The sequence below is a fragment of the Amycolatopsis balhimycina FH 1894 genome (assembly GCF_000384295.1).
In the GTDB taxonomy this organism is placed as follows: domain Bacteria; phylum Actinomycetota; class Actinomycetes; order Mycobacteriales; family Pseudonocardiaceae; genus Amycolatopsis; species Amycolatopsis balhimycina.
In genome coordinates this window covers 502325-558250 of sequence record NZ_KB913037.1, presented here as the reverse complement: position 1 = coordinate 558250, position 55926 = coordinate 502325, and the positions used below count along the sequence as shown (strand labels likewise).

The 55926-nt window shown below is 72.0% G+C and carries 55 protein-coding genes and 1 pseudogene (2 of these 56 only partly in view); 33 read left to right on the top strand and 23 right to left on the bottom strand.

The window, feature by feature from the left end:
- The 7 genes from A3CE_RS0101690 to A3CE_RS0101660 form a co-directional block, all read left to right on the top strand.
- A protein-coding gene (locus A3CE_RS0101690; RefSeq protein ID WP_020638333.1) for a LysR family transcriptional regulator crosses the window boundary here: on the top strand, positions 1–924 show its 3' portion. It extends 3 nt beyond the left edge of the window; 924 of the gene's 927 nt are visible here — the last part of the coding sequence; its start codon lies off the left edge, out of view; its stop codon occupies positions 922–924.
- Positions 925–1045: 121 nt separating this feature from the next.
- Positions 1046–2305, top strand: a complete 1260-nt coding sequence (locus A3CE_RS0101685; protein ID WP_020638332.1) for a glutamate-cysteine ligase family protein — start codon at positions 1046–1048, stop codon at positions 2303–2305.
- Positions 2302–3654, top strand: a complete 1353-nt coding sequence (gene egtB / locus A3CE_RS0101680) for an ergothioneine biosynthesis protein EgtB (RefSeq protein WP_020638331.1) — start codon at positions 2302–2304, stop codon at positions 3652–3654. The genes A3CE_RS0101685 and egtB overlap by 4 nt, the downstream gene beginning before the upstream one ends.
- A gap of 4 nt (positions 3655–3658) precedes the next feature.
- Positions 3659–4414: an ergothioneine biosynthesis protein EgtC gene (gene egtC / locus A3CE_RS0101675; protein WP_020638330.1), complete on the top strand. Its 756-nt coding sequence runs from the start codon at positions 3659–3661 to the stop codon at positions 4412–4414.
- Positions 4411–5388 (top strand): L-histidine N(alpha)-methyltransferase, encoded by a 978-nt coding sequence (gene egtD, locus A3CE_RS0101670; protein WP_020638329.1) that lies wholly within the window; start codon positions 4411–4413, stop codon positions 5386–5388. The genes egtC and egtD overlap by 4 nt, the downstream gene beginning before the upstream one ends.
- Positions 5389–5434: 46 nt before the next feature.
- On the top strand, positions 5435–5857 hold the full coding sequence (locus A3CE_RS0101665; RefSeq protein WP_020638328.1) for a nitroreductase family deazaflavin-dependent oxidoreductase: 423 nt from the start codon (positions 5435–5437) through the stop codon (positions 5855–5857).
- Between the two features lie 136 nt (positions 5858–5993).
- The gene (locus A3CE_RS0101660; RefSeq protein WP_020638327.1) at positions 5994–7604 is read left to right on the top strand and encodes an alpha/beta hydrolase; all 1611 of its coding nucleotides are present in this window, start codon (positions 5994–5996) and stop codon (positions 7602–7604) included.
- A gap of 66 nt (positions 7605–7670) precedes the next feature.
- On the opposite strand, the gene A3CE_RS0101655 is transcribed toward A3CE_RS0101660, so the two are convergent.
- The gene (locus A3CE_RS0101655) at positions 7671–8249 is read right to left on the bottom strand and encodes a TetR/AcrR family transcriptional regulator (RefSeq protein ID WP_020638326.1); all 579 of its coding nucleotides are present in this window, start codon (positions 8247–8249) and stop codon (positions 7671–7673) included.
- A 90-nt stretch (positions 8250–8339) separates the two neighbouring features.
- On the opposite strand from A3CE_RS0101655, the gene A3CE_RS0101650 reads away from it, so the two are divergent.
- Positions 8340–9194, top strand: coding sequence for an alpha/beta fold hydrolase (locus A3CE_RS0101650; RefSeq protein WP_020638325.1), 855 nt, complete (start codon positions 8340–8342; stop codon positions 9192–9194).
- A 58-nt stretch (positions 9195–9252) separates the two neighbouring features.
- Positions 9253–9405 (top strand): hypothetical protein, encoded by a 153-nt coding sequence (locus tag A3CE_RS54620; protein WP_245589409.1) that lies wholly within the window; start codon positions 9253–9255, stop codon positions 9403–9405.
- Here the strand turns inward: A3CE_RS54620 and A3CE_RS0101640 are convergent.
- Positions 9402–10190: an alpha/beta fold hydrolase gene (locus A3CE_RS0101640; RefSeq protein WP_020638323.1), complete on the bottom strand. Its 789-nt coding sequence runs from the start codon at positions 10188–10190 to the stop codon at positions 9402–9404. The genes A3CE_RS54620 and A3CE_RS0101640 overlap by 4 nt on opposite strands.
- A gap of 67 nt (positions 10191–10257) precedes the next feature.
- Positions 10258–13071 (bottom strand): aconitate hydratase, encoded by a 2814-nt coding sequence (locus A3CE_RS0101635; protein WP_020638322.1) that lies wholly within the window; start codon positions 13069–13071, stop codon positions 10258–10260.
- 345 nt (positions 13072–13416) lie between these two features.
- On the opposite strand from A3CE_RS0101635, the gene A3CE_RS0101630 reads away from it, so the two are divergent.
- From A3CE_RS0101630 to A3CE_RS0101605, 6 genes are all read left to right on the top strand, one after another.
- Complete coding sequence (locus A3CE_RS0101630; protein WP_026468051.1) at positions 13417–14730, top strand: NlpC/P60 family protein; 1314 nt, start codon at positions 13417–13419, stop codon at positions 14728–14730.
- Positions 14731–14775: 45 nt separating this feature from the next.
- Positions 14776–15495 (top strand): SAM-dependent methyltransferase, encoded by a 720-nt coding sequence (locus A3CE_RS0101625; protein ID WP_020638320.1) that lies wholly within the window; start codon positions 14776–14778, stop codon positions 15493–15495.
- Between the two features lie 227 nt (positions 15496–15722).
- Entirely contained in the window at positions 15723–16268 is a 546-nt protein-coding gene (gene mobA / locus A3CE_RS0101620; RefSeq protein ID WP_020638319.1) for a molybdenum cofactor guanylyltransferase, read from the top strand.
- A gap of 158 nt (positions 16269–16426) precedes the next feature.
- Positions 16427–17500 carry an AAA family ATPase gene (locus A3CE_RS0101615; RefSeq protein ID WP_020638318.1) on the top strand — a complete coding sequence of 358 codons (1074 nt, stop codon included), beginning with the start codon at positions 16427–16429 and terminating at the stop codon, positions 17498–17500.
- A 7-nt stretch (positions 17501–17507) separates the two neighbouring features.
- Complete coding sequence (locus A3CE_RS0101610) at positions 17508–18452, top strand: DUF58 domain-containing protein (protein WP_020638317.1); 945 nt, start codon at positions 17508–17510, stop codon at positions 18450–18452.
- A 73-nt stretch (positions 18453–18525) separates the two neighbouring features.
- Entirely contained in the window at positions 18526–19506 is a 981-nt protein-coding gene (locus A3CE_RS0101605) for a VWA domain-containing protein (protein WP_020638316.1), read from the top strand.
- Between the two features lies 1 nt (position 19507).
- Here A3CE_RS0101605 and A3CE_RS0101600 read toward each other — a convergent pair whose 3' ends face one another.
- The 8 genes from A3CE_RS0101600 to A3CE_RS0101565 all read right to left on the bottom strand — a co-directional run bounded on the left by A3CE_RS0101600 (position 19508) and on the right by A3CE_RS0101565 (position 26229).
- Positions 19508–20038, bottom strand: coding sequence for a hypothetical protein (locus A3CE_RS0101600; protein WP_020638315.1), 531 nt, complete (start codon positions 20036–20038; stop codon positions 19508–19510).
- A gap of 110 nt (positions 20039–20148) precedes the next feature.
- A complete protein-coding gene (locus A3CE_RS0101595) occupies positions 20149–20616 on the bottom strand; it encodes a tRNA (cytidine(34)-2'-O)-methyltransferase (RefSeq protein ID WP_020638314.1) in 468 nt (155 codons plus the stop codon).
- A 3-nt stretch (positions 20617–20619) separates the two neighbouring features.
- On the bottom strand, positions 20620–21042 hold the full coding sequence (locus tag A3CE_RS0101590; RefSeq protein ID WP_020638313.1) for an acyl-CoA thioesterase: 423 nt from the start codon (positions 21040–21042) through the stop codon (positions 20620–20622).
- Positions 21043–21056: 14 nt separating this feature from the next.
- The gene (locus tag A3CE_RS0101585; protein ID WP_020638312.1) at positions 21057–22001 is read right to left on the bottom strand and encodes a TAXI family TRAP transporter solute-binding subunit; all 945 of its coding nucleotides are present in this window, start codon (positions 21999–22001) and stop codon (positions 21057–21059) included.
- Positions 21998–23389 carry a sensor histidine kinase gene (locus A3CE_RS0101580; protein WP_020638311.1) on the bottom strand — a complete coding sequence of 464 codons (1392 nt, stop codon included), beginning with the start codon at positions 23387–23389 and terminating at the stop codon, positions 21998–22000. Before A3CE_RS0101580 ends, A3CE_RS0101585 begins: the two co-directional genes overlap by 4 nt.
- A 3-nt stretch (positions 23390–23392) precedes the next feature.
- Positions 23393–24061 (bottom strand): response regulator transcription factor, encoded by a 669-nt coding sequence (locus A3CE_RS0101575; RefSeq protein WP_020638310.1) that lies wholly within the window; start codon positions 24059–24061, stop codon positions 23393–23395.
- A 7-nt stretch (positions 24062–24068) separates the two neighbouring features.
- Positions 24069–25379: an MFS transporter gene (locus A3CE_RS0101570; RefSeq protein WP_020638309.1), complete on the bottom strand. Its 1311-nt coding sequence runs from the start codon at positions 25377–25379 to the stop codon at positions 24069–24071.
- Between the two features lie 151 nt (positions 25380–25530).
- Entirely contained in the window at positions 25531–26229 is a 699-nt protein-coding gene (locus A3CE_RS0101565) for a helix-turn-helix domain-containing protein (RefSeq protein WP_020638308.1), read from the bottom strand.
- A 78-nt stretch (positions 26230–26307) separates the two neighbouring features.
- On the opposite strand from A3CE_RS0101565, the gene A3CE_RS57275 reads away from it, so the two are divergent.
- On the top strand, positions 26308–26565 hold the full coding sequence (locus tag A3CE_RS57275; protein ID WP_020638307.1) for a hypothetical protein: 258 nt from the start codon (positions 26308–26310) through the stop codon (positions 26563–26565).
- A 105-nt stretch (positions 26566–26670) separates the two neighbouring features.
- Here A3CE_RS57275 and A3CE_RS0101550 read toward each other — a convergent pair whose 3' ends face one another.
- Entirely contained in the window at positions 26671–27432 is a 762-nt protein-coding gene (locus A3CE_RS0101550) for a GntR family transcriptional regulator (protein WP_020638305.1), read from the bottom strand.
- A gap of 263 nt (positions 27433–27695) precedes the next feature.
- Here A3CE_RS0101550 and fabG point away from each other — a divergent pair, with 263 nt between their 5' ends.
- Both fabG and fabI read left to right on the top strand, forming a co-directional pair.
- A complete protein-coding gene (fabG, locus tag A3CE_RS0101545; protein ID WP_026468048.1) occupies positions 27696–28400 on the top strand; it encodes a beta-ketoacyl-ACP reductase in 705 nt (234 codons plus the stop codon).
- A 32-nt stretch (positions 28401–28432) separates the two neighbouring features.
- Positions 28433–29200 (top strand): enoyl-ACP reductase FabI, encoded by a 768-nt coding sequence (gene fabI / locus A3CE_RS0101540; protein WP_020638303.1) that lies wholly within the window; start codon positions 28433–28435, stop codon positions 29198–29200.
- A 3-nt stretch (positions 29201–29203) separates the two neighbouring features.
- On the opposite strand, the gene A3CE_RS0101535 is transcribed toward fabI, so the two are convergent.
- Together A3CE_RS0101535 and A3CE_RS0101530 are read right to left on the bottom strand one after the other, a co-directional pair.
- The gene (locus tag A3CE_RS0101535) at positions 29204–30364 is read right to left on the bottom strand and encodes a Cmx/CmrA family chloramphenicol efflux MFS transporter (protein ID WP_020638302.1); all 1161 of its coding nucleotides are present in this window, start codon (positions 30362–30364) and stop codon (positions 29204–29206) included.
- Between the two features lie 73 nt (positions 30365–30437).
- Entirely contained in the window at positions 30438–31022 is a 585-nt protein-coding gene (locus A3CE_RS0101530) for a TetR/AcrR family transcriptional regulator (protein WP_020638301.1), read from the bottom strand.
- An 86-nt stretch (positions 31023–31108) separates the two neighbouring features.
- Here A3CE_RS0101530 and A3CE_RS0101525 point away from each other — a divergent pair, with 86 nt between their 5' ends.
- Positions 31109–32152: a ferrochelatase gene (locus tag A3CE_RS0101525; protein WP_020638300.1), complete on the top strand. Its 1044-nt coding sequence runs from the start codon at positions 31109–31111 to the stop codon at positions 32150–32152.
- Here A3CE_RS0101525 and A3CE_RS0101520 read toward each other — a convergent pair.
- Together A3CE_RS0101520 and A3CE_RS0101515 are read right to left on the bottom strand one after the other, a co-directional pair.
- Positions 32149–32922, bottom strand: a complete 774-nt coding sequence (locus A3CE_RS0101520; RefSeq protein WP_020638299.1) for a class I SAM-dependent methyltransferase — start codon at positions 32920–32922, stop codon at positions 32149–32151. The two genes, A3CE_RS0101525 and A3CE_RS0101520, sit on opposite strands and share 4 nt — an antisense overlap.
- 33 nt (positions 32923–32955) lie before the next feature.
- On the bottom strand, positions 32956–33753 hold the full coding sequence (locus A3CE_RS0101515) for a hypothetical protein (protein WP_020638298.1): 798 nt from the start codon (positions 33751–33753) through the stop codon (positions 32956–32958).
- Between the two features lie 100 nt (positions 33754–33853).
- Between A3CE_RS0101515 and A3CE_RS0101510 the strand changes: the two genes are divergently transcribed.
- The 4 genes from A3CE_RS0101510 to mshC all read left to right on the top strand — a co-directional run bounded on the left by A3CE_RS0101510 (position 33854) and on the right by mshC (position 39417).
- Entirely contained in the window at positions 33854–35251 is a 1398-nt protein-coding gene (locus A3CE_RS0101510) for an ATP-binding protein (protein ID WP_020638297.1), read from the top strand.
- Positions 35248–37209, top strand: coding sequence for a vWA domain-containing protein (locus A3CE_RS0101505; protein ID WP_020638296.1), 1962 nt, complete (start codon positions 35248–35250; stop codon positions 37207–37209). The genes A3CE_RS0101510 and A3CE_RS0101505 overlap by 4 nt, the downstream gene beginning before the upstream one ends.
- Before the next feature lie 168 nt (positions 37210–37377).
- Entirely contained in the window at positions 37378–38154 is a 777-nt protein-coding gene (locus A3CE_RS0101500) for a MerR family transcriptional regulator (RefSeq protein ID WP_020638295.1), read from the top strand.
- 24 nt (positions 38155–38178) lie between these two features.
- Positions 38179–39417, top strand: coding sequence for a cysteine--1-D-myo-inosityl 2-amino-2-deoxy-alpha-D-glucopyranoside ligase (mshC, locus tag A3CE_RS0101495; protein WP_020638294.1), 1239 nt, complete (start codon positions 38179–38181; stop codon positions 39415–39417).
- A gap of 77 nt (positions 39418–39494) precedes the next feature.
- On the opposite strand, the pseudogene A3CE_RS0101490 reads toward mshC, so the two are convergent.
- Positions 39495–40058: pseudogene (locus A3CE_RS0101490) on the bottom strand (ATP-binding cassette domain-containing protein); the annotation flags it as partial.
- A 6-nt stretch (positions 40059–40064) separates the two neighbouring features.
- Positions 40065–40541 carry a MarR family winged helix-turn-helix transcriptional regulator gene (locus A3CE_RS0101485; RefSeq protein WP_020638292.1) on the bottom strand — a complete coding sequence of 159 codons (477 nt, stop codon included), beginning with the start codon at positions 40539–40541 and terminating at the stop codon, positions 40065–40067.
- 146 nt (positions 40542–40687) lie between these two features.
- On the opposite strand from A3CE_RS0101485, the gene A3CE_RS0101480 reads away from it, so the two are divergent.
- Genes A3CE_RS0101480 through A3CE_RS0101470 form a run of 3 tightly spaced genes read left to right on the top strand, consistent with a single transcriptional unit; the run spans position 40688 to position 43343 of the window.
- Positions 40688–41275 (top strand): ArsR/SmtB family transcription factor, encoded by a 588-nt coding sequence (locus tag A3CE_RS0101480; protein ID WP_020638291.1) that lies wholly within the window; start codon positions 40688–40690, stop codon positions 41273–41275.
- A complete protein-coding gene (locus A3CE_RS0101475) occupies positions 41272–42546 on the top strand; it encodes an MFS transporter (RefSeq protein ID WP_020638290.1) in 1275 nt (424 codons plus the stop codon). Before A3CE_RS0101480 ends, A3CE_RS0101475 begins: the two co-directional genes overlap by 4 nt.
- Complete coding sequence (locus tag A3CE_RS0101470; RefSeq protein WP_020638289.1) at positions 42510–43343, top strand: metallophosphoesterase family protein; 834 nt, start codon at positions 42510–42512, stop codon at positions 43341–43343. The genes A3CE_RS0101475 and A3CE_RS0101470 overlap by 37 nt, the downstream gene beginning before the upstream one ends.
- 54 nt (positions 43344–43397) lie before the next feature.
- Here A3CE_RS0101470 and A3CE_RS0101465 read toward each other — a convergent pair whose 3' ends face one another.
- Positions 43398–43943, bottom strand: coding sequence for a CGNR zinc finger domain-containing protein (locus A3CE_RS0101465; RefSeq protein ID WP_020638288.1), 546 nt, complete (start codon positions 43941–43943; stop codon positions 43398–43400).
- Positions 43944–43981: 38 nt separating this feature from the next.
- Between A3CE_RS0101465 and A3CE_RS0101460 the strand changes: the two genes are divergently transcribed.
- Positions 43982–44926 carry a phosphotriesterase family protein gene (locus A3CE_RS0101460; RefSeq protein WP_020638287.1) on the top strand — a complete coding sequence of 315 codons (945 nt, stop codon included), beginning with the start codon at positions 43982–43984 and terminating at the stop codon, positions 44924–44926.
- A gap of 1 nt (position 44927) precedes the next feature.
- On the opposite strand, the gene A3CE_RS0101455 is transcribed toward A3CE_RS0101460, so the two are convergent.
- The gene (locus A3CE_RS0101455) at positions 44928–45833 is read right to left on the bottom strand and encodes a PAC2 family protein (RefSeq protein WP_020638286.1); all 906 of its coding nucleotides are present in this window, start codon (positions 45831–45833) and stop codon (positions 44928–44930) included.
- A 38-nt stretch (positions 45834–45871) separates the two neighbouring features.
- On the opposite strand from A3CE_RS0101455, the gene metH reads away from it, so the two are divergent.
- From metH to hisG, 6 genes are all read left to right on the top strand, one after another.
- Positions 45872–49435, top strand: coding sequence for a methionine synthase (metH, locus tag A3CE_RS0101450; RefSeq protein ID WP_020638285.1), 3564 nt, complete (start codon positions 45872–45874; stop codon positions 49433–49435).
- Positions 49436–49482: 47 nt separating this feature from the next.
- Entirely contained in the window at positions 49483–50115 is a 633-nt protein-coding gene (locus A3CE_RS0101445; protein WP_245589767.1) for an HAD family hydrolase, read from the top strand.
- Between the two features lie 59 nt (positions 50116–50174).
- Positions 50175–51638, top strand: a complete 1464-nt coding sequence (locus tag A3CE_RS0101440; protein WP_020638283.1) for an AlkA N-terminal domain-containing protein — start codon at positions 50175–50177, stop codon at positions 51636–51638.
- 17 nt (positions 51639–51655) lie between these two features.
- Positions 51656–52141: a methylated-DNA--[protein]-cysteine S-methyltransferase gene (locus tag A3CE_RS0101435; protein WP_020638282.1), complete on the top strand. Its 486-nt coding sequence runs from the start codon at positions 51656–51658 to the stop codon at positions 52139–52141.
- A gap of 102 nt (positions 52142–52243) precedes the next feature.
- On the top strand, positions 52244–52507 hold the full coding sequence (locus A3CE_RS0101430; RefSeq protein WP_020638281.1) for a phosphoribosyl-ATP diphosphatase: 264 nt from the start codon (positions 52244–52246) through the stop codon (positions 52505–52507).
- A 50-nt stretch (positions 52508–52557) separates the two neighbouring features.
- Positions 52558–53403: an ATP phosphoribosyltransferase gene (gene hisG, locus A3CE_RS0101425; RefSeq protein WP_026468047.1), complete on the top strand. Its 846-nt coding sequence runs from the start codon at positions 52558–52560 to the stop codon at positions 53401–53403.
- Positions 53404–53460: 57 nt separating this feature from the next.
- Here hisG and A3CE_RS0101420 read toward each other — a convergent pair whose 3' ends face one another.
- The 3 genes from A3CE_RS0101420 to A3CE_RS0101410 form a co-directional block, all read right to left on the bottom strand.
- On the bottom strand, positions 53461–54396 hold the full coding sequence (locus A3CE_RS0101420; RefSeq protein WP_020638279.1) for a ParA family protein: 936 nt from the start codon (positions 54394–54396) through the stop codon (positions 53461–53463).
- A gap of 64 nt (positions 54397–54460) precedes the next feature.
- A complete protein-coding gene (locus A3CE_RS0101415; protein WP_020638278.1) occupies positions 54461–55252 on the bottom strand; it encodes a thioesterase family protein in 792 nt (263 codons plus the stop codon).
- Positions 55252–55926: the 3' portion of a RecB family exonuclease gene (locus tag A3CE_RS0101410; protein WP_020638277.1), read on the bottom strand. Its footprint extends 228 nt past the window's final position; 675 of the gene's 903 nt are visible here — the last part of the coding sequence; its start codon lies off the right edge, out of view; its stop codon occupies positions 55252–55254. The genes A3CE_RS0101415 and A3CE_RS0101410 overlap by 1 nt, the downstream gene beginning before the upstream one ends.

The following is a 55926-nucleotide window of genomic DNA, read 5'->3' as shown; positions in this document are numbered from 1 at the left end:
GAGCTTTCGTTGCACCGCTTGCGGATGCTGCGCGAGCTGCACCGCCGGGGCACCGTCACCGCGGCGGCCGCCGCGCTGCACTACACCGCTTCGGCGGTTTCGCAGCAGCTCGCGCAGCTGGAACGGGACGTCGGCGCGAAGCTGTTCGAGCGGCTCGGCCGGCGCGTCCAGCTGACCGAGCTGGGCACCCTGCTGACCGAGCACGCCGAGGAGATCCTCGGTTCGGTGGAGCGCGCGACGCTCGCCCTGGAGGAGGCCCAGGAGTCCCGCACGGTCCGGCTGACCGCCGGGGTGTGGGCGTCGGTGGCCTCCGGCCTGCTCCCGACGGCGCTGACCGTGCTGGCAGGCGAGCACCCCGGCATCGAGGTGCGCACCCGCGAACTGGCCCCCGAGGACACCGCCGAGGCGGTCCGGGACGGCCGTCTCGACCTGTCGTTCGTGATCGAGTACTCCGACGCGCCGACGACCTGGGACGCCGGGCTCGAACGGGCCGTCGTGGCCGTGGAACGGCTGCACGCCGCGGTGCCGCGGGGCGCGGTCCCCTCGGGGTCGGCGTCGCTGGACGAGCTCGCCGAGCACCCCTGGATCCTGGCCAGCCCCAAGTCGCACTTCGGCCGCGCGATGCGCACGGCCTGCCAGCGGCACGGCTTCGCCCCGAAGATCAACCACGAGGTCGAGGAGCAGTCGACGGCGATGGCGATGGTCGGGGCCGGGCTCGGGATCACGCTCGTGTCGGATCTGGGGCTGCGGCTGCTGCGGCCGCCGGGGATCGACGTCGTCACGCTCACCACGCCGCTGCTCCGGACGGTTTCGATCGCCTACCGGCGCACCGCGTCCCGCCGGCCCGCGTTGCACCTGGTGATCGACGCCGTGCGGGCGTCGGCGGCTCAGCTCGGCCTGGGCACCGAGCCCGCATTGCCCTGATCCGGGAACGTCTTACGGAGTGGTGATCTGCTCCCGCAGCGCAGGATCGGCCCTGAATTTGTCGTACCCCGCGTGTAGCGTCCGAAGTCAAGAAGTTCCATCACACGGAACAGGAACGGACATGCAGACGGTGCACGATTTCCCCGAGAAGTCGGGTAGTGCGTCGAACCGCACCGCGCGGGTCCTGGCGGACCGCGCGGCCGGCGAGGCGTACGTCGCATCGGTGTGTTTCAAGCACGGACCACCCCGCCTGACCGGCGTGGAGCTGGAGTTCACCGTGCACCACGCCGACGACCCGGCCAGACCCCTCGATCCCGACGTCCTCGCCACGGCGCTGGGTCCGCACACCCCGCGGACGCTCCGCCCCGACAGCCCCGCCTCGCCCCTCCCGGCCGGCTCACCCGTGAGCCTCGAGCCCGGGGGCCAGGCCGAGATCTCGGCACTTCCCCAGGCCTCCCTGCGCGACCTCGCCGCAGCTGTCACGGCCGACCTCCACCACCTGCGTGACCGCCTCGCCCGGCACGGCCTCGAACTGGGCGAAACGGGCATCGACGCCCATCGTGCGCCACGCCGGGTCCTGCACACGCCGCGGTACGCGGCCATGGAACGCCGGTTCACGCCGATCGGGCCCGGCGGCGTCACCATGATGTGCAGCACCGCCGGCCTGCAGGTCTGCGTCGACGCCGGGGAGCCGGAGAACTACGCGGCGCGGTGGGCGGCCGCCCACGCGATGGGGCCGCCGCTGCTCGCCCTGTTCGCCAACTCCCGCGTCCACGCCGGGCGCGACACCGGCCACGCCTCCGCGAGGTGGCTGGCCGTGCACGACACGGAGGCGGTCCGCACGCGCACGGCGCGTGCCGACGGCGATCCGGCGGCGGCGTGGGCCGAGCGCCTGATGGACACCCCGTTGATGGTGCTGCGCCGCGGCGACCGGCCGTGGGACGCGCCGGAGGGGCTGACCTTCGCCGACTGGATCGGCGGCCGGGGGGCCGCGGCCCTGCTGCCGAGGCCCACGGTGGCGGATCTCGACTACCACCTCACCACGATGTTCACCCCGGTCCGCCCGCAGGGGTACCTGGAGATCCGGTACCTCGACGCGCAACCGCCGGACGAGTGGCTGCCCCCGGTGGCACTGGTGACCGCCCTGCTCGCCCGGCCGTCCACTGTGGACAAGGTGCGCGACCTCTGCGCACCGGTCGCGGACCGGTGGGAGACCGCGGCGCGCCGCGGTCTCGCCGACCCGGAGCTGGCGGCCACGGCGGCGGCGCTGGCCGACGTCGGGTGCGCCGAGCTGGGCGCGACCGGGCTGGCGGAGGAGTCGATCACCGAGATCAGCGAGAGCGTGCTGGGGCGCGCGTATCGATCGAGGAGCGAAGCATGAGCACAGAGGCCTTGGGAGAACGGACACTGGGCGAACTGAGCGCGCAGGACCTGCGCGCCCGCGCGGCGGAGGCACTGACCCGCGCCCGGGCACGCAGCGTCGCGCTGACCGACGCGGTCGACGACGAGGATCTGATCCGCCAGCACTCGAAGCTGATGTCGCCGCTGGTCTGGGACCTGGCGCACATCGGCGTCCAGGAGGAGCTGTGGCTGGTCCGCGACGTCGGCGGCCGGGAACCGCTGCGGCCGGAAATCGACGACATCTATGACGCCTTCCAGCACGCCCGCGCCGACCGGCCGGAGCTGCCGCTGCTCGGCCCGGCCGAGGCGCGCGCGTACGTCAAGCAGGTCCGCGAGAAGGCGTTCGACGTGCTGGAGCACGCGCCGATGGAGGGCAGGCGGCTGACCGAGCAGGCCTTCGCCTTCGGCATGATCACCCAGCACGAGCAGCAGCACGACGAGACCATGCTGGCCACCCACCAGCTGCGCAAGGGCGACCCGGTGCTGCACGCGCCCGAGCCGCCGCCCGCGCGGTCCGGCGCGCTGCCCTCGGAGGTCCTGATCCCGGGCGGGGCCTTCACGATGGGCACCTCGGCCGAGCCGTGGGCGCTGGACAATGAGCGCCCGGCGCACGAGATCGCTGTCGACGCGTTCTGGATGGACACGGTGCCGGTCACGTGCGGGGCCTACACCGAGTTCCTGGACAGCGGCGGCTACGACGACGAGCGCTGGTGGAGCCCGCCCGGCTGGGCGTACCGGACGGACAGCGGCATCACCGCGCCGCGGTTCTGGCAGCGGGAGCAGGACGGCTGGTGGCGGACCCGCTTCGGTGTCCACGAGCGCGTTCCCGCCGGCGAACCGGTCGTGCACGTCTCCTACTACGAAGCCGAGGCGTACGCGGCCTGGGCCGGGCGGCGGCTGCCGACCGAAGCCGAGTGGGAGAAGGCGGCCCGGTTCGACCCGGCGACCGGCCGTTCGCGCCGTTTTCCGTGGGGCGACGAAGAACCGTCGGCCGAACACGCCAACCTCGGCCAGCGCCACCTGCGCCCGGCGCCGGTGGGCGCGTACCCCGCCGGGGTGTCGCCGACCGGTGTGCACCAGCTGATCGGTGACGTCTGGGAGTGGACGAGCACGGACTTCCACGGCTACCCGGGCTTCGCCGCCTTCCCGTACCGGGAGTACTCGGAGGTGTTCTTCGGCCCGGAGCACAAGGTGCTGCGCGGCGGGTCGTTCGGCACCGACGCGGCGGCGATCCGGGGCACGTTCCGCAACTGGGACTACCCGATCCGGCGGCAGATCTTCGCCGGCTTCCGCACCGCGCGCGACGCGGCACCCGGCGAGGTGGAGTAGGCGCATGTGCCGCCACATCGGCTACCTCGGCGAGCCGCTTTCGCCCGCCGGGGTGCTCTTCCACGCGCCGCATTCGCTGCTGGTGCAGTCGTACAAGCCGGCGGACATGCGCGGCGGCGGCTCGGTCAACGCCGACGGGTTCGGGCTGGGCTGGTACCCCGGCCCGGGCTCGGCGCCGCTGCGCCACCGCCGGTCCACTCCACTGTGGACGGACGAGACGCTGCCGCCGCTGGCGGCCGCGGTGACTTCGGGCGCGTTCGTCGCCGCGGTCCGCAACGGCACCACCGGCATGCCGGTGACCGAACCGGCCGCGGCGCCGTTCACCGCCGGGCGCTGGCTGTTCAGCCACAACGGCTTCGTCCGCGGCTGGCCCGGCTCGCTGGCCGAGCTCGCCAAGGACCTGCCGGTCACCGAGCTGCTCACCCTGGAGGCCCCGACCGACTCGGCGGTGCTCTGGGCGATCCTGCGCGCCCGGCTCGCCACGGGCGAGGACCCGCTGGAAGCGGTGGCGGCCATGACCGTCGCCGTCGAGACGGCCGCGCCCGGCTCCCGGCTCAACTTCCTGCTCACCGACGGCGAAACGCTGATCGGCACCGCCTGGACCCACGCGCTGTCCGTGCTGGAAACCCCGGCCGGCGTGCTGCTGTCCTCCGAACCCTGTGACGGCGACCCCCGCTGGCGACCCGTCCCCGACCACCACGCCGTGCGCGCCACGGCGGCCGGCGTCGACCTGCTGCCCCTGACCGAGGAGCGTCCATGACCGAAGTCGATCTCGACCACCACCGCTCCGGCGACGCCGTCACCGCGGAACTGCGCGCGGACGTCGTCGCCGGGCTGACCGCCGCGCGGAAGTGGCTGCCGCCCAAGTGGTTCTACGACGCCGACGGCAGCGAGCTGTTCGAGAAGATCACCCAGCTGCCGGAGTACTACCCGACCCGCAGCGAACGCGAGGTGCTGGCCGCGCACGCCGGCGACGTCGCGGAACTGACCGGCGCGCACACGCTCGTCGAGCTGGGCTCGGGGTCGAGCGAGAAGACCCGGCTGCTGCTCGACGCGCTGACCGGGCACGGGACCCTGGAGGCGTTCGTCCCGCTCGACGTGTCCGAGTCCGCGCTGGCCGACGCCGCCGAGGCGATCTCGCGGGACTACCCGGGACTGACCGTCCGCGGTGTCGTCGGGGACTTCACCCAGCACCTTGCCCTGCTGCCGGACGGCCAGCCCCGCGTGGTGGCGTTCCTCGGCGGGACGATCGGCAACTTCCTGCCCGCCGAGCGCGCGGCCTTCCTCCGCTCGGTCCGTGAGGTGCTCGACGAAGGGGAGTGGCTGCTGCTCGGCACCGACCTGGTCAAGGACCCCGGGATTCTCGAACGCGCCTACGACGACGCCGCGGGTGTCACCGCCGAGTTCGACAAGAACGTGCTGCGGGTGATCAACGCCCGCCTCGGCGCGAACTTCGACCTCGACGAGTTCGAGCACGTCTCGCACTGGGACGCGGAGAACGAGTGGATCGAGATGCGGCTGCGGGCCCGGCGGGCACTCACGGTCGAGATCCCGGGCGCGGACCTCACGGTGACCTTCGCCGAAGGGGAGCACGTCCGCACGGAGATCTCGGCCAAGTTCCGCCCGAGCGGCGTCGAGGCCGAGCTGGCCGCGGCCGGGTTCGCGCTGGAGCGCTGGTGGACCGACTCCCAGCAGCGGTTCGGGGTGAGCCTGGCAAGATCCGTGCGTGGCTAATCCTCTCCGGGCACTGGCCCGGGCCGCCGGCACGAAACCGTGGCTGATGCGCACAGCCCGGTTCGTCGTCTGGGCGGACAAGAAACTGCACAAGGCGTTCGGCGGCCGGGTGAGCCTCGTGGCGCTCGCCGGGCTGCCGTCGCTGCGCCTGACGACGACCGGCCGCCAGAGCGGGCAGCCGCGCAGCACCAACCTGCTCTACTTCCCGCGCGGCGGCGACTTCGTGCTGACGGCGTCCAACTGGGGCCGCCCGAACGACCCGGCGTGGGCGCTGAACCTGCGTGCCGACCCGAAGTGCCAGGTGGCGCTGGCCGGCAAGCCGGTCGAAACCGTCGCGCGGGAGCTGCACGGCGACGAGTACGACCGGATGTGGGCCGAGCTGCTCGAGTTCTGGCCGGGGTATCGGATGGAGCAGCGGGAGGCGAACCGGCCGTTGCCGGTTTTCGTGCTGAACCGGCCGGTACGGTAGGCGCCCACCATCCGTTTGGCCGGTGACGGGATTCACCGGTTTGTGCCAGTCTCACCCGGGTAACGCGCCGTGACGGTCCGACCGTGCGGCCGTGACCTAGGGAGGATATGTCTTGCCGAGAACTGCAAAGGCCCGAGTGCGGTCGTTCGCACTGGTGGGGGCGCTCGTGGCGGGGGTGGGGCTGGCCGGGACGGCGGGCACCGCCGCGGCGGCCGAAGACTCGGTGGTCAAGCCCGCCGTCGTCGGCGCGACCGCCGCCGTCAACTGGGGAGCCTGCTCCGCGGACACGCTCGCCGGAGTTCCCGCGGACCAGGTGAAGTTCTACAGCTGCGCGCGCTACCGCGTGCCGATCGACCACGACAACGCCGCGCTGGGCACCATCGACATCGCGCTGCTGAAGCGCGCCGCCCGCACGCCCGACAAGCGCGTCGGCTCGCTGTTCCTCAACCCCGGCGGCCCCGGCGGTTCGGGGCTGCGGATGCCGATCAGCGGCCAGTACTACTTCCAGCCGCAGGTCCTCGACCGCTTCGACCTCGTCGGATTCGACCCGCGCGGCGTCGGGCAGAGCAACCCGCTGCGCTGCTTCACCACGCAGGAGGACGCCGACGAGGTCTTCTCGGCCCAGATCCCGGTGCCGCTGACCCGCGCGCAGATCTCCGGCACGCTGGCCAGCTACCGCGACTACGGCCAGTTCTGCAAGAACAACGCGGGTTCGCTGCTGAACCACATGTCCACCAAGGACGTCGTGCGCGACCTCGACACGCTGCGCGCGGCGGTCGGCGACCGGAAGCTGAGCTACGTCGGCTTCTCGTACGGGACGCTGATCGGCTCGACCTACGCGTCGATGTTCCCGAAGCAGTCGCGGGCGATCGTGATCGACGGCAACGTCGACCCGGCTCTGCGGACCAGCGACGGCGTCGAGTACGACCGGGAGCGGGCACAGGGCTTCGAAGTCTCGCTGGACGGGTTCCTGAAGCGGTGCGACCAGGTCGGCGCGAAGTGCGCCTTCAGCGACGGCTCGCCGCGGGCGAAGTTCGACGAGCTGCGGGAGTACCTGCGCAAGCAGCCGATCACCCTCCCCGGCGGCACGGTCGACATCAACCAGTTCACCGGCGGGGTCTCGGGCTCCCTGTACTCGCCTTCGGCGTTCCCCAGCCTGGCCGAGGACCTGCAGGCGCTCTACACCGCGATCCACCCGGCGGGTGCGCAGGCCCAGGCCGTACGGCCCCAGCAGCTGAAGGTGATCACGAAGGGCAAGCGGGGCCTGGCGGACCAGAACCCGGACAGCCCGTACCTCGGTGACGACTCGTACTTCGCCGTCAACTGCTCCGACAAGCCGTTCAGGATCAGCCAGGAGCAGGTGCCGTCGATCGCCGCCAAGTGGGAGCGTGAGTCGCCGACCTTCGGCCGCTACCAGACGTTCGCCGACACGGCGGGCTGCCCGGTGTGGCCGGCGAAGCGGCCGGACACCTACCGCGGCCCGTGGCACGCCAAGACCGACGTCCCGGTGGTCGTCGTCAGCAACTACTACGACCCGGCGACGCGGTACAAGTTCGGGCAGCGGATGGCGGCCGAGCTCGGGAACTCCCGGCTGCTGTCGGTCGACGCGTTCGGCCACTGCATCCTCGGTGACGCCCTCGGCGTCGACAAGGCCGTGGCCGACTACCTGACCGACCTCAAGGTGCCGGCGAGCGGCCAGGTGTTCCAGCCGAACGTCCAGCCGTTCGAGACGGCGGCGCAGGGCTGACCGACCGGAAGACAAGGGCCGGGTGCCGCCGATTTCGGCGGCACCCGGCCCTTTTCCTGCTTCGGGTCAAGCTCCGAGCAGCCGATCCAGCAGGTCGCCGGCGGCAGCCTCGCCTTCGGCGGCCGCGCTCGTGTGGTCTTCGGCCCGGGCGACCAGCATCGCGATCTCGTTCATCCCGGCGAGCAGCACGTGCGCGAACAGGTCGACCCGTGCGGCGGGGATCCGGCCGTCGAACCGCAACGCCGCCTTGATCTTGCCGAGGGTGCGTCGCTCGTCCAGTTCCCGCCAGCGTTGCCAGCCGAGAACGGCCGGCGCGTCGATGAGCAGCACCTGCCGCACGACCGGGTCCGCGGTGATCCGGATCCAGGCCCGGCACGCCGCACGCAACGCCGCCACCGGCTCGGTGATCCCTTCGACGGCTCGTGCGCCGTCGGCTTCGACTTGTTCGTAGACGGCGTCGAGCACGGCGGTGAACAGCGCGTCCTTGCCGGGGAAGTGGTGGTAGAGCGCACCGCGGCTCACCTCCGCGGTCCGCAGCACCGCCTCGATCGAGGTGCCGTCGTAGCCGTGTTCGGTGAACAGGCCGGTGGCGACCGCGACGAGGTGCTCGCGGGTCGCCTGGCCGCGGTCGATCTTCTTGTTCATGCGGGTCGGCTGCCTCCGTCGTTGACAAACCGACTGTCGGTCTGTTGATACTAGACCGACAGTCGGTTTACTTCTGGAGGGACTCTACCGATGGACCTGAAGACCTGGGCGGAGCAGCGTGGCCGCGTGTCGACCGCGTCCGGCGACGTGGCCTACACCGACGTCGGCGAGGGGCCGGTCGCCCTCTTCGTGCACGGCGTGGGGATCAACGGCCTGTTGTGGCGCAAGGCGATGACGGAGCTGGCGGGCGTGCGCCGCTGCGTCGCCCTCGACCTCCCGGGCCACGGCGGCTCGCCCGTGACGCCCGAGCAGGACCTCAGCCTGGGCGGACTGGCCCGGCTGCTCGAAGACTTCTGCGCGTCGCTCGAACTCGACGAGCTGGACCTGGTCGCCAACGACACCGGCGGCGCGATCGCGCAGGTCTTCGCCGTCCACCACGCCGACCGGCTCCGGACGCTCACCCTCACCAACTGCGACACGGAGGGCAACCTGCCGCCGGAGGCGTTCCGGCCGGTCGTCGAACTGGCCGAACGCGGCGAGCTGGCGCCGGTGTCCGTCCGGCTCGCCGCGAACCCGGAGCAGGCGCGGACGACCGTGCTCGGCGGCGGCTACGAACACCCCGAGCTGGTGCCGGAAGAACTCCTTCGTGCCTACGTGGAGCCGGTGTTCGGCACGCTGGAGTCGGCCCGGCAGTTCGAGCGCATGCTGACGTCGATCCAGGGGAAGGAGCTCGACACGATCGAGCCGCTGCTCGCGCGGTTCCGGGTGCCGACGCTGCTGGTGTGGGGCACCGGCGACCCGAACTTCGGCGTCGAGTGGGCGTACCGGTTCCGGGACACCGTCCCGGGCGTCACCGAGGTCGTCGAGGTGCCCGGCGCGAAGCTCTTCTTCCCCGACGAGCGGCCCGAGGACCTCGTGCCGCACCTGCGCCGCTTCTGGGCGTAGTGCTCGTCACAGCGCGGGGACCGGGTCCTCGGCTACAGCGACTTGGTTGCTGTTGTCGGTGCTGAGCACGGACCGGGAGGACCGCACGGTCGAGGTCCGCGCCGAGCTGATCGGCGACCAGCGCGACGACGCCCAGATGGAGGCGGCGGTGTCGCGGCTGTCGCTGGAACCGTCGGTGTCCAGCGTCCGCTGGGAAGCCGTGCCCGCTTAGGCGAGGAACTCGTCGAGCAGCTCGCCGAACCGGGCGGGCTGCTCGAGGTTCACCATGTGCGCGGCGCCGGGCACACGGGCATGGCGGGCGTGCGGCGTTTCGCGTTCCACGAGGTCCGCCACCGCGAAGATGTCCGTCGAATCCAGGTCGCCGGTCACGACGAGCGTGCGGGCCCGGAGTTCCGCGACGCGGCCGATCGCGCCCAGTTCGGTTCCGATGACCGGCGCCGGGTGCCCCTTCCGGGCGTTGTCCAGCAGCATGGTGCGGCAGGACGCCCGGACCTCCGGGTCGACCTCGGCGGGCGTGCGGTGCGGCCCGTCCACCCACAGCCGCAGCACCGATTCGAGGACACCGGGGCCATCGCCGGAGCGGGCCGCCTCGGCGGTCTTCGCCACCAGGCCGAGCACGTAGGGATCCCGGAACTCCATGCCGCTGATTCCGGGCGAGCTGAGGAAAAGGCCACCCACGCGGTCCGGGTGCGCCACCGCGAAGTCGAGGAACACGCGGCTGCCGAACGAACATCCGACCAGCACCGGCCGTTCGACGTCGAGGGTGTCGAGCAGCTTCTTCAGGTCCTCGCGGTGCGAGAACTCCGGCGGCGGATCCGACGAATCGCCCGCGCCGCGGGCGTCGTAGCGCAGGACGCGATGCGTCCCGGCGAGGTGGGCGAACTGCTCGTCCCACATCGCGCGGGTCATCCCGCCCGCGTGCAGGAAGACCACCGGCCGTCCGGTGCCGCGCTCTTCGTAGGACAGCGTGCCGTCGCCGAGATCGAGTTCCCCCATGGCCGCCACGGTACCGAAACGAAGGCCTCCCCACCTGCACGATGGGGAGGCCTTCGGAGCGGAAACCTTACGCCTGCGTCATCTTCCGCAGGACGTACTGCAGGATGCCGCCGTTGCGGTAGTAGTCCGCCTCGCCCGGGGTGTCGATGCGGACGTCCGCTTCGAACTCCACCTTGGTGCCGTCATTTTTGGTGGCGGTGACGTGCACCGTGCGCGGGGTCTCGCCGTCGTTCAGCTTGGTGATGCCCGAGATGTCGAACGTCTCCGTGCCGTCGAGGCCCAGCGACGAGGCCGACTCGCCCGCCGGGAACTGCAGCGGGATGACGCCCATGCCGATCAGGTTCGAGCGGTGGATGCGCTCGAACGACTCGGTGATCACGGCGCGGACGCCCAGCAGCGACGTGCCCTTGGCCGCCCAGTCACGCGACGAGCCCGAGCCGTACTCCTTGCCGCCCAGCACGACCAGCGGCGTGCCGGCCTTCGCGTAGTTCTGCGCGGCGTCGTAGATGAACGCCTGCGGGGCACCGTCGACGGTGAAGTCCCGGGTGTAGCCGCCCTGCACGTCGTCCAGGAGCTGGTTGCGCAGCCGGATGTTCGCGAAGGTGCCGCGGATCATCACCTCGTGGTTGCCGCGCCGCGAGCCGTAGGAGTTGAAGTCCTTCTTCTCCACGCCGTGCTCGGTCAGGTACTGCGCGGCCGGGGTGCCCGGCTTGATCGCGCCGGCGGGGGAAATGTGGTCGGTGGTGACCGAGTCGCCCAGCTTCGCCAGCACGCGGGCGCCGGTGATGTCGGTGACCGCGGCCGGCTCCGGCGTCATGCCCTCGAAGTACGGGGGCTTCCGGACGTAGGTGGACTCGGCGTCCCACTCGAAGGTCTTGCCCTCCGGGGTGGGCAGCGACTTCCAGCGCTCGCCGCCGTCGAAGACGTCCGCGTAGTCCTTGGTGAACATCTCCTGCGTGATCGCGTAGTCGATGGTCTCCTGGATCTCCTGCGCGGTCGGCCAGATGTCCTTCAGGAAGACGTCGGTGCCGTGCTCGTCCTGGCCCAGCGGCTGGTTCGCGAAGTCGAAGTCCATCGTGCCGGCCAGCGCGTAGGCGATGACCAGCGGCGGCGACGCGAGGTAGTTCATCTTCACGTCGGGGTTGATCCGGCCTTCGAAGTTCCGGTTGCCCGAGAGCACCGAGACCGCGGTGAGGTCGTTCTCCTGGATCGCCGCGGAGATCTCGTCCGAGAGCGGGCCGGAGTTGCCGATGCAGGTGGTGCAGCCGTAGCCGACCAGGTGGTAGCCCAGCTTCTCGAGGTACGGCCACAGGTTGGCCTTGGTGTAGTAGTCGGTGACGACCTGCGAGCCCGGCGCCATCGACGTCTTCACCCACGGCTTGACCGCGAGGCCCTTGTCCACGGCGTTGCGCGCGAGCAGCGCGGCGCCGAGCATGACCGACGGGTTCGAGGTGTTGGTGCACGAGGTGATCGAGGCGATCACCACGGCGCCGTGGTCGAGGACGAACTCGCCGCGGTCCGCCGTCGAAACCTTGACCGGCTTGCTCGGGCGGCCCGACGCGCCGTTCGCGGCGGAGCTGGTGACCGGCGCGGCGTCGTCCTCGGCGAACGACAGCGACGGGGCGTCGCTGGCCGGGAAGGACTCCTCCGAAGCCTCGTCCATCTTGGTGTGCGGCGTGAGGTCCTCGCCGTCCACGTAGTCGTGGATCGACTTGCGGAACGCCGGCTTCGCGTCCGACAGCTCGATGCGGTCCTGCGGGCGCTTCGGGCCGGCGATCGACGGGACGACCGTCGAGAGGTCCAGCTCGAGGTACTCGGAGTAGGCGGCCTCGCGCGACGGGTCGTGCCAGAGGCCCTGCTCCTTGGCGTAGGCCTCGACCAGCGCGACCTGCTCGGCCGAGCGGCCGGTCAGCTTGAGGTAGCGGACGGTCTCGTCGTCGATCGGGAAGATCGCCGCGGTGGAGCCGAACTCGGGGCTCATGTTGCCGATGGTGGCGCGGTTGGCCAGCGGCACCGCGCCGACGCTCTCGCCGTAGAACTCGACGAACTTGCCGACCACGCCGTGGCGGCGCAGCATCTCGGTGATGGTGAGCACGACGTCGGTGGCGGTGACGCCGGCCGGGATCTCGCCGGTCAGCTTGAAGCCGACGACGCGCGGGATGAGCATCGACACCGGCTGGCCCAGCATGGCGGCCTCGGCCTCGATGCCGCCGACACCCCAGCCCAGCACGCCGAGGCCGTTGACCATAGTGGTGTGCGAGTCGGTGCCGACGCAGGAGTCGGGGTAGGCCTGGCCGCCCCGGGCCATCACCGTGCGCGCGAGGTGCTCGATGTTGACCTGGTGCACGATGCCGGTGCCCGGCGGGACGACCTTGAACTCGTCGAAGGCGCCCTGGCCCCAGCGCAGGAACTGGTAGCGCTCGCGGTTGCGCTCGTACTCGATCTCGACGTTGCGCTCGAAGGCGTCGGGGCGGCCGAAGACGTCGATGATCACCGAGTGGTCGATGACCAGCTCGGCGGGGGCGAGCGGGTTGACCTTGTCGGGGTCGCCGCCGAGGTCGGTGACCGCCTCGCGCATGGTGGCGAGGTCGACGACGCAGGGCACGCCGGTGAAGTCCTGCATGATCACGCGGGCCGGCGTGAACTGGATCTCGATCGACGGGTCGGCGTTCGGGTCCCACGAGGCGAGCGCGCCGATGTGGTCGGCGGTGATGTTCGCGCCGTCCTCGGTGCGCAGCAGGTTCTCGAGCAGGATCTTCAGGCTGTAGGGCAGCCGCTCGGCGCCCTCGACCTTGTTCAGGCGGAACACCTCGTACGAGGCGTCGCCGACCTTCAGCGTGTCTTTGGCGCCGAAGCTGTCCTTGCTGGCAGGTGCGGTCACGTCTAACTCCAGTGGCGGGGACGCCGCGGCCGGTGCGGCCGGGCTCCCGGGTCAGTTCGGTCGGGTTCGGTGGGGGCGAGTGTCGCGCACCCCCACCGTAGGACCGGATCGGGGATGCCACACCTCGCGGTGCCCCAAACAGTACGCGCGTCCTGTTTGGGGTTCAAGACGACACGCGGTGTGGGCTGCGCCATCTGATGCGGGGGTCCCTCAATGAGGGGAATTGGTGCCTACGGTGTGTAAGTTTCCGCTGATGCTTGTGATAGTGGTGTGACTGCAGTGACGCACGGTGTGCGCAGGTGAGCGGAGGTGGCGGTCGTGGCGGGACAGCGCGGGGGACGCGACGTGCGGAAGGCGCGCCGTGGACTCACCGTGAGCACGCTCGCCCTGGTGATCTTGTTCGGCGCCGGCGGCACGGGCCTCGCGGCGCCCCCGCCGCCGCCCAACCCCAGCGACTCCGAGATCCAGGCGGGCAAGGCCGACGCGAACGCGAAGGCGGGTGAGGTCGGCCGGCTGACCAATCAGCTGGCCCAGGCCGAGCAGAAGCTGACGCAGCTGCGGGACGACGTCGAGCTCAAACAGGAAGAGGCCAACAAGGCCCTGGTCGACCTGCAGACCGCGCAGGACGCCGCGGCGCAGGCGGAGAACGACGCGAAGGCCGCCCGGACCGAGGCGGACGCGGCGGCCGCGGCGATCGAGAAGGCCCGCACCGACCTCAAGTCCTTCGCCGCCGCCAGCTTCCAGCAGGGCAGCACGGTCGGCTCGCTTTCGGCGTACCTCGGCGCCGACAGCCCCAAGGACATGCTCGCCCGCGCCCAGCTCCTCGACGCCGTCGGCGGGGACCGGCTCAACGCGCTGGACCGGCTCCAGCAGGCGCAGACCGAAAAGTCGAACAAGGACGCCGCGGCCCGCAAGGCCGCCGAGATCGCCCAGCAGAAGCAGGACGCCGCGCGGCAGGCCAAGAACGGCGCCGACACCGCGCAGGCGGTCGCCGTGCGGGCGCAGGACGACCAGGCGTCGCAGAACACCCGGCTCGAGAAGAACAAGTCCGACGTCGAGCAACAGCTCTACGCCGCGCAGACCAAGGTCAGCGGCCTGCAGGGGCAGCGGCAGCGCTACCAGGACTGGCTCGCCCAGAAGCAGCGCGAGGACGAAGAACGGGCCCGTCAGGCCGCGCTCGCCTCCGCCGGGGGCGGTGGCCGTCCGTCGGGTGGTCCGGCGCCCGCGGGCCCGGCGGGCTCGTCGATCGAGGCGGTGATCGCGCGGGCGCTGTCCCGGATCGGCATGCCGTACGCCTGGGGTGGCGGCAACGCGAGCGGCCCGAGCCGCGGCATCCGCGACGGCGGCGTCGCCGACAGCTACGGCGACTACAACAAGATCGGCTTCGACTGCTCCGGCCTGATGATCTACGCCTTCGCCGGGGTCCGTTCGCTGCCGCACTACAGCGGCTACCAGTACTCGGCGGGGCGGCAGGTGCCGCTGTCCCGGATGCGCCGCGGCGACCTGCTGTTCTGGGGCGGTCCGGGCGGCATCCACCACGTCGCGCTCTACCTCGGCGGCGGCCAGATGGTCGAAGCGCCGGAGTCCGGCCTGCGCGTCCGGATCGCGCCGGTGCGCTACGGCGGGATCATGCCGTACGCGACCCGCCTCGTCGGCTGAAAACTCGCTCGACGCCGGCGCCGTCCGACCCCCAAGATCGCTCCGGTGGACGACGAACTGAACGCGCTGCGGCGCACCCGGATGCGCTGGAACACACCCCTGTCCGAGGCCCATGCGGAGCTGTTGCTGGACCGGATGGCCCTCGAAGCGGGACACCTCGTCGACTTCGGCTGCGGCTGGGGCGAGCTGCTGCTGCGCGCCGCCGGGCGGGCGCCGGGGCTGCGCGCCACCGGGGTCGACACCGACGCGGCCGCGCTCGCCCGCGGCCGCTCGGCCGCCCGCGAACGCCGCCTGACCGCGCGGATCGAGTTCGTCGAGGCCGACGCGGCGACCTGGGACGAACCGGTCGAACGAGGGTTCTGCATCGGCGCGTCGCACGCCTTCGGCTCCACGAAGGCGGCGCTGGACCGGCTCGCCCACGTCGTGGCGCCGGGCGGCCGGCTGCTCTTCGGCGACGGGTTCTGGGCGGCTCCGCCGTCCCCGGCGGCGCTGGAGATCTTCGGTGACGGCATCCTCCCGCTGCCGGAGCTCCTCGACACCGCCGCCGCGGCCGGCTGGCAGGTGCTGCACCTGAGCGCCGCCGACCAGCTGGAATGGGACGACTTCGAGTCGACCTCGCGGGCAGCCCTCGCGGAGTGGCTCCTGGCCCACCCGGCCGACCCGCGGGCGGCGGAGGTACGGGAGTGGCTCGGCAGGCGGTTGCGCGAGTACGTCGGCGAATATCGGGGCGTGCTGGGCTTGACCTACCTCGTGGTGGGACGCTGAATCAGGCCTTCCTTCGCGCTTCGGCTTGCGCCGGCCGCCGGCCCGGTTGTCCGCGATGATCTGCCGGGTTTCGGTCACCTCGGGGTCCGCCGCGTGGACCGGCTCGCGGACCTCCCGGGACGCGCGGCTCGGCGGTGGAGGTCATGGCCGGCCTCCCTGGTCCGGGACCCCGGGTATGCCGGACGCGGGCTTCACCTCCCCTGTGCCGGGCCGCTAGTGTTCCCGGGATGCGCTACGCGGGGATCGTGGTGGCCGGGGGCTCGGCCCGCAGGCTGTCCGGTGTGGACAAACCGGCCCTCTCGGTGGGCGGGAAGCCCTTGCTGGCCCGCGCGATCCACGCCCTCGACGGCGCCGAGCGGGTGATCGCCGTCGGTCCCCGGCGCTCCGGCTTCGACGTCGTGTGGACCCGGGAAGCGGTACCGGGCAGCGGGCCGGTGGCGGCACTGGCCGCCGGGCTGGTCTTCGTGCCCGACGACGTCGAGGCGGTCGTGGTGCTGGCCGCCGACCTGCCGGGGGTCCGGAGGTCCACAGTGGACCGCCTGGTGGCGTCGATCGGCCCCGGCGACGGCGCGGTCCTGGTCGACGCGGCGGGGGAGCGGCAGTGGCTGCTGGGCGCCTGGCGCGTCGTGGCGCTGCGAGCGGCCCTTCCGGCGCAGGTGGAGAACGCGTCGGTGCGCCGGGTGCTGGGCGGGCTGGCCGTCACCGAGGTCCCGGCCGAACGGGGCGAAGCGGACGACATCGACACCCCCGAGGACCTCGAACGCCATCGCTGAGCGCGGGAACCGGACGTCCTTCACAGATGTCACACCGGTGACCGTGTTGGCTGATCGTGGGTGCCCGCGTGCCGGACGGACGGACGACCGGGGGACGCAGTACGGTCGCACCGCGTGATCACCGTCGCGGGGCGGCGCACGACTTTCGAGGAGGCAGAGTGACCGAGCCCGGCTACGCCGAGGGTGGGAACGGGCAGCAGCCCGCGACACCGGCCCGGGACGCCCAGTTGCTGGAGCGGACCGTGTTCGAGGTCAAGCGGATCATCGTCGGCCAGGACCGCCTGGTCGAGCGGATGCTGGTCGGCCTGCTGGCCAAGGGCCACCTGCTGCTCGAAGGCGTGCCCGGCGTGGCTAAGACGCTCGCGGTGGAGACCTTCGCCCGCGTGGTCGGCGGCTCGTTCTCGCGCGTCCAGTTCACCCCCGACCTGGTGCCCGCCGACATCCTCGGCACCCGGATCTACCGCCAGGGCGCCGAGCGCTTCGACGTCGAGCTCGGCCCGGTCGTGGCCAACTTCGTGCTCGCCGACGAGATCAACCGCGCGCCCGCCAAGGTCCAGTCGGCGATGCTCGAGGTGATGGCGGAGCGGCACGTGTCGATCGGTGGGCAGACGTTCCCGATGCCCGACCCGTTCCTCGTGCTCGCCACGCAGAACCCGATCGAGAACGAGGGCGTGTACCCGCTGCCGGAAGCGCAGCGCGACCGGTTCCTGTTCAAGATCGTCGTCGAGTACCCCACCGCCGAGGAAGAGCGCGAGATCATCTACCGGATGGGCGTCACCCCGCCCACTCCGCACGAGGTGCTCAGCCCGGGCGAGCTGGTCCGCCTGCAGGGCGTCGCGGCGCAGGTGTTCGTGCACCACGCGCTGGTCGACTACGTCGTCCGGCTGGTGCTGACCACCCGCACGCCGAACGAGCACGGCCTCGCCGACGTCGCCGGCTGGGTGTCCTACGGTGCCTCGCCGCGCGCGAGCCTGGGCATCATCGCCGCCGCGCGGGCGCTGGCCCTGGTCCGCGGCCGCGACTACGTGCTGCCGCAGGACGTCGTCGACGTCGTGCCGGACGTGCTGCGCCACCGGCTCGTGCTGTCCTACGACGCGCTGGCCGACGGCGTGCCGATCGACCACATCATCACGCGCGTGCTGCAGACCGTGCCGTTGCCGCAGGTCTCGGCCCGGCCGCAGGGCGGGCCCGGCCAGGGCGGCCCGGTCCCGGCGGGCGCGCCGGTCAGGTAACCCGGCGATGGCGAAGAACGAGAAAGGCCCCCGCCCTTCGTGGGCGCCCCCGGTGCTGCGGGGCGACCGGCTGGAAGCCGGGCTGCGGACGCTGGAGCTCGACGTCCGCCGCCGGCTCGACGGCCTGCTGCAGGGCAACCACCTCGGCCTGGTGCCGGGGCCGGGGTCCGAGCCCGGCGAAGCCCGCCCGTACCAGCCCGGCGACGACGTGCGCCGGATGGACTGGGCGGTCACCGCCCGCACCACGACCCCGCACATCCGGGAGACCGTGGCCGACCGCGAGCTGGAGACGTGGGTGGTCGCCGACCTCTCGGCGAGCCTCGACTTCGGCACCGCGCTGTGCGAGAAGCGCGACCTGGTGGTCTGCGCCGTCGCGGCGGTCGCGCACCTGACCGGGGGCGGCGGCAACCGGATCGGCGCGTTGATCTCCACCGGCGCCGACACGGCCCGCATCCCGGCGCGTGGCGGCATGGCGCACGCCCGCGGGCTGGTCCGGAAGCTGGCCGAGACGCCGCGCGCGCCCGAGGGCACCCGGGGAGACTTCGCCCAGGCGCTGGAGGCGTTGCGCCGTCCGCCGCGCCGCCGCGGCCTGGCCGTGGTGATCTCCGACTTCCTGGGCGACACGTCCTGGGAGCGGCCGCTGCGGGCGCTGGGCGGGCGCCACGAACTGATCGCGATCGAAGTCCTCGACCCGCGCGACGTCGACCTGCCCGAGGTGGGCACCGTCGTGCTGGCCGACCCGGAGACAGGGAAACAACGCGAAGTGCACGCTTCGGCCTTGCTGCGCAAGGAGTTCGGGGCCGCGGCCCACGCCCACCGGCAGAAGGTGGCGGCCGGGCTGCGGCGGGCGGGTGCGGCGCACCTGACGCTGCGGACGGACGCCGACTGGATCGCCGACATGGTGCGGTTCGTCGTCGCCCGCAAGCGCCGCTGGTCCGGGGGTGTGGCGTGAGTGAGCCTGCGAACGAACCATTCGACACAGCGTTGCCGGCTCAGGCTGCATCGAGCGTCAGCGAGGTGTGCGCATGAGTTTGACCGGCTTCACCGCGCCCTGGTGGTTCCTGCTGCTGATCGCGGTGGCCGCGGTCGCCGTCGGGTACGTCCTGGCGCAGCGCGCTCGCCGCAAGCGGACCATGCGGTTCGCGAACCTGGACCTCCTCGACAAGGTCGCGCCGAAGAGCCAGGGCTGGGTCCGGCACCTGCCCGCGGTGCTGATCGTGCTGTCGCTGCTGCTGCTCACCGTGGCCCTGTCCGGGCCGACCGCCGAGCAGAAGGTGCCGCGCAACCGGGCGACGGTGATGCTGGTGATCGACGTGTCGCTGTCGATGGAGGCGACCGACGTCCTCCCGACGCGGCTGAAGGCGGCGCAGGACGCGGCGACGAGCTTCGCGCGGAACATGACGCCGGGGATCAACCTGGGGCTGATCTCGTTCGCGGGCACGGCGACGGTGCTGGTCAACCCGACGACGGACCGCAACGGCGTGATCAAGGCGATCGAGAACCTGAAGCTGGCGCAGTCGACGGCGACCGGTGAAGGCATCTTCGCGGCGCTGCAGTCGATCGAGAGCTTCTCCACCGTCGTCGGCGGGGCCGACGGGCCGCCGCCCGCGCGGATCGTGCTGATGTCCGACGGCAAGCAGACCGTGCCGGAGGACCTGTACGCGGCGCGCGGCGGGTACACCGCGGCGCAGGCGGCGAAGCAGGCCGGGGTGCCGATCTCGTCGATCTCCTTCGGCACCACCCACGGCTCGGTCGACATCGACGGCAAGGCCCAGCCGGTGAGCGTGGACGACGAGTCGCTGCGCGAGATCGCCCGGCTGTCGGGCGGCGACTTCTACAAGGCGGCCAGCGCCGAGGAGCTGAAGAAGGTCTACGGCGACCTCGGCGAGCAGATCGGCTACGAGCTGAAGGACGCCGACGCGAGCAAACCCTGGGTCGTGGCCGGCACCCTGATCCTCATGATCGGCGCCGCGGCCAGCCTGTTCTTCGGGCAGAGACTTCCGTGACTCAGGCTCGGCGGACGCCGTACAGGCTTCCGCCGAGCAGGGTCACCCCGGAGAGGACGCCGCTGACGAACGGCACCCACGGCAGCGCGGGCGTGCCCAGCAGGGCGAGGCCGACGACGCCGAGCACGGTCAGGACCCCGCCGACCACCAGGATCGCGCGGGCCTTCCACGCGGACGCCAGCGCGACGAAGTGGAGCCCGACGACCGTCGCGATCCAGGCGACGTTGGCCTGCACCGGCGCGTCCAGCAGGCTGAGCACGAAGAACCCGGCGACGAGCAGCACGACTTCGCCGACGACGATGACCCGGTAGCTCGGCCCGAACATCGGCCGGCCTTCGAGTGTCGGCCGCCCGCCGGCGCGGACACCGAGGACGACCACGGCCGCGAGCGCCACGACGGCGAGAGCGCGAAGCACCCAGCCGGCCGCCGCGGGAAGCGGGTCGCCCGAGTTGACGACGACGAACACGGTGCCGAACGCGGCGCCGATGAGCGCCCCCAGGAACCCCTCCGCACTCGAGAATTGCTGTCGCATCCGGCGAACCTACCGGAGCCGGTCACGCCGCCCGCCCGGTGTCTTGAATGACTCATTCAGGACCTCGCAAGCCCTGAATGAGTCATTCAGGGCGCCGGGGCGGGGGCGGGTCAGGCCTGCGAAACCGCGAAGCCGTTCTGGCGCCAGGCTTCGTAGACCGTGATCGCGGCGGTGTTGGCGAGGTTGAGCGAGCGGCTCGTCGGCAGCATCGGCAGCCGCACGCGGTCGGTCACCTCGGGCGCTTCCTGGACCGCGGCGGGCAGTCCCACCGACTCCGGCCCGAACATCAGCACGTCCCCTGGTGTGTAGGCGACGTCCGTGTACAGCCGGGTCGCCGTGGCGCTGAACGCGTACACCTTCGCCGGCAGCAGCACTTCCCAGGCCGTGGCCAGTGAAGCGTGGACGCGCACCCGCGCGAGGTCGTGGTAGTCGAGCCCGGCGCGGCGCAGCTGCTTGTCCTCCAGCGTGAACCCGAGCGGCTCGACCAGGTGCAGCTCGCACCCGGTGTTGGCCGCGAGCCGGATCGCGTTGCCCGTGTTCGGCGGGATTTCCGGGTGGTAGAAGAGAATGCGGAACACGGCTCAGCCTTCGAGCAGGGTCGCGTAGACCTTGCGGACCGCGTCCGGCGGAGCCGTGGGCCGCAACGTGGCGGGGTCGACGAAGACGTACCGGAGGGTCGCCGCCTGGAGGAGCGTCTCGCCGCGATGGATCTCGAAGTCGAAAATCAGCGACGTCGTGCCGAGGTGGTTCAGGTACTGCGAGACGACCAGTTCCTCGTCGTAGCGGGCGGGGGCCCGGAACTTCAGGTTCGCCTCTGCCACGACGACGTCGGTACCGTGCACCAGGAACTGCTCGTGCGAGCCGAACAGCGCCTTCTCCGCCTCGAAGGAACACATGTCCACATAGGCCAGGTAGTGGGCGTTGAAGACGATGCCCTGGCCGTCGCACTCCTGGTAGCGCACGCGCAGCGGCATCTCGACGATGGGGCGGCGGGGTTCGGTCACGCGCCCAATCTAGTTCAACCGTGCAGTGCCCGGTACGCGGCCGCCGCGCCCGGCTGCAGCGGCACCGGCTGCGTCCCGATCAGCGTCCGCACGTCGAGGAACTGCGTCCCGACGGCTTCGGCGGGCACCAGGGCGGTGGCGCGTTCGACGAGCAGCCGGACCACAGCCGCGGCGACGTCGCCGGGCAGGGAAGGCGAGCAGACGAGCAGGTTCGCGACGCCGATCGTGCCCAGCGCGCCGACCCCGCGGTAGGCGCCGCCGGGCACCTGGACCTGGTCGTACACCGGTCCGTACGTGGCGCGCAGCGCGGGCACCACCGCATCGAGGGGCAACAGTGCGATCGGCGTGGTGCGGGTGAGGTCGGCGAGCTTCGGGGTCGGCACCCCGCCCGACCACAGCATGGCGTCGACCCGCCGTCCGGCCAGCGCGCGGACGGCGTCGTCGAACAGCAGGTGCCGGGCGTCCACCGGCACCCCGGCCTGGGCGAACAGGCGCTCCCCGAGCTGGGCGGCCCCGGAGCCGCCCGCGCCCAGGGACACCGGGCGGCCCGCCAGGTCGGCGAGCCGGCGCACCGGCCCGTCGGCCCGGACCACGAGCTGCAGGTAGTTCTCGTAGACGCGGCCGAGCGCGAGCAGCGGCACCGCCCCGGGGAACGGCGCGCCGCCGCGCAGCGCGGTCTGGGCGACGTCGGCGAGGACGAGCCCGAGATCGGCTTGCCCGCGCTGCACGAGACCGACGTTGGCGACGCTCGCCTCGGTCGGCACGGCGGTGGCGTGCAGCAGCGGTTCCGCGCGGCTCAGCTCGGCGGCCAGCAGCTCGGCGAAGGCCAGGTAGAAGCCGCCGGGCTCGCCGGCGGCGATGGTCACCGCCCGTTCCGGACCGGGATAGCCGGACGTCGAGCAGCCGGCCAAGGCCAGGCCGAGGCCGCCGAGCAGGGCGGTGCGGCGGGTGAGCGTCATCGCGGCACCTCCAGCGGCAGCGTGACGCGGGCTTCGAGCCCGTGGGGGAGGGCCTGGCGCAGCTCGAGAACCCCGCCGCGGGTGCGCACCTGCTGGTGCGCGATGGCGAGTCCGAGGCCGGTGCCGCGCGGGGCGCCTTCGCCGCCGGCGCGCCAGAACCGTTCGGTCGCTCGCGCCCGGTCCTCAGTGGACAGACCGGGCCCGTCGTCGCGGACGACGAGCGTTGCGGTGCCGGAGCCGGCTTCCCAGTCCGTAGTGATCTTCGCGCCGCGGCCGGCGTAGTGGACGGCGTTGTCCAGCAGGACGTCGAGGATCTGCGCCAGCTCGCCTTCGGGGCAGCGCACGGTCACCGGTTCGTCGTGGCCCGGCGGCGGCACGATCGCCGAACCGGCGTCCTCGGCGGCCGGCCGCCAGGCGTCGACGCGCTCGGCGAGCACGGACGCGAGGTCGCACGCCTCGTCCGCGCCCCCGGCCGCGACCCGGGTCGCGGTGCTTTCGGCGAGCGCGAGCGCCAGCAGCCCGTCGAGGAGCTTCTCGAGGCGCTCGACCTCGGCCACGGTCGCCCGGTACGTCCTGTCGTCGCCCTCGATCCGCCCGGCCAGGGAGTCGACGCGCAGCCGCAGCGCCGCCATCGGGTTCCGCAGCTGGTGTGAGGCGTCGGCGACCAGCCGGTGCTGCTGCTCGGCGGCTTCGAGCACGGCCTCGGACATCCGGTTGACCTCGGCGGCCAGCGACCGCAGCTCGCGCGGCCCGGCGCGTTCCGGGACGTGCGCGCGGTGCCCGGCGGCCACGGCCAGCACCCCGGTCTCCAGCTCGTGCAGCGGCCGCACCATCCACCGGGCCAGCACCACGGCGAGCAGCACGAACACCACCGCGACCAGCAGGGCGCCGGCCCCGATGGTGCTCCACCGGGTGGTGACGTCCGCGGCGGCCGCCGTCACCGACGCCCGCAGCACGACCACGCCGGACACCCGCGTGCCGGTGCCGACCGGCCGGGCGAAGTACGCCGATCCGGCCGACCACGGGCTCAGCCGCTCGACCCGCGGCGCCGGCTCGTTGCGCATCGCCGCCTCCACCAGCGTGCGCACCGCCGGGTCGCCCGCGGTCAGGCCGCCCGTCTGCACCAGCGGGAGCCGCCGGGCGTCGACGATGACGACGCCTTCGCCGTACAGCTGGGCGTAGCGCTCCGCGTCGCCCGCGAGGGCCGCGGGGTCATGGGTGTCGACGGCCTGCTGGGCGAGCACGACGAACCGGTCGACGTCGGCGGTGCGGGAGATGACCAGCTGCTGGGTGCGCTGCTCGGCGGTGGCGGTCAGCAGCGGCACGGCGAACGCGGCGACGACCGCCAGCGCGAGGGCGACCAGGACCACGAGGAGCCGGGTGCGCACGGGTCAGTCCCGGCCGAGCCGGTAGCCGAAGCCGCGGATGGTGGTGAGCAGCCCGGGCCGGTCGAGCTTGGCGCGCAGCCCGGTCAGGTGGACGTCGAGCGAGCGCGACACCGCGAGGTAGGCGTCGCCCCAGACCTCGTCCATGAGCTGCTGGCGGCTGATCGCGGTGCCGGGGCGCGCGGCGAGGACGGCGAGGATCTCGAATTCCTTGGTGGTCAGCCCGACGTCCTGCCCGGCGACCAGGACCCGGCGGGCGCCGAGGTCGATCTCGACGTCCTCGACGCGCACGACGTCGCCCGCGGGAGCGGTGCGGGCCACCGCGCGGCGCACGACGGCGTCCATCCGGGCCAGCAGCTCGGCCAGCCGCACCGGCTTGGTCAGGTAGTCGTCCGCGCCGAGCCGGAGCCCGCGGACGACGGACCGCTCGTCACCGCGGGCCGTCAGGACGATGACCGGGACCGGGGAGACGGCCCGGATCTTGCGCAGGACATCGAGGCCGTCGAGGTCGGGCAGGCCCAGATCCAGCAGGACGAGGTCGGCACCGCGGTGGTGGTGCAGGGCGTCGGCCCCGCGGCCGACGCTGGTGACGGGATGACCGCGCGCGTGCAGCGACTCGGCGAGCGCGCCCGCGACCCCCGCGTCGTCTTCGACGAGGAGAACCCGCACGGCCATCCCCTTCTCAGCGCTCTTCCAGCTCGGAGGTCTTCGAGGTTTCCCGCATTGTGCCGTAGACGATCAGGGAAACCAGGACACAGCCCGCGACGTACCAGAAGAACACCGTTTCGTGCCCGGCGCTCTTCAGCGCCTGCGCGATGAGCTCCGCCGTGCCGCCGAAGATCGCCACAGTCAGCGCGTAGGGCAGCCCGACGCCGAGTGCCCGGATCCTCGTGGGGAACAGCTCGGCCTTCACGATCGCGTTGATCGAGGTGTACCCGGCGACGACCACGAGCCCGGCCAGCACGAGGAAGAACGCGCCGACGGGGTTGCGGGTCGAGCCCATCACCGTCATCAGCGGCACGGTGAGCAGGGTGCCGCCGATGCCGAAGAACAGCAGCAGCGGGCGGCGGCCGATCCGGTCGGACAGCTTGCCGGCCAGCGGCTGCAGGATCGCCGCGACGAGGATCGCGCAGAACAGCACGATGGTGACCTGCCGGCGCGGGATGTGCGCGGTGTTCTCCAGGAACTTCTGGCTGTAGGTGGCGAAGGTGTAGAAGCCGACCGTGCCGCCGAGGGTCAGGCCGACGACGAGCGCGATTTCCTTGGGGTACTTGGCCAGCGCGCGCAGCGTGCCGCGTTCGCCCTTGTTTTCCCCGGCTTCGCGCTGGTAGCTCTCGGACTCGTCCATGCCGCGGCGCAGCCACATGACGGTGAGCGCGGCGATCGTGCCGACGCCGAAGGCGATCCGCCAGCCCCACGACGTCAGCTGCTGCTCGGTGAGGAGCGCCTGCAGGATCAGCTGGAGGCCCAGCGCCAGCAGCTGCCCGCCGTAGAGCGTCACGTACTGGAAGCTCGAGTAGAAGCCGCGCTTGCCGGGAGTGGCCACTTCGGACAAATAGGTCGCCGAGGTGGAGTACTCGCCGCCGACCGACAGGCCCTGGATCAGCCGGGCGGTCAGCAGCAGGATCGGCGCGGCGATCCCGATGGTGTGATAGCTCGGCGTGACGGCGATGAGCAGCGAGCCACCCGCCATCAGCGTCACCGAAAGAACCAGGGCGTTGCGGCGGCCGAACCGGTCGGCGAACCGCCCGAGCATCCACCCGCCCAGCGGCCGCATGAGGAACCCGACGGCGAAGACGGCGGCGGTCCCGAGGAACGCGGCGGTGGTGTCGGTCGTGGGGAAGAAGGACTTGGCGAAGTAGGTGGTGAACGCCGCATAGGCGTACCAGTCGTACCACTCGATCAAGTTGCCGATCGAGCCGCGCAGCACATTGCCGATCACGCGCTTTTCGCTGACGTCCGCCGGGGCGGCACCGCTGAGCCGGGTTGTCATCGTCGACCTCCTGTGTTGCGACTCACGGTGACCAACCAGCGGGTCACCAGCAAGGTCGGGAGGCAGTTCCTAACACCCGCTTAGGACGGTCGCCTCAGTGCCACAACAGAGAACCCGCCGGCGGATCGACGGGGCTTCGACTGGCCGGAGACTAGCGGCCGAGAACCGACACCATCCGGGTGAGGAGGTATGTGCACGCCCAGCGCGACTCGGTGCCCTTCGGCTGGATCGCGCCTTTGGCCAGCTTCGGCGCGAGCTTCCGAGGCTCGGGGATCGTCGTCGGATCGTCGGCACCGGCGAGCGCGACCTTCCAGTCGAGCTGCGTGAGGCGTGAGATCTCGGACGCGACGATCAGTCGCCGCACCTTCGGGTCGTTCTCCAGCACCTGGACGACGAGGTCCGCGTTGACCTTGCCAGGCAGCTTCGCGATCACGCTCAGCGAGTTCGTGCGCAGCGTCGCCGTGTCGCCCTCGACGGCCCACCTCCGGAACCACTCGGCGGCCTTCTCGGAGACGACCGAACCCAGGCTGACGTCCGTCCGGTGCGCGGTAGGCGTGTTTCGCAGCGGACCTGGGTCGCCCTTCTCGACGCCGGCCAGCAGGGTCGCGCGGCCGGCCTTGTCGACGATCAGCAGGTTCGAGTGCGTGATGTCCTTGCGCCACATGTCCACTCCTAAGACGCGTTCATACGCCGCGATCAGCTCCGGCGACGCCGTGCGCTGCTCATTTTCGACCATGCCGAGCAGCGACTTCGAGAACTTGATCCGGGTAGCCATCTCGGCCAGGGACAACCCGACGCCTTCGCGTTCGGCCCGCAGCCGGTAGCCCGGCACGGTCTCGGGTGTGGACACTCTGTGGACCCTTCTCCACTTCAACTCACGCTCTGCACTGGCGATGCTACAGAGGTGAGCCGCCGAACTGGAGAGCTGATGCCCGCCGTGATTCACGTTGACCTGACCGCCGTTCACCCGGTGATCGACGGCTTCTGGCATCGCACGCGGTTGACCGCGATCCCGAACCCCGGCCAACCCCTGGCCATGCTTTGCGGCCTTCAGGGCGTGGCGGCGTTCGAGTCGGTGGCCAACCGGGCGGCGCACGGCGTTCCACATCAGTGTCCGAACTGCGAACGGATCTACCGTCAGGAGCGAGGCATGGCTCCGAGCCCGATCAGGCGGAGCCGGTCGTGAGCTGGTGGATCCGTGATGACGGAACGGAAGTCGTGGAGGATGAGGACGGCGCTGTCATCGTCGATGACGAAGACGTCGTGGTGCGCCCCTGATCCCCGCTTGGGGCTAGCCTGCCGGCCACTCGTACGACAGCTCGTAGCGATCGGCCGCGAGCACCATGTCGTTCATTTCCAGCGGCGTGCCGTCGACGGCGTATGCGACTCGCGTGACCGTGATGACCGGTACGCCGTCGCCCAACTGAAGCTGGGACGCTTCGGCGGGGGTCGGCATCCGTGCTCCGACGCGTTCGGCGAACGACTCGATCGTCCGTCCGGCCTCCTCCAGCCGCGCGTACGTGCCGCCCGGGCCGGTGTCGATGTCCTCGATGGCGGTGCCACGCGTCAGTTCGCGAGACAGGTGCGACACCGCGAGCTGGACCACCAGTCCGTCGGCGCGCATCACGCGGTCCCGGACGGTGACCTCGGCTCCTTCGTCGATGGCCAGGTGACCGGCTACGCGTGCGTCGGCCGGTTCGAAGCGGATCTTGACGCTGGTCGACGGCGTGAAGCCACCAGCCGTGGCGTCGGCGAGGAACGCGCCGTGGTTGCGCTCGCGGGCTTCGCGAGACAGTCGCGACCGGGCGATGCGCTGAATGCTCGCCGGTGGCCGCACGAAGACGCCGCGGCCGTGCTCGGCGGTGACGAGACCTTCGCCGCGTAGCACGTCGACGGCCTCTCGGACGGTCGGCCGCGAGACGCCGTACATCTCGACGAGGTCGTGCTCACTCGGCAGCTTGGCGCCCGGTGCGAACTCACCGGTGACGATCTTCTCGCGGAGGTCGGCTGCGACCTGACGGAACGCGGGCACACCGCTCTTGCGATCGATCATCGCCCGATTCTCCCACTTGCCAACTTGTCTTGACAAGTCGATGGAGGCGGGGTGACGCTCTGTGGTCGGCGTCGCATGCTACCGGCGGGTTGTGTGGAAGAACGCACCGGTGACCTTTGGTTACCGGTGCGTTCTTTGATTGAGTTCTGGTGCGCTCCTGACTCCTGTTCAGGACGGCCGCGGGCGTGGGTGCGCGACCCGGCGGCGCTGCCGATAACCTCGTGCCCGACATCAGCGCGCGGTTCACGAAGAGGGAGAACACTGTGGGACGGTCGGTCTTGGTCACCGGGGGCAACCGGGGCATCGGTCTGGCGATCGCCCGGGACCTCGCCGGGCAGGGGCACCAGGTCGCCGTCACGCACCGTGGTTCGGGTGCGCCCGAAGGGCTGTTCGGGGTTCAGGCGGACGTCACCGACACCGAGCAGGTCGACGCCGCGTTCAAGCTCGTCGAGGAGCACCAGGGCCCGGTCGAGGTGCTCGTGTCCAACGCCGGGCTGACCGACGACACGCTGCTGATGCGGATGAGCGACGAGCAGTTCGAGCGCGTCATCAACGCGAACCTGACCGGCGCCTACCGGGTCGCGAAGCGCGCGTCGCGCGGCATGCTGCGCGGCAAGTGGGGCCGGTTCATCTTCATCTCCTCGGTGGTCGGGCTCTCCGGCTCGGCCGGCCAGGCGAACTACGCGGCGTCGAAGGCAGGCCTGGTCGGCTTCGCGCGTTCGCTGGCCCGTGAGCTCGGTTCGCGCAACATCACCTCGAACGTGATCGCTCCCGGGTTCGTCCACACCGACATGACCGACGAACTGCCCGAGGACCGCAAGAAGGAGATCCTCGCGCAGGTGCCCTCCGGCCGGTACGCCGAGCCGTCGGAGATCGCCGCCGCCGTGCGCTACCTGGCTTCGGACGAGGCCGGCTACGTCAACGGCGCGGTGCTGCCCGTCGACGGCGGCCTCGGCCTCGGCCACTGATTTCCGCAACCGAACCAAGACTTGGAGGACCCGTGCCCGGACTGCTCGAAGGCAAGCGCCTGCTGATCACCGGCATCATCACCGACGCGTCGCTCGCCTTCCACGCGGCCAAGATCGCGCAGCAGGAGGGCGCGAAGGTGGTGCTGACCGGCTTCGGCCGCATGTCGCTGGTCGAGCGCATCGCGAAGCGGCTGCCCGAAGAGGCGCCGGTGATCGAGCTGGACGTCACCAATCAGGAGCAGCTTGACGGCCTCGCCGACAAGGTCCGCGAGCACGTCGACGGCCTGGACGGTGTGCTGCACTCGATCGGCTTCGCCCCGCAGACCTGTCTCGGCGCGCCGTTCCTCGACGCGCCCGCCGAAGACGTCAAGACCGCGATCGAGATCTCGACGTACTCGTACATGTCGCTGGCGAAGGCGTGCCTGCCGCTGCTCGGCCGGGGCGCCTCGTACGTCGGCATGGACTTCGACGCGCGCGTCGCGTGGCCGGTCTACAACTGGATGGGCGTGGCGAAGGCCGGGCTCGAGTCGGTCAACCGCTACCTGGCCAAGGAGCTGGGGCCGCGGGGCATCCGCGTCAACCTGGTCAGCGCGGGCCCGATGAAGACGATGGCCGCGAAGTCCATCCCGGGCTTCGTCGACCTGGAGGACGGCTGGGGCGAGCGCGCGCCGCTCGGCTGGGACAGTACGGACCCGGACCCGGTGGCGAAGAGCGTCTGCGCGGTGCTGTCGGACTGGCTCCCCGCCACGACCGGCTCGATGATCATGGTCGACGGCGGCGTCCACTTCCTCGGGATCTGAGCCTCACACGACTGCCGGCTCACGGTCGTCGCTCCGCTGGACGGCGGCGGCGACCGTGAGCGCGGCCAGCGTGGCGACGCCGAGGCCCATGCCCGTCCAGGCGACGCTCGGGAAGCCGAAACCCGCGCCGATCGCCACGCCGCCCAGCCACGGGCCGACGGTGTTGCCGACGTTGAACGCCGCCGTCGTGCTGGCGCCGACGAGCGTCGGCGCGTCACCGGCGACCTGGTAGGCACGGACGTTCAACGCCGGGTTGGCCCCGAACCCCGCCACCCCGAAGACGAGCACGGCCGCGACGGCCACGAGCGCGTCGGTGGTGAGGGCGAGCACGAGCAGGGCCGCCAGCGCGAGCGCGAGACAGCCGTAGAGCGTCGCGAACGGCCGCCGGTCGGCGAGCCGGCCGCCCGCGGTGATCCCGATCAGCGCGCCCACGCCGAACAACGCGAGGACGCCGGGTACCCCGTCCTCCGGCAGCCCGTCGGTCTCGGTCAGCAGGGGTGCGAGATAGCTGAACGCGGCGAAGATCATGGCCTGGCACAAGGCGATCACGCCGAGTGCGAGCCAGACGCGGCCGCGCCGGTACAGCCGCAGTTCCCCGCGGACGCTCACCGCGTCGCCGGTCGTCTCCGGCACGAGCGCCGCCACGCCGGCCGCCGCGAGCAGCGTCACCGCCGCCACCGCCCAGAACGCCGCGCGCCAGCCCGCGTGCTGGCCGAGGAGGGTCCCGGCGGGCACACCGGCGATGTTCGCCACCGTCAGGCCGCCGACCAGCACGGCCATCGCGCGGCCACGGCGGCCGACCGGAACCAGCGCGATCGTCGTGGCCGCCGCGACGGCCCAGAAGCCGGCGCAGGCGAGGGCGGCGACCACCCGCGTCGCGAACAGGACCGTGTAACCCTCGGCGAGCGCGCCGACGACGTGCGCCACGACGAACACGCCGAGCATCGCCAGGAGCGTCCGGCGGCGGGGGAGCCGGAGGGTGCCGATGGCCAGCAGCGGTGCGCCGACGACCATGCCGACGGCGAACGCGGAGATCAGCAGCCCGGTGTCCGGGATGCCGACGCCGAGGTCGGCGGCCATCCCGGGGAGCAGGCCGGTGATCATGAACTCGGACGTGCCCAGCGCGAACACGCTGAGCCCGAGGACGAAGACGGCCAGGGGCACGGGTCCTCCTTGGTTGTGGATCGTTCAGTCCAAAACTCGCGCAGCGGGCCGGTGCTCCCGCGGCGACGCGGGTTCAGTGAGCGGTGATCGCCGAGAGGGCCAGGTCGGCGACGTGGTGCATGGCTCGACGGCTCGAGCCCCGGCGCGCCATCACGCGAATGCCCGAAATCGTGCTGAGCAGGAACTCGGCCACGTCGGCCGGGTCCAGGCCGTCCCGGAGGCTGCCGTCGAGCACGCCCTCCCGGACGCACCCGGCGAACATCGCCAGGTTCTGTTCGGTGTCGCGGCGCAGCGCGGCGCCGACCTCGTCGTCCGGAAGGCCGAGTTCGGCGAGGGTGTTCACGACGAGACAGCCGCGGCGGCGGTTTTCCAGGTCGGCCACCACGGCCGTGTCGAGCACCTCGGCCAGCCGTTCGGCCGCGGTGCCCGGGCCTTCGAGGATCGCCTTCCGCTTGCCGAGCTCGCGGGCGGTGTAGTGCTCCAGTGACCGCCGGAAGAGCGCTTTCTTGCTGGTGAACGTGTTGTAGACGCTGCTGCGCCCGAGCCCGGTGGCCGCGCAGAGGTCCTGGGTCGACGTCGCGTCGTAGCCGTGGTCCCAGAACGCGTGCATCGCGCTCTCGACGGCGGCGGACTCGTCGAACTCCCGTGGCCTGGCCATACCGCCACCGTACCAAAGTTTTGGACTGGTCGATTCATAACCGGCCCCCGTCAGCGTGGGGCGGGCCACATCGGCAAGATGACGGGGTGGGATACGACGCGTTGCTGTGGCTCTCGTTCGGCGGTCCGGAAGGACCGGACGACGTCATGCCGTTCCTCGAGAACGTCACCAGGGGCCGGGGCGTGCCGCGGGAGCGGCTCCTCGAAGTCGCCGAGCACTACCGGCACTTCGGCGGCGTCTCGCCGATCAACAAGCTGAACCGCGACGCGATGACGGCGGTGGAGAAGCAGCTCGCGGCCGCCGGCATGGACCTGCCGGTGCACTTCGGCAACCGCAACTGGCACCCGATGGCCGAGGACACGCTGTCCGCGCTGACCTCGGAAGGCGCGAAGCGCGTTCTGGTGTTCCCGACGAGCGCGTACGGCGGCTATTCGGCGTGCCGTCAGTACGACGAAGACATCGAGCGGGCCCGGGCCGCGGCCGGTCCGGATGCCCCCGAACTGGTGAAAATCCGGCAGTTCTTCGACCACCCGCTGTTCGTCGCGGCCGTCGCCGACGGCGTCCGGGCGGCGCACGCTTCGCTGGGGAACGCGGCGGGGATCCGCACGGTGTTCACCGCGCACTCGGTGCCCGAGAGCGCGGACGCCGCCTCGGGTCCGCCGTCGGAGGGCGGCCGCCGGTACTCGAAGCAGATCGCCGAGGCCGCCCGGCTCGTCGCGGCCGAGGCGGGGGTCGCCGAGTACGACGTCGTGTGGCAGTCGCGGTCGGGGCCGCCGCAGGTGCCGTGGCTGGAGCCGGACATCCTCGACCACATCGACGCCCTGCACGCCGACGGCGTTCCCGGGGTGGTCGTGTCGCCGATCGGGTTCGTCTCCGACCACCTCGAGGTGATCTGGGACCTGGACAACGAGGCGGCGGAACGCGCTGACGAGCACGGAATGGCGTTCGCCCGCGCCGTGACGGCCGGTTCGGACCCGCGTTTCGCCGAGCTGGTGGTGGAGCTGATCCGCGAGCACACGCACGGCGTGGCGCCGCGGAAGCTGTCGCCGTTCCCGGTGGCGGGCTGCACGGTCAACGGCGCGCCCTGCGCGATCGGCTGCTGCGAGCCCGCCCGACGCCCCGGCCGCTAGTTCTTGCGCCCCACCAGGTGGAAGATGCGGCTGAGCCGGCGGTAGGGATCCCGGCGGCCGGCTTCGAGCTCGACGGCCGCCACCCGCTCGGTTTCGGCCGGGTCCAGCTCCGCTCCGCTGAGGTCGAGCCAATCGACGAAAAGCCAGACTCCGTACCACTGCAGGGGTTCCACGCCGCGGCTGCGGACGGACTCGCGGAGTTCGTCCACCGTGCCTGCCCGGGTCGGCAGGCCCAGCACCCCGACTTCGGCGCGGGCGTCGAACGCTTCCAGGGCGTCCTCCCAGCGTCGTTCCATGGCCGGGCGCACCGCCGCCGCGTCGGCGTTGCCCGCCATGATCGACACGATTCCGCCGGGAGCGGCGCAGCGGCACAGCTGGTCGAGGACCGGCTCCGGCTGCTCCAGGTAGCCGAGCACGCCGTGGCACAGGACGGCGTCGAAGCGACGGCCGCCGACCGCCTCCTCGGCGTCCGCGCCGTCGGCTTCCACGAAGGTCACCCGGACGTCGTCCGGTAGCTGCCGAAGCCGCTGCCGGGCCTTGTCCAGCATCGCCGCCGACGGGTCGAGCAGTGTGACGTCGTAACCCGCGCGAGCCAGGGGGAACGACTGGTGGCCCGCGCCGCCGCCGACGTCGAGCACCGACGCCGGCGCGGCGGGCAGGTGCTCCAGCAGCTGCCGGTGCATCACGTAGGTGCGTACGCGCCCCTTCACGGTGGCGTAGGCACCATCGGCGAACTGGTCGGCCAACGCGGCCCAGGTGTCCTCGACCATGGTGCGACCGTACCGGCGGTCACCGCCGGGACGTCAGCCCTCGCGGGCCGTCTGCTCCCCGAAAACCCGCACCGCTTCGTTGACCGCGGCGCACCGGGCGGTCCGGACCGCGTCCGACAGCGGCCGCAGCGCCTGGGCCCGCAGCGTCGACGCCGAGGCCGACAACGCTCCGCCCGGGTCGTCGGACGAAGCGATCGCCAGGATCGCCGCGATTTCCTCGGCCCGCTGCAGCACCCGCAGGGCACGCCCGGGCGTGCCGGCCGGCCAGTCGACGTCCGGGCGGGACCGCAGGTGGGCCGACAGCTCGGCCCGCACGCCGGGCCGGTCCGAAGCCACGTTCAGCGTCTGCAAAGCCCCCGCGCTGGCCCGGATAGCGTCCGTCAGCCCGTGCTCGGCGTCGCCGAGCGCCACGTACTCCGGGGCCGTCGGCGAAGGCAGCGAGTAGACCGTCCAGCGCACCAGGCCTTCGGCGATCGGCTCCGGCACCAGTCCGAAACCGAGGTCGGAAAGCACGAGCGCGTCGCCGGAGCGCAACGCCGCTTCGGTGAACGGCCCGCCACCGCCGAGGCCGCGGACGTCGCCCGGCACCGGCAGGACGAGGTGGAGGGATTTCGCTCCCTGCGAACGCAGCGCCACCAGCAGCTGCACCGGCGTCGCGGCCCGGTTGAAGGCCAGCGGGAGGCCGAACGCCTCCGCCGCGGCCGCGTCGGCGGCGACCACGTCGTGGGCCTCACCCCACGCGAGCAGGGCGTCGAGCACATCGTCGGACGCCGCGGCTCCGTTCAGCCACGCGCTCGACCAGACCGCGAAAGTCGCACTGGGACGGCACACGACGCCCTATTTTACCGGTCCGCCCGGGAAGCCAGGCGCGCGCCCACGCTGGAGTCGCTCCACATCGACGGGCCGCCGATCCGGCAGTAGCGTCGAACGGGTGAACGCAGTTCCAGATGCTCTTCCCCGCACCGCCGGGGCCCTGCGCGCGGCCGGGTACGAGCCCCGCCCGATCGCGCAAGAGATCCACGACAACCTCCTCGAGGCCCTCAAGACCGGCGCGGACGCCTGGCCCGGCATCGTCGGGTTCTCCCGCACCGTGCTGCCGCAGCTCGAACGCGCGCTGCTGGCCGGCCACGACGTCGTCCTGCTCGGCGAACGCGGCCAGGGCAAGACCCGCCTGCTGCGCACCCTCGCGGGCCTGCTCGACGAGTGGACGCCCGTCATCGAAGGCGCCGAGCTGGGCGAACACCCACTGCAGCCGATCACGCCCGCGTCGATCCGCCGCGCCGCCGAGCTCGGCGACGACCTGCCGGTGACCTGGCGGCACCGCTCCGAGCGCTACACCGAAAAGCTGGCCACGCCGGACACTTCCGTCGGCGACCTGATCGGCGACGTCGACCCGGTGAAGGTCGCCGAAGGCCGCAGCCTCGGCGATCCCGAGACCATCCACTTCGGCCTGGTCCCGCGCGCCCACCGCGGCATCGTCGCCATCAACGAGCTGCCCGACCTGGCCGAGCGCATCCAGGTCGCGCTGCTCAACGTGATGGAGGAGCGCGACATCCAGGTCCGCGGCTACACGCTGCGGCTGCCGCTGGACGTCCTGCTCGTCGCCACCGCGAACCCCGAGGACTACACCAACCGCGGCCGGATCATCACCCCGCTGAAGGACCGCTTCGGCGCCGAGATCCGCACCCACTACCCCCTGGACGTCGAAGCGGAAGTGGCCGTCGTGCGGCAGGAGGCGCACCTGGTCGCCGAGGTCGGGGAGCCGCTGCTGGAGGTGCTCGCCCGGTTCGTGCGCAACCTGCGCGAATCGACGGCGATCGACCAGCGCTCGGGGGTCTCGGCGCGGTTCGCCGTCGCCGCGGCCGAAACCGTCGCCGCCGCGGCCCTGCGCCGCTCGGCGCTGACGGGCGAGGAGCCGGCCGTGGCGCGGCCCGTCGACCTCGACGCCGTCCCGTCGGTGCTGCGCGGCAAGATCGAGTTCGAGCCCGGCGAAGAAGGCCGCGAGATCGAGCACCTGGTGCACCTGCTGCGGCTCGCGATCGCCGAGACCGCCCGCGACCGGTTCGCCGGGCTGGACCTGCGTCCGCTGGCCGACGCGGTCGCCGACGGCCACCTGGTGTCCACCGGCGAGCGCGTGCCGGGCAAGGACGTCCTCGAAGCGCTGCCGGAGCTGCCGGTGCTGCACGAGGTCGCCCGGCGCGCGGGCGTCGCCGCCGACGAGCCGGCGGGGCGGATCGCGGCCGCCGTCGAACTCGCCCTCGAATCGCTGTTCCTGTCGCGAAGGCTCGCCAAGGACTCCGACGACACGACGACCGTCTACGGCCGATGACCGCGGTCCCGCTTCCCGACGGCTACTCCTACGGCCCGTGGCACGACGGGCCGGACCCCCTCGCGCCGCCCGCCGACCTGCGCGACGCGCTCGACGAGATCGGCCGCGAGGTGATGGCCGGGGCGTCCCCGCGGTCCGCGCTGGAGGAGCTGCTGCGCCGCGGCACCCAGCGCACGTCCGGCCTGGACGAGCTGACCCGGCGCCTGTGGCAGCGCCGGTCGCAGATCCAGCGCCGCAACAACCTCGACGGCACCCTGCAGGAGGTCCAGCGCCTGCTGCAGGAAGCCCTCGACGCCGAACGGCGTGAGCTCTTCCCGGACCCGGACGACGAAGCCCGCTTCCGCGAGGCCCAGCTGGACGCGCTGCCGCCCGGCACGGCGGCGGCCGTCAACGAGCTGTCCGAGTACGACTGGCGCTCCGAACAGGGCCGGGAGAACTACCGGAAGATCCGGGACCTGCTCGGCCAGGAGCTGATGGAGTCGCGGTTCCAGGGCATGAAGCAGGCGCTGCAGAACGCCGGGCCCGAGGACGTCGAGCGGATCAACGAGATGCTCTCCGACCTCAACGACCTCCTCGACGCGCACGCCCGCGGCGCCGAGGACATCCAGCAGCGCTTCGAAGACTTCATGGGCAAGCACGGCGAGTTCTTCCCGGAGAACCCGCGGAACGTCGAGGAGCTCATCGACGCGCTCGCGGAGCGGTCGGCGGCCGCGCAGCGCATGCTGAACTCGATGTCGGCCGAGCAGCGGGCGGAGCTGGCCGAGCTGACCCAGCAGGCGTTCGGCGACCCGCGTCTCGCGCAGCAGCTGTCGCGATTGGACAGTCAGCTGCAGGCGGCCCGGCCGGGCGAGGACTGGACCGGCTCGGCGCGCTTCCGCGGCAACAACCCGCTGGGCATGGGCGAAGGCGCCCAGGCGATGGCGGATCTCGCGGAGCTGGACGCGCTCGCCGAGCAGCTCGGCCAGTCATATCCCGGCGCCCGGCTGGAGGACATCGACCTGGAGGCCCTGGAAGCCCAGCTCGGCAAGGACGCGGGCGTCGACGCCCGCCGGCTGGCCGAACTGGAACGCGAATTGCGCCGCCAGGGCCTGTTCGAACGCGCCGCCGACGGCTCGCTCCGGTTGTCGCCCAAGGCGTTGCGCAGGCTCGGCGAGACGGCGCTGTCCGACATCGTCAACGCGCTGCGCGGCAAGACCGGCGAACGCGAGACCGAGTCGGCGGGCGCGGCCGGCGAGCCCACCGGCGCGTCGCGGCTCTGGCGGTTCGGGGACATGCAGCCCTGGGACGTGCCGCGGACGATCCGCAACGCCGTGCTGCGGTCGGTTTCGGTGGGGGAGCGGCAGGTGCGTCTCGACGTCGAGGACGTCGAGGTGGTCGAGACCGAGCACCGCTCCCGCGCGGCGGTGGCGCTGCTGGTCGACACGTCGTGGTCGATGGTGCAGGAAGGCCGCTGGCTGCCGATGAAGCGCACCGCGCTCGCGCTACACCAGCTGATCAGCACGCGCTTCCGCAACGACGCGCTGCAGCTGATCACGTTCGGCCGCTACGCCCAGTCGGTGGAGCTGCCGGAGCTGATCGGCCTGGAGGGCGCCTGGGAGCAGGGCACGAACGCCCACCACGGGCTGCTGCTCGCCGGGCAGCACCTGCGCCGCCACCCCGACGCGCAACCGGTGGTGCTGATGGTCACCGACGGCGAACCGACGGCTCACCTGGAGCCCGACGGCGAGGCGGTGTTCGACTACCCGCCCCAGCCCCGGACCCTCCACAAGACACTGTCCGAAGTGGACCGGCTGGCCAAGCTGGGCGCGTCGATCTCGGTGTTCCGCCTGGGCGACGACCCGCGGTTGACGGCGTTCGTGGACCTGATCGCCCGCCGGTCGGGTGGCCGGGTGGTGGCGCCGGACCTCGACGGCCTCGGCGCCGCGGTGGTCGGCGACTACCTGCGCGCCCGGCGGTAGCCGCCGCCCCGCTCAAGTGTCGTGAACGACTCTTTCACCTCGTCCGACGCCAGGAAAGAGTCGTTCACGACATCCGGCGAGCCCGAACGCCGGCCCGGTGATGGTCGTGGTCACGGCGGCCACGGTAGAAGTTGACACCGTGTGAAGGTCAACTTCTAAGGTGGGTGCATGCAGTACTCGATCAGCCAGGTCGCGAAGGCGTCCGGGGTGTCGGCCCGGATGCTGCGCCACTACGACGCGATCGGCCTGCTCACGCCGGCTTCGGTGGCGTCGAACGGCTACCGCTGGTACGGGAGGCTCGAACTGCTGCGCCTCCAGCGCGTCCTGCTCCTGCGGCGGCTCGGGCTCGGCCTGGCCGAGATCGGGGCGATCCTCGGTGAACAGGTCGACGAGGTGGCCGCGTTGCGCGGGCACCTGGCGCAGCTGGAGGAGGAGCGGCACCGGCTCGACCGGGTCATCGCCACGGTCGTGGAGACGATCGCGGACCTCGGCGAAGCCCGGATCGAGAATCCGGAGCGGTTCTTCGCCGGGCTGCGCAAGGACAGCGCCGCCATGCGGCAGACCTACCGCGAGACCTTCGGCGAGGGCGCCACGGTCGCCTTCGACGTCGCGCAGGCCGCCCAGCAGGGGCTCACCACCGCGGACTACGAGCACGCCGCCGCCCAGAGCGCGGCGCTGTTCCGGCGGCTGGCCGGCGTCATGCGCTCCGGCAAGGCGCCGGAGGACCCCGCCGCGCTCGACGCCGTCGCCGGGCACTACGAGTCGGTGAGCCGCTTCTGGCAGCCGACCGCTTCGGCGTACGCCGCGATGGGCGGGCTCTACGTGACCGACCCGCGGCAGCGGGAGCTGGCCGCCCGGGCCGACCCGGAGCTTCCGGCGTGGCTCGCGCGGGCCATCGAAGCCTACGCGCGCGTGAGGCTCGTCCCACCGCTCGGGAAGGTATGAGGCACCAGCCCTTACAGTCGAGGTATGCAGACTTGGTCATCGGTCGACGTGCCCCGCATCCCCGGCACCCCCCGCCCGCTGCGGCTCCACGACACGGCCACCGGGCAGATCCGCCCGACCGCGCCCGGCGCCACCGCCCGGATGTACGTCTGCGGCATCACGCCCTACGACGCGACGCACCTGGGGCACGCCGCGACGTATCTCGCCTTCGACCTGGTGAACCGCATCTGGCGGGACAACGGGCATGACGTCCATTACGTGCAGAACGTCACGGACATCGACGAGCCGCTGCTGGAGCGGGCCGAGCGCGACCAGGACGACTGGGTCGTGCTGGGCATGCGGGAGACCGCGCTGTTCCGCGAGGACATGACCGCGCTGCGCGTCATCCCGCCCCGGCAGTTCGTCGGCGCCGTCGAGAGCATCCCGGAGATCGTCGAGGTCATCGCGAAACTGCTGGCCAACGGCAGCGCCTACCGCGCGGACGACGCCGAGTTCCCCGACATCTACTTCGACCACACGGCGACCGGCAGGTTCGGCTACGAGTCGAACTACGACGCCGAGACCATGGCGAAGTTCTTCGCCGAACGCGGCGGCGACCCCGGCCGCGCCGGCAAGCGCCACCCGCTGGACGCGCTGCTGTGGCGCGTGGCCCGCGAAGGCGAGCCGTCGTGGGAGTCCGAACTCGGCCCGGGCCGTCCGGGCTGGCACATCGAGTGCAGCGCGATCGCGGTCAACCGGCTCGGCCTCGGCTTCGACCTCCAGGGCGGCGGCTCGGACCTGATCTTCCCGCACCACGAGTACAGCGCGGCGCACGCCGAAGCCGTGGCCAAGGACGGCCCGTTCGCCCGGCACTACGTGCACGCCGGGATGATCGGCCTCGACGGCGAGAAGATGTCGAAGTCGCGCGGGAACCTGGTGTTCGTCTCGCGGCTGCGCGCCGACAAGGTCGACCCGGGCGCGATCCGGCTCGCGCTGTTCGCCGGCCACTACCGCCACGACCGCGCGTGGACGGCCGGCCTGCTCACCGAGGCCGAGGCCCGGCTGGCCCGCTGGCGCGAGGCCGTCTCGCTGGAGACCGGCCCGGCGCCGGAGGACACGGTGACGCGGCTGCGCGACCACCTCTCCGACGACCTCGACACCCCGAAGGCCCTGGCGGCGATCGACGCGTGGGCGAGCGAGGCCCTGCGCCGCGACGGCACCGACCCGGCCGCCCCGGGCCTGATCCGCGACGCCGTCGATGCCCTCCTCGGCATCACCCTTTGACTGTCCGTGAATGGCACATTGAGGGACTTAGAGTCCCTCAATGTGCCATTCACGGCTTTTGGTGAGTGTATAACGGCCTATACGGCGGCGGGTTGGCCTACGGCCAGCTCCAGGTGGTCGCCTGACCAGTCCCGGCGCAGCCAGCGGTCGTGGGACGCCATGACGACGGCGCCCGGTGCCGTGTCGAGCGCGGCGAACAGCTCTTCCGCCAGGGTCAGCGAAATGTGGTTCGTCGGCTCGTCCAGCAGGAGGACGTCCGGCGGCTCGGCGAGCAGGATCGCCAGCGCCAGCCGGCGGCGCTGGCCCACCGACAGTGCCCCGACGGGCTGGCGCAGGTCGCGGGAAGCCAGCAGGCCGAGCCGGCTCAGCGGGGGAGCGTCCTCGCCGAGCGCGTCCCGGTACACCTTGGCCGCATTCCGCTCCGGGGCGGGGAACACGACGTCCTGCTCCAGCAGCCCGGCCCGCACGCCGTGTCCGAAGTGGACGGTTCCGCCGGCGGGCGCCAGCCGTCCGGCCAGCACGTGCAGGAGCGTCGACTTCCCGGCTCCGTTGCCGCCGGTGACGAGCAGCCGGGCCGAGCCGCCGATGTCGAGCCGCGGCAACCGAAGGCGCCCTGGAACTTCCAGGGCACGCACCCGTAGAGTTAGTCAACTCGATATGGCCTGGGTCACATCCGGCAGCTGCATGGTCGACCGTTCGGCCGCCGCGGTGCCGTCGGTGAGGAACTCGAGCAACGCCGTGAGCTGCCGGCGGTCGAAGCGGGCGAGCCGGTCGCCGACGAACCGGGCCATCGGCGCGTACAGCTCGGCGAGTTCGGCCATCCGGTCGGGCAGGGGCCGGACGACGAGCCGGCGGCGGTCGGCGGGATCGGGGGCGCGTTCGGCGAGCCGGTTCCGTTCCATCCGGTCGAGCAGCCGGGTGAACGCGCCCGTGGACATCCCGAGCAGCCGGGCGAGCTCGGTCGGGGAGTCGCTGACGCCGCCGTGCAGCAGGTGCAGGCAGTGTAGCTCGGTCGGGGTGACGGCCATCCGCTCGGCGACCGCCGCGTGGAAGAGCGCGGTCGAGCCCACGAACCGGGGGAGGGCGAGGGCGGCGGCGGTGGCGAGTTCGCGCTGGTCGGGCAACGTCCATCCAAGGTCGGGTGACGACGCAGTCACTGCTCCGGGCAGTCACTGCCCTGCGAACGATAGCGGACCCGGTTGACAAACCCGCAGGCGGGACGAACTATGAAAGAGTACTTTCGAAAGAGAGCTTTCAGATTGGGGCACCGATGGCCGAGCTGCCGCCGCGCAAGCGGATCGAGGACGTCGAGCTGCTGCGTGCCCTGGCGCACCCGCTGCGGTCGGCGCTGCTGAACCACCTCACCGCCGTCGGCCCGCGCACCGCGAGCGAGTGCGCCGAGGCGGTCGGCTCGACGGCGTCCAACTGCAGCTGGCACCTGCGGCAGCTCGCGCAGTACGGCCTGGTCGAGCGGGCCGAGGCCGAGGACGGTCGCGAACGGCCGTGGCGCGCCCGGCAGGTCGGCCTGGAGATGGGGGAGCTCGCGGACGACCCGGCGCACCGGGCCGCGCAGCTGGGCATGGTCGGCGCGACGCTGACCCACGAGCAGGAGCTGACCCAGCGGTACCTGGACTCGCTCGACGACCTCGACCCGGCCTGGCGCGCCGCGACCGGGCTGTCGACCTACGCCCTGCGCGTCACGCCGGCGGAGCTGACCCGGCTGACCGAAGCGATCGACGCGCTGGTCCGTCCGTACGTCGGCGCCATCCGGACCGACGCGCCGCCGGACGCGCGCCCGGTGCACGTCGGCCTGCGGGCGTTCCCGCGCATCGAACACTCGGGGAAGGCGGAGGAATGAAGCAGCTGCTGGGGGTTCCGGCGTTCGCCCGGTTGTGGGTGGCCGCCTTCTTCGGTGAGACGGCCGAGTGGATGCTGCAGGTGGCGTTGCCGGTCTACGTCTTCCAGCGCACCGGTTCCGCCGCGACGACGGCACTGAGCATCGTGCTCGGCCTGCTGCCCGCGGTGCTGCTGAGCCCGGTCGCGGGCGTCGTCGCGGACCGGTGGAACCGCCGGGCGGTGCTGTTCGGCGTCTGCTGCGGGCTCGCCGTCGTGGCGCTCCCGCTGCTGGCCGAACCCGGCGTCGTCGTGGTGTACGCGGTGATGGCCGCGCAGGCGTCGCTGGCGTCGGTGTTCGAACCCGCGCGCAACGCGCTGGTCCCGGAACTGGTCGGCGTCGGGGAAGTGACCGGCGCCAACGGGCCGATGAGCGTCAACGGCAGCGTCGCCCGGCTGGCCGGCGGCTGGGCGGGCGGCGCGCTGCTGGGCTTCGGCGGGCTCGCGGACGTCATCACCGGCTACCTGGCCGTCCTCGTGGTGGCGGCGGCACTGCTGGCCAAGCCGTTCCGCCGGGTCAGTGCCCCGGCGCCGGCCGCGGCGCGGGAACCGGTGGTGCGCGCCTGGCTGGACGGCCTGCGGGAGCTGACGCACAACCGGCGCCTGTGGCGCACCGGGCTCGCGCTGGTGTTCACCTCGCTGGCCCAGGGCATGTTCCTGGTGCTGTTCGTGGTGTACGTCCTGGACGTGCTCGGCGGCAGCGAAGCCGACGCCGGGCTGCTGCGGGGCGTGCAGGCCCTCGGCGGGCTCGCCGCCGGGTTCGCCCTGGCCACCGTGGCGCGGCGGGTGGCGCCCGCCGCGCTGCTCGGCTGGGGTTCGATCGTGCTCGGCCTGGTGTCCGCGGTGATCTGGAACCTCTCCGCGGTCACGACGGCGCTGGGTGTGTACGTCGGGTTGTTCGTGCTGGCGGGCGCCCCCGGCGTGGTCGTCGGCGCCGGAGTGCTGTCGGAAGTCCAGAGCGCGGTCGCGCCCGGGCGCGCCGGGCGGGTGCTGAGCACGACGTTCGCCCTCGTCGCCACGTTCACCACCGCCGGCGCGCTGCTGGCGGGCACCCTGGTCGCCACGACCGGCCCGGCGCTGTTACTGAACGTCCAGGCCGGCGTCTACGTCCTCGCCGGAATCGTCGCGCTCGGGCCGGGAACCCGGGGGAACCGCAGGTTTCGCGAGGCCCCCGCCCCCGCGGTGGTTACGGTGGAGGGGTGCCGCACCTCTTCGCCACGAGCGACCTCCACGTGACCCATGAGGGCAACGGCCCGATCCTCGACGGAGTCGTCCCGGAGACGCCCGAAGACTGGCTGCTCGTCGCCGGTGACGTCGCCGAGCTGGCCGAAGCGACCATCGGGACGTTGAAGACCCTGCGCGACCGGTTCGCGAAGGTCGTCTGGGTCCCGGGCAACCACGAGCTGTGGACGACGAAGAACGACGAGTGCCAGCTGCGGGGCCAGGCTCGCTACGAGTATCTCGTCGAGCAGTGCCGCGAGATCGGCGTGCTGACGCCGGAGGACGAGTTCCCGGTCTGGCGGCACGGCACGCGGCCGCTGACGATCGCGCCGCTGTTCTTGCTCTACGACTACAGCTGGCGGACCCCGGAGGCGGCGGGCAAGTCCCTTCAGGAGGCCCTGCGCCAGGCCAGGGAGGCCGGTGTGGTGTGCACGGACGAGTACTTCCTGCACCCCGACCCGTACCCGAGCCGGCAGGCGTGGTGCGCGGACCGGCTCAAGATCAGCACCGAACGCCTCGACGCGATCCCCGAGGACCACGGCACGATCCTGATGTCGCACTGGCCGCTGCACCGGCACCCCACGGCGCCGCTGTACTGGCCGGAGTTCGCGCTGTGGTGCGGCACCACGAAGACCGAGGACTGGCACGTCCGCTACCGCGCGGAGATCGCCGTCTACGGCCACCTGCACATCCCGCGCACCACCGAGGCCGACGGCGTCCGCTTCGAAGAGGTCTCGCTGGGCTATCCGCGGGAGTGGCGGAAGCGGGCGCGGGGCGCGGTGCCGATGCGCCGCATCCTCTGGCCGTCATGAGGGGCACCCTCATGGTTCTCAAGTCCATGAGGGTGCCCCTCATGGAACGGGCGCTCATGATCCGTCGCGCCGCCGCTCCCTGAGCGCGCGCACGCGGCCCCGGCTGGCGCAGGCGGGGGAGGGACACCAGCGACGCCGCCCGCCCGGATCGGCGAAGACACCGCGGCAGTCCTGCTCGGGGCACGCCCGCAGGTCCGCCCGCAGCGGTCCGGTGAGCCAGTCCGCGGCTTGGTGCGCCAGCCGGCCGAGCGCGTCGCCGGCGGTCGCGGGGGCGCTGCGGTGCAGCCGGTCGAGCGCGGCGAGGTGGACCGGCTCGGTCTTGAGGAAGGCCGTCAGCGGGCTCACCTGGTCGGCTCTCGGCGGAACCCCGTCGGTCGCGCCCAGTGCGAGTTCGCGTAGGATCTCGCGGAGCCGGTGGGCCGTGCGCAGGTCGGCGTACGTGACCGGCGCGAGTGGCGTCAGTTCAACCTGGGCGAGCCAGTCACGCAGCCGCTCGACCGTCGGGATCCGTTCGACCGGCTGCGGCCCGAAGTGGCGGCCGCGGGTGGCGAGCAGGTTCAGCCAGGGCGCCCCCATGTCGAGGCGGAAGTCGTCGGGCACCTCGCCATCGTAACGGTTGAGGCGTTACACTCGCGATCGTGACCGGGGAACCCAAGGTCCGCACGGTGCTGGGGGACATCGATCCCGCCGAACTGGGCGTGACGAACTCGCACGACCACCTCTTCTTCGCCTCGAAGCTGCTGCCGGGCCAGGAGCTGGACGACCCGACGCTCGCGATCGAAGACCTCCTGGGCTTCCAGGGGATGGGTGGGGCGGCTGTCGTGCAGTGGACACCGTTCGGCCTCGGGCGCCGGACCCACAAGCTGGCCTGGATGGCCGAGGAACTGGGGATGCACGTGGTGGCGGCCACCGGCCTCCACCGGGCCGCGCACTACTCGCCGGCCGTGCTGAACGGGGTGGTCGACGACCTTGTCCGGGTCTTCGTCGACGACCTGGTCGAAGGCACTCCGCCCACCGACCTGCCCCACGAACCGCGGACCGGGCCGCGCGCCGGGCTGATCAAGGTCGCCGGCGGCTACCACGGGGTCGACTCCCACGCGCGGCTGACGCTGACGGCCGCCGCGGTGGCGCACGACGAGACGGGTGCGCCGATCGCCGTTCACCTGGAATTGGGCACCGCGGGCCTCGAAGTCGCCGACCTGCTGTGCGAGAAGCTGGGCGTGCCACCCGACCGGGTGATCCTCGGCCACCTCAACCGCAACCCGGACCCGAGGGTCCAGCGCGAGATCGCCGAAACCGGCGTGTTCCTGGCCTTCGACGGCCCGTCCCGTGCCAACCACGCGACCGACTGGCGGCTCGCGGACGGCTTGGAGGCACTGGTCGCGGCCGGGCACGGCGGTCAGCTCCTGCTCGGCGGAGACACGACGACGGCCGCGGCCCGCTACGCCGCCGAAGGCCCGGGGATGCGTTACCTGCTGACCACGCTCGTGCCGCGGCTGACCAAGCGGCTCGGCGGCGACCTCGTCACGGCCATGCTGGTGGCGAACCCCGCCCGGGCGTTCGCCACCAGCTGGCGCAAGTGACTCAGCGCAGGCCGAAGCCTTCCTGGCCGCCGCCCCGGCCGCGGCGGCGGAGGTACCGCTCGAACTCGGCGGCGATCTTGTCGCCGCTGACGTCCTGCTCGGCGACCTCGCTCTGGGCGTCGCCGCGCTCTTCGAGGCTGCGGACGTACTCGCTGATCTCTTCGTCCTCGTCGGCCATCTCGCTGACCGTGCGCTGCCACTCCTCGGACTGCTCCGGCAGCGCCCCGAGCGGGATCTCGACGTCGAGGATGTCCTCCAGCTTGTGCAGCAGGGCCAGCGTCGCCTTCGGGGACGGCGGGTGCGACACGTAGTGCGGCACCGCCGCCCAGATCGAGACGGCCGGGATGCCCGCCTGCACGCAGTAGTCCTGCAGGATGCCGACGATGCCGGTGGGGCCCTGGTAGTTGTTCAGGTCGAGCCCGTAGAGCGAGGCGGTGTCCTTGTCGTACGCCGTCCCGGTGACCGGGACCGGCCGGGTGTGCGCGGTGTCGGCGAGCAGCGCCCCCAGCGTCACGACCGTCGCGACGTTCAGCTGCTCGATGTGCTTCAGCAGCTCGGCGCAGAACGCGCGCCAGCGCATGTTCGGCTCGGGGCCCTGGACGAGGACCACGTCGCGGTCGAAGCCGTCGGGACGGCACACCGAGAGCGTCGTGGTCGGCCAGTCCACCCGGCGAGTGACGCCGTCCACCATCCGGACGGTCGGGCGGCTGACCTGGAAGTCGTAGTAGTCGTCGGGCTCCAGTTCCGCCAGCTGCGTGGCGTCCCAGTTCAGCTGCAGGTGCTCGACCGCCCGGCTGGCCGCGTCACCTGCGTCGTTCCAGCCTTCGAAGGCGACCACCATCAGCGGCCGGGAGGGTTCGGGGCGGTCGCCGGGCGGCCGCGGGGTCTCGTCGACGGGCTCACTCACCGGACCAGCCTACGACCACCGGCCTTACGCTGTTCAGCATGTCCGATCGCCTGTCGTCGCCGTTCCTCGATGCCCTGCGCTCGCGCGTCCTGGTGGCCGACGGGGCGATGGGCACCGCCCTGCAGGCCCACGACCTGAGCCTGGCCGACTTCGGCGGCCTGGAGGGCTGCAACGAGATCCTCAACGTGACACGCCCGGACGTGGTCCGCTCGGTCCACCGCGGGTACCTCGAGGCCGGTGCGGACGCGGTCGAAACGAACACTTTCGGGGCCAATTTCGCCAATTTCGCCGAGTACGACATCACCGAGCGGATCTTCGAACTCTCCGAGGCCGGCGCGCGGCTGGCCCGCGAGACCGCCGACGAGTTCGCGACGCCGGACCGCCCGCGGTTCGTGCTCGGCTCGGTCGGCCCGGGCACGAAGCTCCCGACGCTCGGGCACGCGCCGTTCACCACGCTGCGTGACGCCTACGCCGAAGAGGTCCGGGGCCTGCTGGCCGGCGGCGCCGACGCGGTGATCGTCGAGACCACCCAAGACATCCTGCAGACGAAGGCGTCGATCGTCGGCGCGAAGCGGGCGATGGCCGCCGAAGGGCGGCACGTGCCGATCCTCGCTTCGATCACCGTCGAAACGACCGGCACCATGCTGCTCGGCACCGAGGTCGGCGCGGCACTGGCCGCGCTGGAGCCGCTCGGCATCGACGTCATCGGGCTCAACTGCGCCACCGGCCCGGCCGAGATGAGCGAGCACCTGCGGCAGCTCGCCAAGCACGCCCGGGTGCCGCTGTCGGTGATGCCGAACGCCGGCCTGCCGGAGCTGGGCCCGGGCGGGGCGGTCTACCCGCTCGGCCCGGAAGCCCTGGTGGCGGCGCTGACCGGGTTCGTCCGCGAGTTCGGCGTCGGCCTGGTCGGTGGCTGCTGCGGCACGACCGACGAACACATCCGGCAGCTCGCCGCGGCCGTCTCCGAGACGAAACCGGTGCCCCGGCGGCCCCGGCCCGAGCCGGGCGTGTCGTCGCTCTACCAGGCGGTGCCGTTCAAGCAGGACGCCAGCGTGCTGATGATCGGCGAGCGCACCAACGCCAACGGCTCCAAGGCGTTCCGCACCGCGATGCTCGCGGGTCATTTTGACGACTGCGTCGAGATCGCCCGCGAGCAGACCCGCGACGGCGCCCACCTGCTCGACCTGTGCGTCGACTACGTCGGCCGCGACGGCGCCGCCGACATGGCCGAGCTGGCCGGGCGCCTGGCCACGGCGTCGACCCTGCCGATCATGCTCGACTCCACCGAGGTGCCGGTCCTGCGGGCCGGGCTGGAGCGCCTGGGCGGCCGGTGCGCGGTCAACTCCGTCAACTACGAGGACGGCGACGGCCCGGAGTCCCGGTTCGCCCAGGTCATGGCGCTGGTCAGCGAGTTCGGCGCGGCCGTCGTCGCCCTGACCATCGACGAGGAAGGCCAAGCACGGACCGCGGAGAAGAAGGCCGCGATCGCGACCCGGCTGATCGAGGACATCACCGGGAACTGGGGCCTGCGCACCTCCGACGTCATCATCGACGCGCTGACCTTCACCATCGCCACCGGCCAGGAGGAGTCGCGTCGCGACGGCATCGAGACGATCGAGGCGATCCGCGAGATCAAGCGCCGGCACCCCGAGGTGCAGACCACGCTGGGGTTGTCCAACATCTCCTTCGGCCTCAACCCGGCCGCGCGGCAGGTGCTCAACTCGGTGTTCCTGCACGAGTGCGTCCAGGCCGGGCTGGACACCGCGATCGTGCACGCGTCGAAGATCCTCCCGATGGCGCGGATCCCCGACGACCAGCGCGCGGTCGCCCTCGACCTCCTCTACGACCGCCGTCGCGAGGGCTACGACCCGCTGCAGGAACTGATGGCCCTGTTCGAAGGCGTCAGCGCGGCGTCCTCGAAGGCGTCGCGCGCCGAGGAGCTGGCCGCGTTGCCGCTGTTCGAACGCCTGGAGCGCCGGATCGTCGACGGCGAGCGCACCGGCCTCACCGACGACCTCGACGCGGCTCTGAAGCAGCGGCCCGCCCTGCAGATCATCAACGACACCCTGCTGTCCGGCATGAAGACCGTCGGCGAGCTGTTCGGCTCGGGCCAGATGCAGCTGCCGTTCGTGCTGCAGTCCGCCGAAGTGATGAAGGCCGCCGTCGCGCACCTCGAGCCGCACATGGAGAAAGACGACGATTCGGGCAAGGGCCGGATCGTGCTGGCCACCGTCCGCGGCGACGTGCACGACATCGGCAAGAACCTCGTCGACATCATCCTGTCCAACAACGGCTACGAGGTCGTCAACCTCGGCATCAAGCAGCCGATCACGACCATCCTCGACGCGGCGCAGGAGAACGGTGCCGACGCGATCGGGATGTCCGGGCTGCTGGTCAAGTCCACGGTGATCATGAAGGAGAACCTCCAGGAGATGAACTCCCGGGGCGTCTCCGCGCGCTGGCCGGTGCTGCTCGGCGGCGCCGCGCTCACCCGGTCCTACGTGGAGAACGACCTGAGCGAGCTGTACCTCGGCGACGTCCGCTACGCGCGGGACGCGTTCGAGGGGCTGCGGCTGATGGACGCGATCATGGCCGCCAAGCGCGGCGAATCGCCGCTGGTGGACGCCGACGCGGAGAAGAAGCGTCAGGAGCGCAAGGAACGCCGCGAACGCTCGCTGCGGATCGCCGAGGTGCGCAAAGCCCGCGCGGCCTCGGCGGAAGCGCTCGAAGGGCCGCCACCCGCGCGGTCGGACGTCGCCACCGACGTCCCGCTGCCGACGCCGCCGTTCTGGGGTTCGCGGGTGGTCAAGGGCGTCGCGCTCGCCGACTACGCCGCGATGCTCGACGAGCGGGCGACCTTCATGGGCCAATGGGGCCTCAAAGGCGCCCGCGGCGGCGCCGGGCCGACGTACGACGAACTCGTCGAGTCCGAAGGCCGGCCGCGGCTGCGGTACTGGCTCGACCGGCTGACCGCCGACGGCGTCCTGGCCCACGCGGCCGTCGTCTACGGCTACTTCCCGTGCCACGCCGAGGGTGACGACCTCGTCGTGCTGGCCGAACCCTCACTCGACGCGCCGGAGCGGCTGCGGTTCACCTTCCCGCGCCAGCGCCGTGACCGGCGGCTGTGCCTGGCCGACTTCTACCGGCCCCGCGAGTTCGCCTCAGACGGTGTCGTTGACGTCGTGCCCTTCACCGTCGTCACCATGGGCCAGCCCATCGCCGACTACGCGAACGAACTGTTCGCGGCCAACGCCTACCGCGACTACCTCGAGGTCCACGGCCTCGGCGTCCAGCTCGCCGAGGCACTGGCCGAGTACTGGCACTGCCGCATCAGGCAGGAGCTGACCTTCCCCGGCGGTGTGGCGGTCGCCTCAGAGGACCCCGACGACGTCGAGGACTTCTTCAAGCTCGGCTACCGTGGGGCGAGGTTCTCACTGGGCTACGGCGCCTGTCCCGATCTCGAGGACCGGGCGAAGATCGTCGCGCTGCTCGAGCCGGGCCGGATCGGCGTGAAGCTGTCCGAGGAGTTCCAGCTGCACCCCGAGCAGTCGACCGACGCGATCGTCTGCCACCACCCGGAAGCCAAGTACTTCAACACCTAGACCCTGGAGGATCCACTGTGGACGGACTCGATGCCGTGCTGTGGGACATGGACGGCACACTCGTCGATTCCGAGAAGCTGTGGGACATCGCGCTGTACGAGACGGCGGAATGGCTCGGCGGCAAGCTTTCCGAGGAACAGCGCATGACGCTCGTCGGGTCCAACATGGACGACACCTCGGCGTACCTCCTCGAGGTGGCCGGTCTCCCGGTGACGCCCGAGGCGATTGCTTCCACGGGCGAGGAAATCCGCCGCCGCACGGCGGGCCTGTTCGACGACGAGCTGCCGTGGCGCCCGGGCGCGCGCGAAGCCCTGACGGCGGTCCGCGAGGCGGGCCTGCGCTCGGCGCTGATCACCTCCACCGAGCGCGACCTGACCGAGCTCGCGCTGAACACGATCGGCCGCGAGTTCTTCGACGTCACGGTGTGCGGGGACGAGGTCGAGGGGTTCAACAAGCCGCACCCGCGCCCGTACCTCAAGGGCGCGGAGCTGCTGGGCGTTTCGCCCGAGCGGTGCGTCGCGGTCGAGGACTCGCCGCCGGGCACCGCGTCCGCCGTCGCGGCGGGCTGCACGGTCTTGGTCATCCCCAACGACGTCCCCGTCGAAGCGGGGGAGCGGCGGGTGTTCCGCGACTCGCTGGTGGGCATCGACGTGCCGGCGCTGGCGGCCCTGCTCGGCTGAGCACCACCATGTCGCATTTCCGCTAGCCCCGGGTCGCCGGAGTCCGCGATGCTGACGGGGTGCATGAGGACTTCGAACGGTGCGTGCGGGCCGTGCAGGCGAAGGACGCCCGGTTCGACGGGTGGTTCTACACCGCCGTCCTGACGACGAAGATCTACTGCCGGCCCAGCTGCCCGGTGGTGCCGCCCAAGCCGCGCAACATGAGCTTCTACCCGAGCGCCGCGGCTGCCCAGCAGGCCGGGTTCCGCGCCTGCAAGCGCTGCCGCCCCGACGCCAGCCCCGGTTCGCCCCTGTGGAACGAGCGCGCCGACCTGGTGGCGCGGGCGATGCGGCTGATCGCCGACGGCGTCGTCGACACCGAAGGCGTCCACGGCCTCGCCGCCCGCCTCGGCTACAGCGTCCGGCAGGTCGAGCGCCAGGTGTTCGCCGAACTCGGTGCCGGGCCGCTTGCGCTGGCGCGGGCCCAGCGCGCGCAGACCGCGCGGATCCTGATCGAGACGACCGCCCTGCCGATGACCGAGCTGGCCCTGGCCGCCGGGTTCGGCAGCATCCGGACGTTCAACGACACCGTCCGCGAGGTGTTCGCCCTGTCGCCGACCGAACTGCGGCAGCGCGCGAAGGGCACGCCGTCGGCCGCGGCCGGGGCGCTCGTCCTGCGGCTGCCCTACCGGAAGCCGCTGTGCCCGGACAACCTGTTCGGGCACCTGGTGGCGACCGGCGTGCCGGGCGTCGAGGAGTGGCGCGACGGTGCCTACCGCCGGACGCTGCGGCTGCCGCACGGCCACGGCGTCGTCTCGCTGCGGCCGGATGACGGCCACATCGCCTGCCGGCTCACCCTGGCCGACCTCCGCGACCTGCCCGCCGCCACCAGCCGGTGCCGTCGCCTGCTCGACCTCGACGCCGACCCGGTCGCCGTCGACGACCAGCTCGCCACCGACCCGCTGCTCGCGCCGCTCGTCGCGGCCGCACCCGGTCGCCGCGTCCCGCGCACGGTCGACGGGCCCGAGTTCGCCGTGCGCGCCGTGCTGGGACAGCAGGTCTCGACGGCGGCGGCGCGGACCCACGCCGCGCGGCTCGTCGTCGCGCACGGCGAGCCGGTCGACGACCCCGAAGGCGGCCTGACCCACCTGTTCCCCTCGCCCGAGGCCCTAGGTGCGCTGGACCCCGAGACCCTGGCCATGCCGCGCAGCCGCCGTCGCACGCTGCTCGGGCTGGTCTCGGCGCTGACGGACGGCCTCGACCTCAGCGCGGGCAGCGACTGGGAGGCGGCCCGGGCCGCGCTGGGCGCGTTGCCCGGCTTCGGGCCGTGGACGGTCGAGAGCATCGCGATGCGGGCGCTGGGCGACCCGGACGCGTTCCTCCCCACCGACCTCGGCATCAAGTACGCGGCGGAAACCCTCGGCCTCGGCGGCCAGGCCGCCGTCATCGCCCGGTCCGCGGCGTGGCGGCCGTGGCGCGCCTACGCCACCCAGCACCTGTGGGCCACCGGCGATCACGCGATCAACCGGATGCCCGCGGCATGAACCCGACAGGAGAAATGATGCGTACCCACGCCGTCGTCGACAGCCCGTGTGGCCCGTTGACGCTGGTCGCCGAGGGCGACGCGCTCTGCGGCCTCTACATGGTCGACCAGCGTCACCGCCCGGACGAGCTGACCTTCGGCTCGAACGATCCCGGCGCCGACATCTTCGCGCTCGCCGAAACCGAACTGAAGGAGTACTTCGCCGGGCAGCGCCACGAGTTCGAGGTACCGCTGGCCTTCGCGGGCACCCCGTTCCAGCAGCTGGTCTGGGCGCAGCTGCGCAAGATCCCCTACGGCACGACGATCTCGTACGGCGAGCTGGCCGACCGGCTCGGCAACCCGGCGGCGTCGCGCGCGGTCGGGCTGGCCAACGGCAAGAACCCGATCGGCATCATCGTGCCGTGCCACCGGGTGGTCGGCGCGAACGGCTCGCTGACCGGCTACGGCGGCGGTCTCGAGTGCAAGCGCTACCTGCTGGATTTCGAGCAGGGCGCGCTCTTTTGATCCCAGCTCGTGGGAACCGGCGTCCACGGTGGTGTGAGATCGGCAGCATCCGGGGCGGGGCGGGGCGCCAGGGCCCGGTCCGGGATGGAAGGATTCCGGACCGTGAAGACCTTCGATGAGCTGTTCGCGGAGCTTGCCGAGCGCGCGCGTACCCGTCCCGACGGGTCCGGCACCGTCGTCGCCCTCGACGCCGGGGTGCACGCCCAGGGCAAGAAAGTGCTCGAGGAAGCCGGCGAGGTGTGGATCGCCGCCGAGCACGAGTCCGACGAGCGCCTCGCCGAGGAGATCTCCCAGCTGCTGTACCGGGTGCAGGTGCTGATGCTCGGCCGCGGCCTGTCGGCCGAGGACGTCTACCGCTACCTGTGACGGGGTTACGCCCGGTGCTGGACCGGGCGACGATCGAGGAGAAGAGCGAAATGCTGCGTGTTGCCGTGCCGAACAAGGGAGCCCTCGCCGCCGCGGCGACGGAGATGCTCGGCGAGGCGGGCTACCGCAAGCGGCATGAGCAGCGCGACCTGACCGTGCTCGACCCGGTCAACGAGGTCGAGTTCTTCTTCCTGCGCCCCAAGGACATCGCCATCTACGTCGGCTCCGGCGAGCTGGACCTCGGCATCACCGGCCGCGACCTCGCGCTCGACTCCGGCGCCCCGGTCGAAGAGGTCCAGGCGCTCGGCTTCGGCGGCTCGACGTTCCGCTACGCGGCCCCGGCCGGGCGGGACTGGAAGCCGGCGGACCTGCACGGCAAGCGGCTGGCGACGTCGTACCCGCGGCTGGTCCGCGACGACCTCGCCCGCCACGGCGTCGAGGCCGAGGTGATCCGTCTCGACGGCGCGGTGGAGATCTCGATCCAGCTCGGCGTGGCGGACGCGATCGCGGACGTCGTCGAGTCCGGCCGGTCGCTGCGGCAGCACAACCTGGTCGCGTTCGGCGACCCGATCTGCGTGTCGGAAGCGGTGCTGCTGAAGCGCCGGGGCACCGAGGAGAGTAAGGCGAAGACGCAGCTGGCCGCGCGCCTGCGCGGGGTCGTGTTCGCGCAGCAGTACATGATGCTGGACTACGACTGCCCGCGCTCGCTGCTCGAGCGCGCGATCGCCATCACGCCGGGCTTGGAGTCGCCGACGGTCGCCCCGCTCGCCCAGGAAGACTGGGTCGCGGTGCGGGCGATGGTGCCGCGCAAGGAGGTCAACCGGATCATGGACGAGCTGGCCGAGGTCGGCACGAAGGCGATCCTGGCGTCGGACATCCGGTCCTGCCGCCTCTGACCTGCCGCCGGTCGTGAGTGTTCAGGCGGGTTAGAACCCGCCTGAACTCACGACCGGTCAGCGCGGGCGGTGGGGTTTCTTCGGCAGCAGGTCGTACAGGCCTTTGCGAGCCCCGTTGTCGTTGACGTTGCGGGCCACCGCCACCTCCGAGATGAAGTCCTCGAAGACGAACTCCTCGTCGGCGGGCACGACGGCCGGCGCCTGGTTCTGCTCCAGGTAGCCGTCCAGCGTCGTCGCGATCTCGCGGAACGACAGCGCCTGCAACGTCTCCGGGGCGTACGTCGTCACCGGGACGCCGTGCGCGGCCGCTTCGTTCATCACCACGCCCAGCGGCAGGTGCGAGAGCATCGGGATGCCGAAGTCGTACATCTCCTGCAGCGCCGCGGCCGCGTAGTGCGAGATCGGCCGCCGGTACAGGCTCGGCACCAGGCCGAACCACGACAGCGACGGACGGCCGACCGTCTGCTCGACGTACCGGACCTGGTCCGCCAGCAGCCGCAGCGCGCGGATGCTCGTCTTGTCCGGCTGGACCGGCACCAGGATGCCGTGCGACGCCGCCAGCGCGTTGTTCGTCAGCACGTCCAGCGCCGGCGGGCAGTCGATGACGCAGTGGTCGTAGTTGGCGAACTGAATGACCCGGGCGAGCTGCCAGCCGGGCACGCGGAACGAGTCGAGCCGCCGGATCAGGTCGAACATCCCCGGCGACGTCGGCACGACGTCGAGCGCGCCGCCCTTGCCGAGATTGCTGCGCGGGTGCGGGACGACGATCTCCTCGATCGGGCCCTTCCACGTCTTGGCCAGCGCTTTCGCCAGGCTCGGCCGGTCCGGGGGGACCTCGGACAACCCGAGCATCTCGGTCGTCGCGTGGCCCTGCGGGTCGAGGTCGACCAGCAGCACCCGCCGGCCCCGCTCGGCCAGGGCCGCCGCGGTGCCGACGCTCAGTGAGGTCTTGCCGACCCCGCCTTTCTGGTTGACCACCGAGGTGATCTGCATGCCGGAGCGCTCCTCAAGTCGGTCGTTCCGCGAAGGTTATTGGATGCGGGCCCGTTCTGGGTGGCTATCCGCCCCCGGCCTGTCGCGGCCGGACCATCAGCGCCTGGGCGCCGGTGGCCACCGGGCCGTCCGCGTCGTGCAGGATGCTCGTCGCCGTGCCGGCGCCGTGCCGCCCGACCAGCGTGACCGCGTCCAGGCCGATCCACTCCCCGGACGGCGTCCGCCGCAGGTGCACGGTCAGCTCGGCGTTGATGAACCACCACTTCCGCGGGTCGAGGTAGTTCGACACGCCGTTGCCGGAGTCGGCGACCGTGAACAGCCGCTGCAGGCCGCTCGGTTCCTCGCCGTCGACCAGCGGGACACGCTGGCGCGCCCACACCGCCGCCGGCCCCGGGACGTCCATGCCGCCGCGCACCGCGCGCCACTCCACCGCGTCGAGGTAGCCGCCCTGCCAGCCCTCCGGCCACGGCGACTCGCCGACGCTGCCCGGTGACGGCAGCAGCGGGCCGGCGTCGGTGGCGATCTCCGCCGTGTCCGCCGTCGCGATCCGCCACGCCGAGGCTCGCGCCACGACGCGATCCGCGCTCACCAGCTCGGCCTGCAGCAGTTCGACCGACCGGCCGGGCCGTTCCACGCGGGCCCGCACGGTGAGTTCGGCGACCGGGGCCGGGCCGAGGATCTCGACCGTCACCCTGGCCAGCTCCGCCGGGTGCGTCTGTTCGACGTTTTCGAGGGCGTGGACCAGCAACGCCGACGGCGGGCCGAAGTGCTGGGCGTCCGGGGTCCACGGCCCGGCCGTGTGCCCGGTCGCGGAGAACCGGCCGCCGCCGAGCGGGACGTAGAAGGCGTCGGCCATCAGTCCGCCCGGTCCAGCGGTGTCTCGTCGCCCGCGTCGGGCTCCGGCCAGCCGGGGTATTCCGGCGGCGTGCCGCCGTACTCGGGGCAGTGCGCCTGGTGGTCGCACCAGTTGCACAGCTTGCTCTTGTTCGGCCGGAAGTCGCCCGTCTTGCCCGCCTTGAGGATGGCCTGCCAGATGGCTTCCAGCGTGCGCTCGAAGCGGAGCAGCTCGGCTTCGTCGGGCGTGTAGGCGAGGGACTGGCCGTCGGTCAGGTACATGAGCTTGAGCTGGCGGGGCACGATCCCGCGCAGCCGCCACAGCACCACGGCGTAGAACTTCATCTGGAACATCGCCTTGGCCTCGCCGATTTCGCGCGGCGCGGCGCCGGTCTTGTAGTCCACGACCCGGATCTCGCCGGTCGGCGCGACGTCGAGCCGGTCGATGTAGCCGCGCAGCAGGACGCCGGAGCCGAGCTCGATCTCGACGTGCAGCTCGCAGGCCTCCGGTTCGAGCCGGCGCGGGTCCTCCAGCTCGAAGTAGGCGTCCAGCAGCTTTTCCGCCGACCGCAGCCATTCCTCGTGGTCGCCGGGCTTCTCGCCGTCGAACAGCTCGGTCCACTCCGGACGGTCCGCGGACAGGTCCGTCCACGCCGGGCCGAGCAGCTCGCGAGCCCGCGGCGGGACGCGGTCGGC

Bases quoted from the DNA above. Each gene is read 5' to 3' on its own strand.
- A3CE_RS0101570 (WP_020638309.1), bottom strand. From the start codon at position 25,379: ATGACAACCCGGCTCAGCGGTGCCGCCCCGGCGGACGTCAGCGAAAAG.
- hisG (WP_026468047.1), top strand. From the start codon at position 52,558: ATGCTGCGTGTTGCCGTGCCGAACAAGGGAGCCCTCGCCGCCGCGGCG.
- A3CE_RS0101685 (WP_020638332.1), top strand. From the start codon at position 1,046: ATGCAGACGGTGCACGATTTCCCCGAGAAGTCGGGTAGTGCGTCGAAC.
- A3CE_RS0101530 (WP_020638301.1), bottom strand. From the start codon at position 31,022: ATGGCCAGGCCACGGGAGTTCGACGAGTCCGCCGCCGTCGAGAGCGCG.
- mshC (WP_020638294.1), top strand. From the start codon at position 38,179: ATGCAGACTTGGTCATCGGTCGACGTGCCCCGCATCCCCGGCACCCCC.
- A3CE_RS57275 (WP_020638307.1), top strand. From the start codon at position 26,308: ATGCCCGCCGTGATTCACGTTGACCTGACCGCCGTTCACCCGGTGATC.
- A3CE_RS0101665 (WP_020638328.1), top strand. From the start codon at position 5,435: ATGCGCACAGCCCGGTTCGTCGTCTGGGCGGACAAGAAACTGCACAAG.
- A3CE_RS0101505 (WP_020638296.1), top strand. From the start codon at position 35,248: ATGACCGCGGTCCCGCTTCCCGACGGCTACTCCTACGGCCCGTGGCAC.
- A3CE_RS0101610 (WP_020638317.1), top strand. From the start codon at position 17,508: ATGGCGAAGAACGAGAAAGGCCCCCGCCCTTCGTGGGCGCCCCCGGTG.
- A3CE_RS0101480 (WP_020638291.1), top strand. From the start codon at position 40,688: ATGGCCGAGCTGCCGCCGCGCAAGCGGATCGAGGACGTCGAGCTGCTG.
- A3CE_RS0101500 (WP_020638295.1), top strand. From the start codon at position 37,378: ATGCAGTACTCGATCAGCCAGGTCGCGAAGGCGTCCGGGGTGTCGGCC.
- A3CE_RS0101640 (WP_020638323.1), bottom strand. From the start codon at position 10,190: ATGGGGGAACTCGATCTCGGCGACGGCACGCTGTCCTACGAAGAGCGC.
- A3CE_RS0101650 (WP_020638325.1), top strand. From the start codon at position 8,340: ATGGACCTGAAGACCTGGGCGGAGCAGCGTGGCCGCGTGTCGACCGCG.
- A3CE_RS0101575 (WP_020638310.1), bottom strand. From the start codon at position 24,061: ATGGCCGTGCGGGTTCTCCTCGTCGAAGACGACGCGGGGGTCGCGGGC.
- A3CE_RS0101415 (WP_020638278.1), bottom strand. From the start codon at position 55,252: ATGGCCGACGCCTTCTACGTCCCGCTCGGCGGCGGCCGGTTCTCCGCG.
- A3CE_RS0101420 (WP_020638279.1), bottom strand. From the start codon at position 54,396: ATGCAGATCACCTCGGTGGTCAACCAGAAAGGCGGGGTCGGCAAGACC.
- A3CE_RS0101475 (WP_020638290.1), top strand. From the start codon at position 41,272: ATGAAGCAGCTGCTGGGGGTTCCGGCGTTCGCCCGGTTGTGGGTGGCC.
- A3CE_RS0101550 (WP_020638305.1), bottom strand. From the start codon at position 27,432: ATGATCGATCGCAAGAGCGGTGTGCCCGCGTTCCGTCAGGTCGCAGCC.
- A3CE_RS0101445 (WP_245589767.1), top strand. From the start codon at position 49,483: ATGGACGGCACACTCGTCGATTCCGAGAAGCTGTGGGACATCGCGCTG.
- A3CE_RS0101435 (WP_020638282.1), top strand. From the start codon at position 51,656: ATGCGTACCCACGCCGTCGTCGACAGCCCGTGTGGCCCGTTGACGCTG.
- A3CE_RS0101655 (WP_020638326.1), bottom strand. From the start codon at position 8,249: ATGAACAAGAAGATCGACCGCGGCCAGGCGACCCGCGAGCACCTCGTC.
- egtD (WP_020638329.1), top strand. From the start codon at position 4,411: ATGACCGAAGTCGATCTCGACCACCACCGCTCCGGCGACGCCGTCACC.
- metH (WP_020638285.1), top strand. From the start codon at position 45,872: ATGTCCGATCGCCTGTCGTCGCCGTTCCTCGATGCCCTGCGCTCGCGC.
- A3CE_RS0101600 (WP_020638315.1), bottom strand. From the start codon at position 20,038: ATGCGACAGCAATTCTCGAGTGCGGAGGGGTTCCTGGGGGCGCTCATC.
- A3CE_RS0101585 (WP_020638312.1), bottom strand. From the start codon at position 22,001: ATGACGCTCACCCGCCGCACCGCCCTGCTCGGCGGCCTCGGCCTGGCC.
- A3CE_RS0101520 (WP_020638299.1), bottom strand. From the start codon at position 32,922: ATGGTCGAGGACACCTGGGCCGCGTTGGCCGACCAGTTCGCCGATGGT.
- egtB (WP_020638331.1), top strand. From the start codon at position 2,302: ATGAGCACAGAGGCCTTGGGAGAACGGACACTGGGCGAACTGAGCGCG.
- egtC (WP_020638330.1), top strand. From the start codon at position 3,659: ATGTGCCGCCACATCGGCTACCTCGGCGAGCCGCTTTCGCCCGCCGGG.
- A3CE_RS0101605 (WP_020638316.1), top strand. From the start codon at position 18,526: ATGAGTTTGACCGGCTTCACCGCGCCCTGGTGGTTCCTGCTGCTGATC.
- mobA (WP_020638319.1), top strand. From the start codon at position 15,723: ATGCGCTACGCGGGGATCGTGGTGGCCGGGGGCTCGGCCCGCAGGCTG.